Raw genomic sequence first — 56,657 nt, 5'->3', positions numbered from 1 at the left:
CGCAGAACCCATTTCCGATGCGCACCGACCTGGCAAAACTTCTCGACATATCGGAAGAGCGGATCGTCGTCGAACGGCTGGAAGCCGCTGGATGCTATGGACGCAACTGCGCTGACGACGTAACTGCTGACGCCGCTCTAATGTCCAGGGCAGTCGGGCGGCCGGTGCGCGTCCAACTTACCCGCGAGCAGGAACACGCGTGGGAGCCAAAGGGTGCCGCGCAGATCATCGACGTGCGCGGCGGCCTGGACGAGGAGGGTGGTGCGGCTGCCTATGACTTCGAAACCCGCTATCCGTCCAATCTGGCACCAACCCTTCCGCTGATCCTGACCGGAAAGGTCTCGCCGGTCTCCGAAGTCGCGCTGATGGGAGATCGCACAGCTGTTCCTCCCTACGCATTCGGCAATCTGCGTGTCACTGTCCACGATATGCCGCCGCTGGCTCGCGCCTCGTGGTTTCGTGGCGTTTCGGCGCTCCCAAACAGCTTTGCGCATGAATCCTTCATCGACGAGTTGGCTACGGCGGCTCAAGTCGATCCCGTGGAATACCGCCTGCGCTATCTCACCGATCCGCGCGCGATCGATCTGGTCCGAGCCGTGGCCGAGCGCTCCGGATGGAAGCCCCACATCAAGCCGGGCACGCATGGCCACGAGGGCGACATTCTGTACGGGCGCGGCTTTGCTTATGCTGTCTATGTCCATGGTCCTTTCCCCGGGAAGGCGGCGGCTTGGGCAGCTTGGGTCGCCGACGTGGCGGTGAACAAGGTGACGGGCGAGATCGCCGTGACCAAAGTGGTCTGCGGGCAGGACACAGGCGCGGTCATCAACCCTGACGGCGTGCGTCACCAGATCCATGGCAACGTCATCCAGTCGACCAGCCGGGTTCTCAAGGAAGAGGTCAATTTCTCATCCACCGCTGTCGCCGCCCTTGAGTGGGGCGCCTATCCGATCATCGGCTTTCCCGAGGTGCCGGACATCGACGTGCTGATGATTCCACGCCCCGACGAGCCGCCGCTGGGCGCCGGCGAGTCCGCCTCGGTGCCGAGTGCGGCCGCCATTGCCAACGCGGTTTTCGACGCCACAGGCGTGCGATTTCGCGAGCTGCCGCTGACGCCGGAACGCGTGCGCGCTGCCTTGAATCCGCTGCCGACCCCGCCGCCGTCGAACGAAAACAGGCGAACGGCCAAACGTTCGAGTCTGAGGTTCGCCTGGCCACTCGCCGGCGCCCTTTCCGGCGCCGTCGCCCTCGGCGCGGGGATTTTTCCATTCAATGCGGCCATAGCCCCGGTGGTGCGTCCGCTGCCCGACGTCTTTTCGCCTGCGACGATCGAGCGTGGCCGACTGGCGGCTGCGGTGGGCGCCTGCAACGTCTGCCATGTCGGCGCCGGCGGCAGGCCGTTCGCGGGGGGTAGGGCTCTCGAAACCCCTTTCGGTATCGTCTACGCCACCAACATCACCCCGGATGAAGCGGCCGGCATTGGCAGTTGGTCCTATCCGGCTTTCGCCCGGGCGATGCGCCAGGGCGTCGCCCGCGACGGACATCACCTCTATCCGGCACATCCTTACACATCCTTTGCCAAAACAAGCGAAGCCGATCTCGAGGCGCTCTATGCCTATCTGATGGCCCAGCCGGCGACAGCGGCGAAAGCACCGCAAACACAGCTGCGTTTTCCCTTTGGCATGCGGCCATTAATGGCCGGGTGGAACGCGCTTTTCCTGTCGTCGTCGCCGGCACCGGCTGATCCCACCCGCGATACCGCGTGGAACCGGGGCGCGGAACTGGTGGAAGGGCTTGGCCACTGCAGCGCCTGCCATTCGCCGCGCAATGCCATCGGCGGAGAGATCAAGGGGTCAATGCATCTTGCTGGTGGCGCCGCAGACGGCTGGTACGCGCATGCGCTTACGGCGAAATCCTTTTCGCCCGTAACCTGGAACGAAAGGGCTTTCTACGATTATCTGCGGACCGGGCATTCCGCCGMGCACGGAGCGGCGGGAGGGCCGATGGCTCATGTGATCGATTCGATGGCACCGCTTCCGGATGCGGACATCAGAGCGATGGCGGTCTACCTCGCGAGCTTCAACGTTGGCGGTCAAACGTCGGCGACTGGCGCGTCGGTCCAGAGCATCATCGCCGCCGCAAATTTGGCCGCACCGGACGCGGCAGTGGCTTTTCCTCGGGGTGCGCGCCTGTTTGCCGGCGCTTGCGAGACTTGTCACTCGGAAACGTCGCCCATCACGTCGCTTGCCCTTAACACCAATCTGCATGCCGACGCGCCGGACAATCTGCTCCATGCCGTCCTGGAAGGCGTGTTCGCGCCGGCAGCCTCGCCGCTCAGGACAGACGCGGGTGATTTCGGCGTCATGGCGATGCCGGCCTTCGGCGGCGTGCTGCATGATGCCGATCTGGTTGACCTCGTGGGCTATCTAAGGGCGCGTTTCGCACCCGGCAAACCCGACTGGCAAGCCATCCCGGACTCACTCGCCGCCCTCCGATCCGCTCATCATTGAACCAACGGAAATATCACATGCCCAAACACCAACGTTCCCGCCGAAACGGCCGGGGGAGATGGTGTTCCCACCGCTCGGGGCACGCATCACGCCTGTGCCGTTCTCGTCAGTCGCGCAAGACGACAACCATCCGGCCGCCTGCCGAAACTCGCTTTGGACGCCACAGCCTTCGTGGGCCGGTCATCGATTTCGAGACGGCTCAGGTTCTGCTGTGTGACAAGCGATCCTGGCTGCATCAAAGGCAGATGGTGCTGTCTTGGCAGCCTGAAGAAGGTCAGGGCTATGCGGTGGCATCCTCGGCCCAGCCTGTCAGGCGCGGATAGCGAGGTGACTATTTGGCGAGCCAGGCGGCGAGATCGGCCCGCACGATCGGCACGTCGCGATAGGTTTGCATGGCGCGCTCCTCGACGGTCGCCCGGATCGTCGGCGCCAGGAGGTCGAAGCCGTTGGAAAGGCCGCCGCCCATCACGATCAGGTCGGGCGAATAGAGATGCAAGAGGTATGCGGAGCCACTTGGCTTCGGCCTCGACCAGTTGGCGAGCCGCCGCATCACCCGTCCGCGCGGCCTCCACGACATACCGCGCCGAGACATCGCCATTGTTCGAAAGGCGCCTGGGCAGCGAGACGTCGCTCGGCGCGGCATGTCGTGTCGCCCGCCGTCCAAGCGCGGTGCCGGAGGCGACCGCCTCGGATTGATAGATGCTCTCGAAATGGCACCGCCGGATCATCCTCAATAACCCGTGAGATCAACCGCAGGACTACTCGGCAGCCAAAGGCAGCGGCCGTTCACGCCTGTGCTTATCGTCAGCCAAAGATCCTCGTTCTCGATGACGCAGGCAGTTAGCGCGGCGCCGCTTCGTGTTGTCTCGCACCACGCAATCATCTGCATATCGCTCATCGCCTCCGGGTGGCCATGGACAGCGATTCGTTGACGCCGTACGAGCGGGCGTCGATGTCGGTGATGCCGAAATCCTTCAAGCGCGCGGAATGTTTCTCTGTATACGTTTGCGCGTGCTCGACGCAGCCCGGGCTCATTGGCGATATCCAAGGCCAATCCATCTAGCACACGGGCCATCTCTTCGCCCCACGGCCCGGGGAACCCGAATTCAAACACCAGAAGCGTCGTCATGGTCAGTCCTTTCCAATGCTTGAAATTTCGCGCCCGCCAGCTCGGATGGGTGCCGATAGCAGACTGACCATTGCTTCATGCGCTTTCGTTGGATGCTTGCCCCACAAGGCCTACATCCACGTGGCAGTCGGCTCAAAACCACCCGTCAGCCGCTCGGCATCCACAGCTAGTCAGCCAGCCACCGTCGCTTCCACCTCGAAAAGCATGCCGTCGAGGGCCAAGCGCGGAACCGGGATCAGCGTCGCCGTCGGCATCATGCCAGGACCATAGGCACGTGCGAACTCCTCGCCGAGAATGTGAAGCTTCTTCTCATCGTGATCGACGACCAGCATCGTTTGTTTGACGACGCTCTGCAGATTGGCGTCGACTGCGGCCGCAGCGACCGCAAGATTCTCGAGAGCTTGCCGTACCTGAAGACGAAAGTCAGGTGAAAGTGACCCGTCCGGCGTTTCACCGCCTTGCCCAGCTATGAATGCAATGCGGGCTTCCGTGCCGAGCCGGGCAACATGCGAATAGCCGTAAGCCGACGGGTCATAGAGGCCGGCAGGATTGATGAACTCGAATGCTCGAGTCTGCGCCGTTTTTGCATTAGCCAATGGTTTCTCTCTCTTCTGCTGGGTTTGTGGTCGATTCAGTCGCAGCCGCTACGCAATCGATAGGTGACCCGTCGAACTGCTGCAGTATTGCGCTACAGCTCGACGAAAGTCCTCGCGTAGTTACATCGCAGCAGACCGACCGGAGTCTGGCCGTGGTTGATATTTCGAAACTGCCTCATCTACGCATAGCGAGAAGAAGCCCTTGCCGAAAGCTTTGACTTCTTCCGCAAGCTCCGGCCCGGCCAATTCTGCCGTGCCGACGCCGAAGACTGCCTTAGGGTGGTATTCGACGTTGAGTTCCTGCAACTTGGCGGCATGTTCACCCCGAAGGTGAGACAAAACGAGGAGAGCTGCCTCAAAACCACCAGTCGCAGGACCCGCGGTGAACAGCTTGCCGTCTTCAACCACTGAACCGCCCTCGACAACGTCGCAGCCGAACTCAGCCAGGCGATCGATACATTGAAAGTTGGTTGTTGCGCGCTTGCCTTGCAACAAACCAGCGGCGCCAAATAGCAGGGCGCCAGCGCAAATCCCGATAAAGTAGGGATCATGCTTGGCCTGCTCTTGAACGAAGGCAATGGTTTGCGGATCTGAATATACCTGCGGCGCCATGGCTCCCGCCACAAGAACGTCCAACTGCGGGCACTCTGCATATGTCGTGGTTGCGGCCAGCGGAAGGTCGCCCCATGCACGGATCAACTCCTTGGTCTTTCCCACGTGGTAAAGCTCAACGCCCGATGAGAATCCCAAAACCGATTGGACCCCAACCACGTCCATCAACAAAACCCCAGGCTCAATAAGCACGCCCACCTTGATGGGGCGATCTGCAATCTCGTTCACTTTGGACTCCACTCCTCAAACATCCTTTTGCAGTCCGCAGCTTAGTGACATGCCGTTTGGCGTAAACGACAATAAATTGACGATTTCCGCCAAAATCGGTACTGATCAACCAAGCGTCCCATGTCGCTTATGGGGAGGCCATCGCGGAACAAAGGTCCACTCATGCCACCAACGAAGTCGTTGCAACTCATTGCTTTCTCCAGGATGAGTTTTCTGGATATTTCCGGGCCGCTCGATGTGTTCCTCACCGCAAACCTCGTCGTCGATGGGCCTCATCAGCCTTATGATGTCTCTGTCGTCTCGCCTGCTGGTCCTGTGGACATGCCCGCCGGCATTTCCATTCATACCGACGCCTTAAGCGAGGATACTGCGCCGCCGCACACACTGATTGTGCCGGGTGGACCGGGCATTCATGCCTTTTGCGAGGGTGAAGGGTTCAAGTCGATTTTCGAGGTGCATGCCAAAAAGGCGAGCAGGCTCGCGTCAGTATGCACCGGAGCCTTTGCATTGGCTGCTGCTGGGCTGCTTGATGGGCGCCGGGCAACGACACACTGGCAGTCCTATGACGACCTTGAGCGCCGTTTTCCCAAGGTGATCGTCAAACGTGGCCCCATCTTTGTCAATGACGGTCATATCTGGACATCTGCCGGCGTGACCGCGGGAATAGACCTCGCGCTTGCAATGGTCGAACAGGATCTTGGACAGGCTGTGGCGCTCGAAATTGCCCGCAACCTTGTAATGTTTTTGAAGCGACCGGGCGACCAGGCGCAATTCAGTGTTCCCCTCACATTGCAATCCGAGAGCGGTCGTTTTTCCGACCTTCATGCCTGGATGAGTGCCAATCTTGCTGAAGACTTGTCGATCCCTGTGCTCGCAACGCGTATGAACATGAGCGAGCGCAGTTTCCTGCGGCATTATCGCAGTCATACGAGACACACACCAAGTAAGGTGGTTGAAGCGCTGCGCCTGGAGGCGGCGCGCCATTTGCTTCTCAATACCGATTATCCCATGAAAGATATCGCCGCCCGATGCGGTTTTGGGAATGAGGCAACTTTCTTGCGGCGGTTTGGTAAATCTTTTGGCACCAGCCCCGGCCAGCATCGCGCAAATTTTGGATCCCAGGTACGAGATTAAGCGATCAGACACCTCGCTGAGGGATACCCGGGGATGGCTCCACATCCCTTCTCAAGAAGTGCGTGGCTTATTTTGAATGCTTGGTAGTTCCATATTCAGCGACTGGTAGAAGCGACGCCCGCAAGTCAAGAAAAGCAGGGACCTGCGGGCGACGAGATCCTATCGGGCCAGCATATCGGCTAGCCAGTCCTTGATACTACGTGGGGTGAGCCCAAGCAGGCGCTGGGCGCTGGTGTCTTCGGAAATCACATTGTCTGGAACCTGCGAAAGTGCCTGGTAGAAGCCAACTACATTGGCGGCGGCGGGGCCGAACATCGGCTCGATCAGCTTGCCGAACGCTTCCGGCGTCAATGCGTCGAAGCTGATGGTGCCGCCGAATTGCGCCGAGAATCCCGCAGCGAGATCCGCGCCCTTGAGACCGGGAAGTTGGCCTACGCCAACGACACCGGTCACTGAAGTGTCGGTGAGGAGCCGTTCGGCGACCTCGGCCACGTCTAGATGCGAACTCCATGAGACCGGAAAGTCGGCGCGCAGTGGGTAGCGCAGTACGCCCTCGGCCTTCACCGGTTCGAAGACCGTCGGCAGCAGCAGGTTTTCCAGATAGAGCCGTGGCGCGACTACAGCATGGGAGACGCCGGTTTCCTCGACACCGCGCAAGAGGATCGCGATGGCGCTGTCCTTCGGGGCCTGCAAGAGGGTTCCGGGCTGGTCAATTATGATGCCGCTGGTCGAGATCACGACGCGCTTCGGCTTGGCGGTCTTGATCGCTTCAACGATGTTCATGGCGTGCTGCACTCGAACAGGTTCGGGCGCCTGCGGGAGATGGACGAAGACCCCGTCGGTGCCGCGATAGGCGGCGATCAGCGATGCCACCGACTCATTGTCGACTGTAACGGCAGGCTTGCCTTTGGCTTTGGAGGGCGCGCGGACCGCCGCAACCGCCTTCTTGCCCGAGGCGAGCAGGCGCGCGTAGAGCGGGCCGCCTTGGGCCCCGGTCGCGCCGTGGATAACGTGAAACATTCGATACTCCTTCATTGATGTAGCCATTGGCTAATCGTTGGTGCAATATCTGCATCGGTTACGTCCAATGCACTAATGGAACGAATTGGCATGAGTGATATCAACGTTCCTGGGTGCGGCGTTGATCGCTTCCTGCTGCTCCTCGACGGTCCCTGGGCGACGCTGATCGTGCGCGAACTGCTGAACGGGCCGCGCCGCTTCACAGAATTGCGGAAGGCCCTGCCGGGCATCAGCGCGCACACGCTAAGCCATCGCCTGCGCCGCTTCGAGGAGCATTGGCTGGTGACGCGCACGGCTTTCGCCGAGACTCCGCCGCGGGTAGTCTATGAACTGACCCCTTTGGGCATGTCCCTTAGGGATGTCCTCTACGCGATGAACGACTGGGGTAATGCGCTCCCCGAAACGGTGCAGGTGCAAATCGCGACGTCCCGGTCAGCCAACTCTGTGGTCAGCGACCGAACGCAGACCGTCGATCCACAGGGCAAGCAACGTGCAAGTTGCCCCGGAAAGCAGGTAGGCATCGGCGGCGATTAGGCCGGAATTGCCCCGCAACAACAGCGCAGCGAGTGGCGCGAAACAGGCGCCGAACATCCACGCCAGATCCAAATTAATTGCCGGGCCCTTATAGCGATCCAGCCTTGAATGGCTCGATGCGATTATGCTGGACGACTGCTCCCATCAAGCCCCGAGACGCAACAAGTCGTGCGCGCGATGCTATCGCCGAGCGCATGGCGGCCACGTTAATTTCGGCTTCTGAAGAGCGATCGCAGCGTGCTGAGGCGACCGCGGGTCACCTGGAGAGCCGATGAGACAGCCATCCGCCTTTGATCTCGACACGATAGCGCTGATTGTCTTTTCGGCAAATGGCGCGAGGGGCAGGTTGGCCTGGGGGCGTAGCATATGAGTCTGGCGGAGCTCGAAAGCCTGGTCAAGCGCCAGAATGCCTTCATAGACTTCCCGAACCGGCCGTGGATGCCCGAGACGACGTCGCCGAGGGGGCATGTCTATGACGTTGTGATCGTCGGAGCCGGGCAGAGCGGGCTTGCGGCTGCCTATGGGCTCATGCGCGAACAGGTGACGAATATCATCGTGCTTGATGCGGCTCGCGAGGGGGAGGAGGGTCCGTGGACGACTTTCGCACGGATGATCACCCTGCGAACCCCGAAGATGCTGAGTGGGCTGGACTTCGGCAATCCGTCGCTGTCGCCACGCGCCTGGTTTGAAGCGCAGTGGGGCAGGTCAGCCTGGGACGGGCTCACAAAGATTCCGCGCGGTATGTGGCAGGATTATCTGATCTGGTACCGGCGCGTGCTGGGCATACCGGTGCGCAACGAAAGTCGCATAATCGACATCGCGCCCGCGCCTGCGGCGCTGCTCTCTCTGCGGGCCGCTGACGGCAACGAATACCTGGCACGCAAGCTCATCCTTTGTACTGGCCTCGACGGCAGCGGCCGATGGGAAGTTCCATCGGTGGTGAGCGAAGCGCTGCCGCGTGACCGCTACGCCCACACTGCTGATTCAATCGATTTCGGCGCTCTTGCCAGGCGCCGTCTCGGGGTCTTGGGAAACGGGGCGTCGGCATTCGACAATGCGGCGATGGCGCTTGAGGAGGGGGCTGCACAGGTATCGCTCTGCCTTCGCAAGGAGGCCTTTCCACGCGTCAATGTCCATAAATGGATGGAGACCCCGGGTTTTCTCGGTCACTTCGCGTCGCTTCCCGACCTGGCTCGCTGGCGCTTCCTGCGTCAGGTCACTTCGGTGAGCCAGCCGCCACCACAGGACACGTTCTGGCGCTGCAAGCGCCATGCGAACTTCTCGCTCCACACCGGCGCAGCCTGGACTGCTGTGGCTTTGGATGGTGATGAGATCGTCGTCGATACCCCCAAAGGGCGGATGCACTTCGATTTCCTGATCGTTGGCACCGGAATATCCCATGCGTTGCGACTACGTCCTGAGCTTGCCGGCATTGCCAGTGACATCGCCACCTGGAACGACGTCTTCACGCCGCCGGCGGACGAGGCGGACACCCACCTGGGGCAGGCGCCTTATCTGGGCGCGGGCTTTGAGTTTCAGGAACGCAGGCCCGGAGCGGCACCTTATCTGCGTCGCATTCATAATTTCAGCTATGGCGCGACCCTCAGCATGGGGTTGTCGGCGGCCTCCATCAGCGGCATGCGTTACGGCATTCCGCGCTTGGTGCGGGGCGTCGTCGGAGATTTGTTCAGGGAAGATCAGGACAGGCATTTCGCGTCTCTGCTCGCTTACAGCGACGAGGAGATCTCGACGCTGGAATTGCCAGACGACCCATCGCTCATTCCCGGTCCGCCGATAGCGGCCACCCGGGATACGACCGAGGTGTTGGTTTGATCCTGACGGCGAAGACGGCGGATATGACCGCCTTCGCCTTGGACGGTTCCAGAATCCTGCGCTCCACGCGCTCAAGCATTTCAGAGACTTTCTCCGAAAGGAAATCCATGTATCCCGCGCCATTCAATTTCATCAGGGTGGGGAGCTTCTCGGAAGCTTCCGCGGTTCTGGCGGCCGACCCGAACGCCAAGGCGATCGCTGGTGGGCAAACCCTGATCCCAATGATGAAGCTGCGTCTGCTGAAGCCGGCTCTGCTCGTTGACCTGCGCGGAATTTCCGGCGCGCGCGACATCGCACTCGGCGACGACGCCATCGAGATCGGTGCCTTGGCGACCCATGTGGACATTGCAGGCTCGGACATCGCTGAACGCTTCAGCATTCTGCGCGACTGCGGACAGGGCATCGCCGACACGCAGGTTCGCAACATGGGCACGATCGGCGGATCACTGGCCGAGGCTGATCCGTGCAGCTGCTGGCCGGCGCTGCTGGTTGCGCTCGATGCACAGGTTTTGTGCGAAGGCCCCGACAGCCGGCGTGTCCAAGGCGTGCGCGAACTGCTGGAAGACGCTTACACACCTGCCCTGGAGCCCGGCGAACTGATCACCCGCGTCGCCATAGCCCGCCAGGCGCTGGAGGGCTACGGCACATTCGTCGCCTTCAAGCGTTGCGCGCCGGCCTATCCGACGGCCAGCTGTGCCATGCAGATCGCCTATGATGGCGATCGGATCGCTAGCCTGCGCATGGGCTTCGGTTGCCTCGACCTGACCGCGCTCGCCTTCGACGAGGGAAACGACATTGCCGCCGGCAGACAGGCCACCGAGAACCTGGTCGAAGATGTAGCCGAAGCCGCATCGATATTCGTCGAGCCCTTCGCCGACGCAAAGGGTACGGCGGAATACAAGCGGGAACTCGCGCGCGGCCTGGTTAAACGCGCATTTGGCATCATCGAGGCACGCCGTCTCGGGCGCCCGGCTGTGGAGACGCATCAATATTATGGCTGAGTATCCGACCATGCGTGTGGCCCTGAAGCTGAACGGCCACCAACTGCAATTCGAAGTCGAGCCGCGGACCCTCCTGGTGGAGCTAATCCGCGAGAACGCCGGCCTGACTGGTACGCATGTGGGCTGCGATACCAGCTATTGCGGCGCCTGTACGGTGGTCGTCGACGGCCGCTCGGCCAAGTCCTGCACGGTGCTCGCGCTGCAGGCCGATGGCGCCGAAGTCACCACGGTTGAGGGGCTGGAAACGCCTGACGGCCTGCATGTCCTGCAGCAATCCTTTGCAGAAAATCATGCGTTGCAGTGCGGCTTCTGCACGCCCGGCTTCCTGATGTCGGCGCTGGCGCTGCTCAGCGTCAATGCCGATCCCGACGAGGCCGCCATCCGCAAAGCCTTTAGCGGCAATACCTGCCGCTGCACCGGCTATCTCCCGATCATCGCGGCGGTCAAGGCAGCCGCCGTCAAGCTCAAGGAAACCGTACAATGAAAGTTGACATGGACGGCAATTTCGAGGTGACGGCGTCGCCTGCGGAAACATTCGTCTTCATCACCGAGCCGCGGACTTTTGCTCCGATCCTTCCCTATTTCAGGGAACTGCATTCGGTCGAAGGCGACGGCTTCGGGGTACTCCTCGAAGTGGGCGTCCCACAGATCCGGGGGCAAGCCGATGTCGCGGCGCGCCGTATCGAGTCAGTGCCAAACGAACGCGTGGTCTACACAATCAATGGTCGCCATGCGCTGGGCATGATCGATGCGCGCATGACCTTCGTCATCGAGCCAATCGAGGCTGGCTCGCGCGTGAGCTGGACCAGCGAAGGCACCGTCAGCGGTACACTCGCTTCCCTGGCACAGGGCATCCTGCTGCCGCTGGCGCGACGTCAGGTCAAATCACTTGTCGTGGCGGTGCAGAAGGAGCTCGGCGTCGTGCAGCCCGAGCCGGCTGCCTCGGCTGGCCTGATGAAGCGCTCGGTCTCCTCGATGAAAGGGCTGTTCGGCGCCGCAAGGGCGAAAAGCCCGAACGAGGATCTGTCATCATGAGCGACGACAAGCCCATCGTGCGGCGCGAGGACGGTCGCTTGATCCGCGGGCGTGGCCGTTTCGTCGACGACGAAGGATCACGCGCACTTCATTGCAAGCTGGTGCGCTCTCCCTATGCGCATGCGCGTATATTGGGCATGGACACAAGCCGGGCCGAGTCGCTGCCGGGGGTGGTCTGCGTCCTAACCGGCGCGGAAGTACGCGAGCTGACCAACCGCTTCCCACAGATGGCACCAGAGCCGACCAGCCGCATCAGCGACTATTGCATGGCAACCGAACGGGTGCGCTTTCAAGGGGAGCCCGTTGCAGCTGTCGTGGCGACAAGCGCCGCCATCGCCAGTGACGGCGTTGAACTCGTGCGCGTCGACTACGACCCCTTGCCGGTCGTCGTTGATGCAGTTGCCTCGCTGGGGGTCGATGCGCCAATCCTTCACGATGAATCCGGGACCAATCAAACCTGGGGCTCGCTGTTCGACTGGGGAGACGTGGACGGCGCCTTTGACAGCGCCGATGTCGTCGTCGAGATCGACCGGCTGAAGTTCCACCGTTTCTCGAGCACGCCGCTGGAGGGATTTGCCGGTCTCGTCACCTGGGAGCCGACCGGGCGGGTGGACATGCTGTGCAACCTAATCCAGCCGGGCGTGGCGATGAAGTTTATCGCACCCGCGCTGCGAATCTCGCCCGAGCAGCTACGCATACGCACGCAAGACATCGGCGGCGGCTTCGGCATCAAGCAGAACCTCTATCCTTATCTGATGATCGCGGCGCTGTGCTCGCGCAAGGTGGGTTATCGCCCAGTGAAGTGGATCGAGGAGCGACGCGAGCATCTACAAGGCAGCGCACATGGCAACGAGCGCACCTTCCTGGACATCCGTGTTGCGCTCACGGCCGATGGCGAGATCACCGCTGTGGACGCTCGGCATGTCGACGATTGCGGCGCCTATCCACGCTACGAGCCACTCGGCGCGGTCATCTGGAGCCAGGTCGCCCCGGCCTCCTACCGATTGCAGAATCTGCGTATCGATTTCCGTCAGGCAATGACCAACAAATGCCCCGTGGGACCCAACCGCGGCTTTTCGCGAATGCAGAATGTCTGGTTCCTCGAGCGGGTGATCGACATCTGCGCCCATGAGATGGGCATCGCACCCGATGTCATGCGCAAGCGCAACTATGTCCCCGAAATGCCATGGACCACGCCCAACGGCTGCGTCTACGATTCCGGGGACTACGGCGCCATGCTGGACATGGCGAAGGATCTGATCGGCTGGGACGATTGGATCACAAAGCGCGACGCCTGGCGCGCCGAGGGCCGGATCGTCGGAATCGGGATCGGCACGGCACTGGATTCCGGCACCAACAATTTTGGCCAGTCGCGCATCGTCAATCCGAACTCGCCGCTCTCCGGCAACTCGGAGGTGGCCAATGTGCGCCTGGGCGTGGACGGCACAGTCACCGTCTCCGTCGGCTCGGTGCCGCAGGGGCAGAGCCACGAAACGATCGCCGCGCAGGTTGTCGGTCAGGAGTTGGGCATATCCTCCGATCTGGTCCTGGTCGCCATCGGCTTCGATTCAGAGCGCATGTCGCACAACAACCATTCGGGTACCTATGCCTCGCAATTCGCAGTGACGAGCCTCGGCGCCATCCGTGGCGCCGTGGAGAAGTTAAGGCAGGAACTGCTGCGAGTCGGCAGCTATTTCCTGGGCCAGCCTGCCGAAACGCTGAGGGTAGGGACCTTCGAAGGCGTCGCCTCGGTGGCAGCGCCCGATGGGCAGTCGGTTTCGCTGGCGCGGATCTCGAACCTCGTCAACGCCCAGAGCGCCGAGCTCCCACCTGAGCTTATGGATGTCTCGCTGAATTGCCGCCATGTCTATCGCGCGCCATTCCAGGTGCCGGACATCGAGAAGAAGTTTGGCAACCTGACCCTCACCTACGCTGCGCAGGTGCATGTCGCCGTGATCGAGCTGGATCCGCTCACCTATAACATTCATGTCCACGACTATTCGATCGTTGACGACTGCGGCAAGGTCATCAACCATCAGATCGTCAAGGGCCAGGTGGTCGGCGCGGCCGCTCATGGCTTCGGCGCCGCTCTGATGGAGTGCTTGAAATATGACGAGGCCGGCAACCTTCTGACCAGCACCTTCAGCGATTACTGCCCCCTGACGATCATGAACATGCCCAACCTGCACTACGGCAACCGTGAATCGCCGTCGCCCTTCACCTATAACGGCGCCAAAGGCATGGGCGAAGGCGGTGGCGGTCCGATCTTCGCGATCTCGTCTGCTCTGCAGGATGCTGTGGCGACCACCGGGATGCGGCTCGACCAGTCGCATTACTCGCCCAGCGATATCCACGCGTTGCTCTCAGGCATTGCCGAAAGACGGGGTGCCAAGGTGTCAATGACGGTGCGAACGCCATCACGCGAGCCGTTGCAGGCGTGAAGGAGGGCGACTACGTTGGCCGATGTTCGGCCGTGCGAACGGAACCTAGATGACGCCATCGGGCACCTACCGCGATTTTCCGGCCGAAAGGCTGAGATATCTCTACGAATCCGTGCGCCTCGGCACGATGCGGGCGGCAAGCGATTTCCTCGACATGGCGCCGTCCTCCATCAGCCGGCAGATCACCGCGCTGGAGAAGGAAATTGGCATCGAACTGATCGAGAAGAACCGGCATCGCGTGCTCCTGACCCCAGCCGGCGAGCGCCTGATCGAATATTACCGCGACCGCCTCGCCCAGCAGGAAGCCTTGGTCACAGACCTCGACGACCTCAAGGGACTGCGCACCGGTCATTTGAGGATTGCCGTAGGCACCGGGTTGATGCGTGTCGTTATCGCGCGAGCGGTGGCTGAGTACACGGCAAGGCTGCCCGGCGTTCGCATCGATGTCGTCTCGGCCCCCTCGCGCGCCGTGATATCGATGGTCCGCGACGACATGGCGCATTTCGGCGTGGTCATGGATGCACCGACCGATCCGCGCGTCTGGTCGCGGTCGAGTTTCCCCGAGCCAAACTATCTGATTGTCGCGCCGCACCATTCGCTGGCGTCGGCGTCCCAAGTCGACATTCGCGATCTCGTCAATCAGCCCCTGATCCTGCCTGAAGGCGGGTTCCGCATTCGCGATGTGCTGTCCGAATTCGAGGCTACTCATGGCTTGTTTCTGGATACGCGGATCACCGCATCATCCGTCCAGTTCATAGCAGATGTGACCTCGGCGAGCACGGTCGCAACCATCATGCCACTGGGCTGCGTTTCCGATTATGTGGAGGCGGGCCGACTGCTTGCGCTGCCGATCTCGAATCCGGAATTGAACACTGGACGAGTGAACATCGTCACACGCGTCGGTCGCCGCCTATCATCGGCCGCCGTCGCATTGCTGGATCTGCTGGAACGGCACATGAAGAACCGCGCCAGACCGGAGCGGCCCACCACCTAGGCGCAGCAACGCGCCAGAACTCCTTCCTATCATCGCCAGGCGGAGCTGGGCGGCTTCGCTGCGAGCGGTACAGCAATCACAAATATCAGGCAGGCGCATTGCACACGTAGATGTTGCTCCATGGGACGCTGCCTTTGGGCAGAAGTGGGACTGTCCTCGAGGCTGCGCTCGTCGGTAAATGGTGCAATCATGGATGAAATCCATGGATGCCGCTGCTTGCTCGCGTTTTGGCCAACTGTGATGCTAAAGCGGCTTAAGCGATCACAGGTGAGCGCCATTCGATTGCGTTTATGGAGAGCGGCAGGATGCCGCCAAAAAAAAAGGATCGAGTGATGTCTCCCTTGCATTCCAGGCTTACGAGAGCCTGCGCAAGGATATCGTCACCTCCCAGTTCAAGCCCAACGCTCGACTGCGTCTGGATGAATTGCGTCTTCGATACGGCGTGGGGGCCAGTCCGCTTCGGGAGGCGCTGATGCGCCTGGAGTCCGAAGGGCTCGTCCTTCTAGAGCCCAACAAGGGTTTCCGAGTCGTGCCTATCTCCAAGGATCATCTGATGGACGTGATGCACGTTCGAACCGAGATCGAGGTCCTCTGTTTGGGATGGTCAATCGACCAGGGCGGCGTGGAGTGGGAGTCCTCACTCGTTGGCGCCTTGCATCGGCTCAAGCGCTTCTCGAAGACGGCCGTCCCTTCGGCAAGTTCGTCCGACGACTGGCGCACTGCGCACCGGGCCTTCCATTCCGCCCTGATCTCGGCCTGCGGCTCGGAACTTCTAAGATCGTTTCACTCGGGGTTGTTCGACCAGGTCGAGCGCTATATTGCCATTTCGGTTGGTATCACCGACCAGCCGCGCGACGACATCTCCGAGCATGAGGGTTTGGTGCAGGCTGCGCTCGACCGGCAGACTGAGGAAGCGGTCGTGTTGCTGCGCCAGCATCACATGCGCACGCTCGACAAGCTCGTGACCCAGCTGTTCGGATCAGAAGAAGGCGCGGCCCGCAAGGGCGCCCGCGGTAAGCCGACGGTCAAAAGCGCCGGCAGGGGTTGGTCCACTACGCTGGATCTCACGTAGTAGTCTCGCCCGGTGTGTCTGGTGCGCGCATCCCAGGGTGGCAAGAGACTTTCGGCAAAGCATGACTTTGACATGGCCCGGGGTGGCCGTGGGAGGCCCCGCTTGCGCTAGCGAAAAGCGTCGAGCAGTCTCCGAGTGTTCGAGCCGAAGATATCGGCGGGATCGCTGCCAGCAAGTTGCGTGTCGGGTTCCAGCAGGCCCATCGGAAAGGGCCAGTCTGAACCGAAGACGATGTTGCCGCGCCCAAACACGTCCCTGGCCGATGCTAGCGTAGCGTTGGAGTGGGTAACGCAATCGGCGTGGAAGTGCTGCAGCTGAGCGCTTGGCGGCGCGATGTTCGTATTGACGCCAGGACGGTTGGTGCGGAAGCCTTGCTCCCACCGTCCCGCAAGCGATGGCACCGTGCCGCCGCCATGTGACAAGAGCACCGTCATGCCATCGAAGCGCGCGAGCACATCGGAAAAGACCATGTGAGCGACCGCGATGCCGGTTTCCTGCGGGTTACCGAGCAGGTTGGTGAGGTAGAAGGGTTCCAGCCGCTGGTCGTGGCTCTCGCCCGGATGCAGGAAGAGCAGCGCGCCGCCGTCGGACAGAACGCCCCACAAGCCGTCATACTCGGCCTGGGAGAGGAAGACGTCCGGACCGCCCGTCGAGGCGGTGAACAGCTTCTTGCCAGCCGCCAGCCTCTCGGTTGCGATGCGCTCAGCCTCGCGCGGATGCTCGATCGGCAGGAAGCAGACCGATGACAGCCGGTCCCGCATGGGTTCGACGATCTCGTCAAGGCCTGCCGTCAGAGCGCGCGCCCATTCGCCGGTCGCTCCAGCGTCCAGTTGCGGCCTGAACAGTGGCGGCGGCGGCGAGACCCAGGCGTGGCCAATGGAGAACCGATCCATCCAGTCGATGAGCGCCGAGGGCCGGAAAAGGTGCTTCATGCCGATCGTCTTGCCGTCGACCAGAAGCTTTTCGGTAGCCGCATCCCATTCGATGCCTCGCACGCCCGAGAGATGGCGCGATTGCACCGGTACGAGATGGGTATGCGTGTCCAGTACGATAGCCATGCTGTCCTAGTCCTTCTGTAGCGGGCGGGCGGGCATGGCCTTCGCAGCTTCGTCGCGAAAGGTTCCCTCGCTGCAGATCAGGACGATATGGTCGTCCGGTCGGATCAGCACCACGGTCCCGTCTCCAACCCCCAGCCGCGTGCGGAATGCGTCGCCGATATCAAGCACCATGCGGGCGCGAAGAGGGTCTGACGCGGGGATGTCCCAACGCGAAACCGCGAAATGGCGAAGGCGCTCACCGTCATCGGCGGGCATATCCAGCCGGCGGCGGGCATCGCAGAAATGGAGCGCGAGGAAGTTCCCATCGATCAGATCATGAGCCCGCATCGGTTGGCCGTCCGGACCCTGCAGGCGGAAGTCGGGGAGCCGCTCGCCGACGCATGCGGGGGCAAGCTCGGTGCAGGCCATCGACCATGAGCCGGTGCCGTTGACGTCGAGACGCATGCCAAGCAATGAACGCGTATATACATTGGCCCAGTCCGAGCCGGACATCACGTCAGTGGCATCGCCCCTGGCATCCATAAGATGCCGCGCGGCTTCCGCCATTTCGCCGGCGCCCTTGACGGCGATAGTCTTCTGCTCCTGCTCGTAGCCGTCGAGCAGCGACTCGGGCGCAAGACCCTTGTGTACCCAGGCGAGGCGCCAAGGCAGGTTGTGCGCGTCGGTGGCGCCAGTGTTCAGGCCGAGTGCCCACATCGGCGTCAGCAGGTGGGCGGCATCACCCATCAGGAAGACCCGACCGTCGCGCCAGCTCGTCGCGACCCGATGATGCACACGGTAATTTGCGCTTTCCAGAATGACCGCTCTGTCGACATTGCCGATGAACTGGACGACGCGGGCCTTCAGGTCTTCGGGCGTTGGCTGGGGCGCGTCCTGTGCCGCCGGAAAGATGAAGCGCCAACCATGTGGCTGGCGCACAAGGATCATCCACTCCTTCGGATCGGAGAAATAGGTGAGATAGGGGTAGTCCCGTGGATTGGAGACATCGAGGTCGACGTCGAGGTCGATGAGCGTATATCGCAAATCGAGGGACGTGCCTTCGACCTCTACGCCCACTTGTGCCCGTGCCGTGCTGCGCCCTCCGTCGCAGGCCAGGAGATAAGCACCCCTGACCTCAACCAAACCCGCATCGGTTTGGAAGGTCGCAACCACGCCGTCAGCATCCTGCCGATACTCGATCAGCTTGTGGTCGTATGAGATAACCTGCGGGTTCGTCCGCTCGGTCAGCGTCTTTGTCAGCAGTGGTTCCAACTGGTGCTGTGGCAGGTTTGCGAAGAATGGAAAGCGGGTTTCGGCATCGACTAGTCCCGTTCGCAGGGACAAGGTCAACTCGCCGGTGCTGCGCTTGAGCTCGCCTATTTGCTCGACGCGGATGGCTGCGCCGACGATATTGTTCACGGCCCCATAGCGCCGCATGATTTCGAGTGTCCGAGGCAGGATCGTTCCAGCCTTCGTCATGGTCGAGGGACCTGCGCTAGCTTCGAAGACGCGCACGGGAACGCCGTAATGGCGCAGCCCAAGCGCCGTCAGCAGCCCGACCGGCCCGCCCCCGACAACGATGACAGGTAATTCTGACTCGGTCATGCCGATACTCCAGCTTGCACTTTCGCGCACAGGACCATTTCCTCATTTTAACGTCAATATGAAAAATCATCGATGATTTGCAAAATTGGAGAAAACACCACAGATCGTGGTTGACTCGCATAATTTGCTATGACACGCTCATATCGTCGACCTTGGCCTCGATCCCCAAATGGCTTCAGCATGGTCCGAATTCGCAAGGCAATGGTGTAGTTGATGAATAGTTTTGAGCGGCGCGAAGATGCACGGCTGGTCAGGGGTACCGGACGCTTCGTTGACGATGACCATTCGGTAAGTCATCTTCATCTTGTTTTTGTAAGATCACCTTACGCACACGCGAATATTATTTCGATTGACCTTGCGGCTGCGCTAGCAATGGAAGGTGTCGTTACCGCCTTCACGGGTGAAGACGTCAAGGCGCTGACGGTTCCGTATCAGGAGTTTTCGCAAGGTCCGCTTGGGCCGATCATCGACTATGGCATTGCTGTCGAAACGGTGAAATTCCAAGGCGAGCCCGTTGTTTGCATCGTCGCCCGCTCACCCGAAATTGGGGTCGACGCAGGCGAGTTGGTGCATATCGAATACGAACCGCTGCCGGTGGTCATCGACGTCGAAGACGCGATCACTGACAATGTGGTGATACATCAGGAGTCCGGTACGAATCTGGTCTGGCGCGGGAAGTTCGACTGGGGTGACGTCGATGGAGCATTTGCCTCAGCGGCCCACGTCATCGACATTGACAAGCTCTATTTCCATCGTTTCTCGAGCACGCCGCTCGAATGCTGCGGCGTGATCGCGCGATGGGATCGGGATGACGGCGTCGATTTTCTGACCGGTCTGATGCAGCCCGGTATCACGCAGCAATACATTGCGCCTGTCCTCGGGCTGCCGCCGGAGAAGATCCGCATCAGGACACGCGACATCGGCGGGGCCTTCGGTGTCAGGCAGGGCATCTTCACTTACATGACCTTAGCGGCGATCGCCTCGCGGAAGGTCGGCGGTCGATCGGTGAAGTGGGCGGAGACGCGCAGCGAGCATCTCGTCAGCAGCTCACATGGCAGCGACCGTACTTTTCTGAACACACGTGTTGCGCTCGACGAGAACGGCGTCATCCTTGCTATCGACTCGACGCATATAGACGACGGTGGTGCCTATCCGCGCTACGAGCCGTTAGGCGGCGTGATCTGGTCCCAGGTCGCGCCAGGCAACTATCGACTCCAGAACCTGCGCATCGATTTCAGCCAGGTGTCCACCAACAAATGTCCTACCGGCTCCAATCGCGGTTACTCGCGCATGCAGCATATCTGGTTCCTTGAGCGCGTGGTGGACATCTGCGGTCATCAGCTCGGTATCCCTGCCGATGAGATTCGTCGGCGCAACTACGTTCCTGAAATGCCTTGGACGACGCCCAACGGCTGCGTCTACGACAGCGGCGACTATGCGAAAATGCTGGAATCCGCCAAGGCGCTTGTCGGATGGGACGAATGGCGTGCGAAGCAGAAGACGATGCGCGCCGAGGGCAAGCTGATCGGCATCGGCATCGGCACGACGCTCGATTCCGGCACCAACAATTTCGGCCAGTCCAAAATCATCACGCCCTATTCGCCCTTCTCGGGCAATTCAGAAGGGGCAGGGGTCCGTATTGACGGCGGGGGCATGGTGAACGTAGCGATGGGGTCGGTGCCGCAAGGCCAGAGCCACGAAACCGTGGCGGCCCAGGTGGTGGCTGCCGAACTGGGCATCCCACTCGAATTCGTTCATGTCGAAAGCGGATTTGACACGCAGCGCGACGTTCACACGCCTTTTTCTGGCACCTATGCGAGCCAGTTCGTGGTCAGCTCGCTGTCGGCTGTGCATGGCGCGGTGGACAAGCTGAGGGCCGAACTGGTCGAGCTGGCTTCGATCGTGACGGGCAATGATGTCGCCGGACTCAAGGTCGGGACCGTCGACGGCCAGCCGGTGGTGATGACCGAAGACGGGTCGACCGCGCTCACCTTCGGGCAATTGTGGGCGCGCCTCTACCTGGAAGGCGGTACGCTGCCGAAGGAAGCGGGGCACCTCACGCTTGCCTGCAAGCACGTCTACCGTCCGCCCTTCGAGATTCCGGACCTGGATCGAAAATACGGCAACCTGACGCTGACCTATGCCGCGCAACTGCATGTCGTGGTCGTCGAGATCGATCAGTTGACGTCGGCCGTGCGTATCCTGGACTATGCGGCGATGGACGATTGCGGACGAGTGATAAACCACACGATCGTGAGAGGGCAGGTCAACGGCGCCATCGCCCACGGGATTGGCGCGGCGCTGATGGAAAGCTTGCGCTACGACGAAAACGGCAACCTGCTTACGGCCACTTTCAGCGATTACACGCCTATCACCATCATGAACATGCCGCGGGTCAAGCTGGGCAACATGGAGTCGCCTTCGCCCTTCACGTACAACGGCGCCAAGGGCATGGGTGAGGGTGGCGGCTGTGCGCTGCATGCACTCTCGTCCGCGCTTCAGGATGCCCTTGCAAACAATGGAATTGTCGTCCAGCGCTCGCATTATTCCCCGAGCGAACTTTACGACCTCATCTCATCCCACATTGGGAGCGCTGTTGTGCGCAAGCGTACGGCTGCTGTTGGCTGCAGTGAATCAGCGGTCTGCACGATTGAACAGCACGAAAGCCCGCTACAATGAAGTCGGTGACCATGGCGTTTAGAGACGATCTTGGGTCCGACCAATTGGTCGATGTGTTGCGCGGCAACATAATACGCTGTGTGTTGAAGCCTGGTTCGCGGCTGGTACTCGATGAACTAAAGGCACGTTTTGGCTTCGGAGCGAGTCCGCTTCGGGAAGCTTTGATGCAACTTGTTGCTGAAGGCCTGGTGGTATTCGAGGCCAACAGGGGATTTCGCGTGGCGCCCCTATCTAAAGCCCATTTTGACGATGTCGCGCGCGTCCGCACGGCCCTCGACGTGACCGCCGTGACTTGGGCGCTTGAGCACGGATCGATCGAATGGGAGGTCAAGCTGGTGGGCGCGTTTCATCGCCTCGCCAGCCTGCGCAAGTCCTCCGAAACGACCATGGAGGGTGAGTGGAGTGCAGCACACCGGTCATTCCACAGCGCCCTCGTTTCCGGATGCGAATCGCCAACACTGCTGCAGCTTACGGCTTCTGTGTTCGACCATATCGAACGCTACATCGCGCTTTCGGTAACCCTGGAGGGAACGATCCGCGACGGCATGATGGAGCATGAAGCCATCATGAAGGCAGCCTTAGACCGAGACCTCGCGAAAACGCTGGATCTTCTTCATGCCCACAACAGGCGCACCGAAGACACGGTGAACGCATATCTGCTCGAAAACGGCGGAGAATGATTGTGGCGCAGACGGACAAGATGGTGGTGAACTTCGGGGCAGCGCTGGCTCGGCCATCAGTCGCTCCTCGGAGTTCATGACGCCGCCGACCGGAATCATCGGCTAATACTGGACGGCCCGATACCGAGTTAAGGGCAGTGAAGGCCGCCGTAATCAGCGGATGGCCGTATGCGTTTCTTCGGACCTTGTCGTCATGATCACCGACTGGACCGCTGGCACCGCATCCGCGTGTGCCTGGCGGCTCCGCATCTCGGCTGTCCTGAACAGGACCTTCCAAAGATATCTGCATCGATGGACGCTTTTGCGGCAGTTGTTCCAATCAACGCGGTGAAACTCGGAACCATCGAGCCAAAGTTGGCCGTGAGAGCGGTATGGGCAATGTGAGGTTGCCGCAAGGAGGACAGGAATGACGAGCTTTGACGCAATCCTCGTAGGCGGCGGCCACAACGCGCTGGCCTGTGCGGCGCATCTCGCGCAACGCGGCTGGAGGGTTGGGGTGTTCGAGCGCAACGCAGTCTGCGGCGGCGCGGTGCGGACCGAGGAACTCACACTTCCTGGCTATCGGCACGATCTCGGCGCGATGAACCTGAACCTTTTCGCCGGTTCTGCCTTCTACCGCGCCTATCAGGAGAAGCTCGCCGTGGCAGGCCTTGCCTTTGCGCCTGCAGCTGATTGCTTCGCCAGCGTCTTCCCGAATGACAAGTGGTTCGGTGTCAGCAGCGACCTAGACCGGAATCTATCACGGCTCGCAAATCTCTCGCACCGCGATGCCGAACAATGGCGCCGGCTCGCCGAGCGGTTCCCGAAAGACTCTGGGCCGCTCCTACGCCTGCTTGGATCGCCGATGACGGCCTGGGGGCTGACGGCAACTGTGTGGGCAATTTGGCGTGCCAAGGGAGTGCGAGGTTCGCTCGAGATGTTGCGGTTCCTGCTCTCCTCCTCTCGTGAGTGGCTGGATCAAACCTTCGAGAGCCCCGAAGTGCGAGCGACCATGGCAGCCTGGGGAATGCATCTGGATTTTGCTCCAGACGTTCCCGGCGGAGCGATTTTCCCTTATCTGGAATCCATGGCCGGCCAGGCTTTTGGAATGGTGTTGGGCAAAGGCGGCGCCGACACCATGATCAAGGCGATGGAAGCGCTGATCACCTCGGCGGGTGGCGTCATCCGTACCAATGCCGATGTCGCGTCGATCAGTATCAGCGGCAATCGCGCGACCGGCATTGCGCTTGCATCTGGCGAGCAGGTGATCGCCTCCAAGGTCGTCATCGCCGGCGTCACGCCTTCCGCGCTGCTTGGATTGCTCGGCGGCAGTTTAGGCGATGCTGGCTTCGACCAGGCCATGGGCAAGTTCAGACATGCGCCAGGCACCTTGATGGTGCATCTCGCGACGAAGGAGCTCCCGAATTGGCGCGCCGGCGAGGAGCTTCGCCGTTTTGCCTACGTGCACATAGCACCCTCGCTTGACCAAATGGCGCGTGTCTACCAGCAGGCGGTCGCCGGCCTCATGCCGGCGGAGCCGGTGCTCGTGGTCGGCCAGACGACCGCGATCGACCCCGGCCGGGCTCCCGATGGCAATCACATCCTTTGGATCCAGGTGCGCATGCTTCCGAAGATCATCGAAGGCGACGAAGCCGGCACTATCGATTCACGCGACTGGCGTTTGGCCAAGGAAGCCTACGCGGACCGCGTCGTTGCCATCATTGAAAAGCACGCACCTGGGTTTACGGAAACGATAATGGCGCGCGCGGTCTTTTCGCCGCTCGACCTGCAGGCAATGAATGTCAACCTAGTCGGGGGCGACGGTCTGGGCGGTAGCCACCATCTGGCGCAGAACTTTCTTTTTCGTCCGGCAGCGGGTCGCGCCAACGGCAGCACCCCCGTCCGCAATCTTCATCTGGTCGGCGCGTCCGTCTGGCCGGGAGCAGGTGTTGGCGCCGGATCCGGCTTCCTGCTGGCCCAAAAACTCGCCGGAAAGTGAGCGGGAGCGCTCCCGACGAGGCCGATGGTTGTTGCATTCAACGCAAAGACCAAGTTTTCCAGCCGCATTGTCCGACCCCTTGGAACAACTAAGATTGCCGAAAAAGCAGCGTGTGGCATGGCCTTGGCCAAGGTCTCATCAGACAGGCGCGATATCGGAAGGCTGCTTCGGTACGCAATAACGACAGGGGAACCAAGATGCTAATCAACAGACGAAAAGTACTCGGCTACGGCGCAGGTGCGCTCAGTGCAGCGACGCTAGGTATGCCGAACCTTGTTCGAGCCCAGTCAAGCGACCTCACGATCGCCTATAACGTGAACCTTCCATCCTGGGATCCGACAGCCGGTCCGTCGTCCGTCAACCCGACCATTCAGGGTCTCTATCAATCTGTGTTCGACCAGATCATCCTGCAGAAGCCCGACCTGTCGCTTGACAAGGGGCTGATCACGCAGTGGGGCTGGAGCGATGACCGCAAGAAGGTCATGATGACCATCCGTGACGGGGTGACCTGGCACGACGGGTCGCCCTTTACCGCCGAGGACCTTGCCTGGTCGCTCGACCGCGCCGGTAAGGACGAGACAGGCAACCCGATCCAGTCGATCTGGAAGACGGTCACAAACTTCAAGACCGACGGCAACAAGGTCACCGGCGACGTGGTGACGTTTGACCCAACGTACTTCAAGTGGATGTCGTTCCTGACCGGTTATGTTCTTCCGAAGGCTTACTATCAGAAGGTCGGACCGGAAGGCTTCGAGGCAAAGCCGATCGGAACCGGCCCCTATATGGTCGACAAGTTCGAGCGCAACGCTTTCGTGCGGCTGAAGGCGAACCCTCACTACTGGGGTGGCAAGCCAGCTTTCGAAGATGTCACAATTCGATTCGTGACCGACACGGCAAGTCGGGTGGCTGAGATCGAATCCGGGTCTTCGCAAGTGACACTCGAAATTCCCTATGAGGAGTATGACCGACTGATGGCCGCAGGCAATCTTGCGGGCTCGTGCAAGAATGTCTCCGACATCGGGATGGTTTTCTTCAACAACAAGGACGCCATGCTGGACAGGAACGTCCGCCAGGCGGCGGTGATGGCCGTTGACAAGAAGCTGCTGGTCGACCGCCTGCTGCGCGGCTACGGACGGCCGCTCGATACGTTGCAGACACCGGAATACCTGGGGTTCGATCCGTCCATCAAGGTGGAACACAACCCGCAAAAGGCAAAGGAACTGCTCGCGGCTTCAGGCTATTCCACAGAAAAGCCGGCGAAATTCGTCATTCAGACAACGAAGGGCTTCAAGCCGAAAGACTATGAGATGATCCAGGCGATCGTCGGGATGTGGCGCAAGGTCGGCATCGAGGCGACGATCGAAGTCTACGAGGTCGCCAAGCATTTCGAACTGCGGGCCGCGCATAAGCTGGCGACTGCCGCTTTCTACAACTGGGGCAATTCGATGGGCGATCCGTCTAGCTCGACCGGTTTCGCCATGTTCGGCCCGAGCCCGGGCTCGTCATGGAAGACCGATGATCTCGATGCGAAGATCGGGCCGCTGTGGGGCGAGATGGACGAGGCAAAGCGCATCGCCGGCTGGAAGGCGGTCGACAAGTACATCGCCGAACAGGCTTACGTGCTGCCGTTGATCCAATACGCCCAGCCGATCATTCATTCGAAAAAGGTGAATGTCGTACCGCATGTTTCCGGCGCGCTCCTCCCAGCGCTCATGACGCCGGCGGCCTAAGCCGCCGACGTCATGAGTTTTCGTGCCGGCTGGAATGCCCCCCATTCGGGGGGGCAATCCGCTCGGCTATGCTTGGCACTTCTGAAACAGCCATATCCTTGTCACTTGTCCGGACTTCACAACATGATCCTGAACCGAATGGTTCTACGGTTGCTAACGATCGCCATCACGCTTCTGGGTGTTTCAGTCGTGGTCTTCGTCATTATCCGCGTCGCGCCCGGCGACCCGATCGCCATGATGCTCCCGCCCGGAGCCACCCAAGCCGACATTGATCGCCTGCGCGCCTTCTACGGTTTAGACAAGTCGTTGGTGGAGCAGTACTTCATCTGGGTCTCCAGCGTATGGCATGGCGACTTCGGCACATCGATCTCCTTGCGCCAGGATGTCATGACGCTGGTGCTCTCCAGGCTCCCGGCGACGCTTGAACTGTCGACGTTTGCGCTACTGATCGCGCTGCTGATCGGCGTGCCTCTTGCTGTTCTTGGCACGCGCGAGCAGGGCACCGCCGCGGAGGGGGCGATCGACGTCGCCAACGGCGCCGTGCTGTCCATTCCTGATTTCTTGTGGGGGCTGGTGCTGATCCTGCTGTTCGGCGTTCTGGCCCCCATCTTCCACATATCGGGCCGAGTCTCGCCCAACCTCAATCTACAGTTTTCGACGCAATTCTATCTGATCGAGAGCATCGTGCGGCTGCGCTTCGACGTAACGCGAGATCTGATGGGCCACATGGTCCTGCCAGCGCTGGCGCTGGCGCTGCCACTGGCGGCAATCATTTCGCAGTTGCTGAAGATGTCGCTTAAGGAGGTGATCACGCTCGACTACGTGACGCTGGCGCGGGTCAAAGGCTTTTCGGAAACGCAGGTGATCCTGCGCGAGGCGTTGAAGAACGCAGCTTTGCCAACGCTGACCCTGGTCGGCGTGCAATTCACCTTCCTCATTGGCGGCACGGTCATCGTCGAGCGGCTGTTTTCCTATGAGGGCCTCGGCAACATGGCGATCGACGCCGTCATCAACCGCGACCTGCCGCTGATCCAGGGCATCGTGCTGGTCTTCGCGCTGCTGTTCGTGCTGATCAACCTCAGCGTCGACATGATGTATGCGCTGCTCAATCCGAGGCTGCGCCATGGATGAGGGCCGTGCTCGAAGGCGAGGTGTGTCGCCACGTCTGTGGCTGGCCGGCGGCTGGCTGCTGCTGGCGCTGCTGGCCGCGATCTTCGCGCCGCTGGTCGCACCGCAGGATCCGCTGGCGCAGGACCTGATGCTGGAACGGCTGCCGCCGTTCTGGCTCGATGGCGCCGAACCCGGCTATTGGCTGGGCACCGACAGCCTCGGCCGGGATTTGTTGTCGCGACTGATCTTCGGCGGCCGCATCGCTTTCATCGTCGCCTTCGCCGCGGCCATCGCCGCCTGCCTGGTCGGCTCGACGCTGGGGCTGATCGCAGGCTATTTCGGCGGCTGGGCGGACCGCATCATCTCGCGCATCGTCGATGTCTGGATGGCCTTTCCGCCGGTGCTGTTCGCCATCCTGCTGGTGGCGGTGCTCGGCACTGGCTTGAGCTCCGTTATCCTCGCCATCGCCATCATCGACTGGACGCGCTTTTGCCGGGTGATCCGCGCCGAGGCGATGGGCCAGTCGCGGATGGATTATGTCGAAAATGCCCGCATCGCCGGCTATGGCCGCATCGGCATCATGCTGCGCGAAGTGCTGCCCAATGTGGTGCCGTCGATCGTCGCACTTCTGTCGCTGGAAATGGGCATCGCTGTCATCGTCGAGGCGATCCTGTCCTTCGTCAATCTGTCGATCTCGACCGACGACCCGACCTGGGGCGGCATCATCGCCGAGGGCCGGCTGTCGATCCACCAAGCCTGGTGGGTACTGGTGTTCCCGCTGATCACGCTGATCCTGACCGTGCTGTCGTTCAGCCAGTTCGGCGAGGCGTTGAAGACGCGCTTCGATCCGGTGCTGCGATGAGCGCCTGCCTCGACATCCGGGATCTGAGCGCCGTGCTGCCCAACGGCCAGCGCGTGCTGCGCTCGGTGTCGCTTGCCGTCCAGCCCGGCGAGGTGCGTGCGCTGGTCGGCGAGAGCGGTGCCGGCAAGACGATGATCGGCAAGGCGGTGCTCGGTGTGCTGCCGTCGAGCGTACGCATCGTCGAAGGCGACATGCGGCTCGAAGGCGAAGACCTTGGCAAGCTGCAGCCGAAGGCGCGGCGCACGCTGATCGGCGCACGCACGGCGCTGATCCCGCAGGATCCGCTGACCGCGCTCAACCCGTCGCGGCGCATCGGCTCGCAGATGACCGACCGGCTGGTGCGCATCCTCGGCTGGAGTGGCGAGAAGGCCGATACCCGTATCCGGCAACTGCTCGACGAGGTGCAGATCCGCGATCCCGACCGTGTGCTGAAAAGCTATCCGCATGAGCTTTCCGGCGGCATGCGCCAGCGGGTGCTGATCGCTGCCGCCTTCGCCGCCGAGCCAAGGCTGATCGTCGCCGACGAGCCGACAACCGCACTCGACGTCACCGTGCAGAAGCAGATTCTTCGCTTGATCGCTGCGTTGCAGCGCGAGCATGGCACGGCGATCCTGTTCGTCACCCATGATCTCGGCGTCGTCGCCAAGATCAGCCAGAAGGTGTCGGTGCTCTATGCCGGCAAAGTGGTGGAGGAAGCCGAGACGGCTGCCCTCTTCGCCGCCCCGCAGCACCCCTACACACGGGCGCTGATGGCGGCGACGCCGCGCTACACCGATCCCTTCGCCTCGCTGAAGCCGGTGGACGAGGCGGTGCTGGCCGGGCTAGCCGCCGAAATCGCCGCCGCCGATCAGGCCTGGAGGCGCCCGCATGGCTGAGCCGCTGTTTTCCGTGCGCGGGCTGAAGGTGGCGCTGCCCGACATGACGCGCAAGCCGCTGATCGGCCGCGCGCCGCTGACCGAGATCCTGAAAGGCCTGGATTTCGACCTGCCCAGAGGCTCGGTGACCGGCATCGTCGGCGAGTCCGGCTCGGGCAAGTCGACGCTCGGCCGTGCTCTGGTGCGGCTGCTGGAGCCGAGCGCCGGCAGCATCAGCTTCGAGGGCCGCGACATCACCCATCTGCCGGAGGCGGAGTTGCGGCCCCTGCGCCGCAATCTGCAGATGATCTTCCAGGACCCGATGTCGTCGCTCAACCCACGCCGCACCATTGCCAGCATCATCGCCGCGCCACTCAAGCAGAACGGCCTCGGCGACAATCTGAAAGCCCGCGTCGCGGAAGCGCTGCATCGCGTCGGCCTGCAGCAAAGCTTTGCCAGCCGCTACCGTCACGAACTGTCGGGCGGGCAGCGCCAGCGCGTCGGCATTGCGCGTGCGCTGGCGCTGTCGCCGAAGTTTGTGCTGGCCGACGAGATCGTCTCCGGCCTCGACGTCTCGACGCAGGCGCAGATCCTCACCCTGCTGGAAAAGCTCGCGGCCGAGATGGGCCTCACCGTCGCTTTCATCAGCCACGATCTGTCGGTCATCCGGCGGCTGTGCCGGCAAGTCATCGTCATGCGCGAAGGCGTGATCGTCGAGGCCAGCGCCACCGACGCCCTGTTCGAAAGTCCGAAAGAAGCCTACACGCGCGACCTGCTGGCCGCCATTCCGCTGCCAGAAATCGACCCGGACTGGCTGCACCCGCTGGCAGAGGCCCGGGCATGAATTCCAGCCGCACGCCGAACAGCGGGCTTCGGAAGTGCGCCATAACGAGTGGGCCCGCTAACGGAGGGGTAATATGAAAAAAGCAATTGCCGGCACGATGTTTGCCATCGGCTTGTTTGGCTCGATGGCAGTGGCTTCGGCGGATTCAATGCCCGGCATGCGCGGGCACGATCACACTGGCATCACGGTTCCCGACATGAAGCAGGCAGTCGACTTCTTCACAGAGGTGGTCGGCTGCAAGAAGGCGATGTCGTTCGGCCCGTTTTCCGATGACAAGGGCACCTTCATGCAGGATCTGGCCGGCGTTGACCCGAAAGCGGTTATCGAGCAGATCACGCAACTGCGCTGCGGCTATGGATCGAATATCGAGCTGTTCAAATACACGGCACCGGACCAGAAGGACCTGCATGCCAAGAACAGTGATATCGGGGGCTTCCACATAGCTTTCTACGTAGACGACGTCGCGGCCGTGAAGGCCTATCAGCAGGCCAAAGGCGTAGCAACGCGCCTCGGGCCGCTGCCTGTCAAAGAGGGTCCCGCGGCCGGCCAGACCATTATCTACTTCCAGGCGCCGTGGGGGCTGCAGCTGGAAGCGATCAGCTATCCCTCGGGCATGGCCTATGAGAAGAGTGCGGAGACGGTCCTCTGGAGCCCGAAAGAGCCAGCAAAGTGATGGGCTGAATATGGTTCGGCTTGAGGTTTGCCCTTGAGCCGAACTCCTGATTCTTGCGAAAACCGCGCCTACTGACCCAAGTATCCGCCCTGTCCGACCCGTTTCCGTGAAATCAGGACCACTCTGACCGGCCTACCAGCTCAGTCCCTTCGAAATCAATTGGTCTTCGATCCGGATGATAGGGGGCCGCAGCAGTCATGGACCGCCCTCGCTCAGACGCTCGATGGTCGCCTGCATCGAGGTTTCTGCATTCAATTTGTTCGCAGAACGGCAGCTTGGAATTTCTACTGTCGTTGCTCAACCTTAATAGCCAAAGCGGACGATGAATATGGTTGCCGGAGAACCGAATGACGTCAGATTAAAAAATGTCGACGGTCAATGGATTGTAGGTCGTCGAAAATGGGAAAGTAACGCGGCATTCATTCAAAGCTCAAGCGGCTGCCGAGAGTTACGCCGAATTCCAGCGCATCAAGCTCGGCCTGCCTGGAAGGCCACCAATTTGGGAATAGAACCTGCTCGATGAGCGCTCCGAGAGGGTTTGCTAGACATAGGGCAGGGCTGCATCGCGGCTGAACCACCAATTTGAGGAGGGGCTTCTCGAAGCTACCTGCCTGCTGGAATCGCCCGCTCTACGGCCACATTCGTCGCCCCGATCATAGGGATAATCCAGGACATCATGCTCCGAAGCGAACCCAGGGTAGATCGCAGGTCAAGGGGTGGCATTGCGTAGCAGGTGTTCGAGCGTTTCGATCAGGGCGAGCGCACTCGCCGGCAGGCGGCGACCGTTGCGTTTGATGATCTGCACACGGCTCGCCTGCAACAGGGGGTCATCGATGGGCACGGCGACAAGGTCGCTTTTGGTCAGATGCTCCGGCACCGACGTTACCGAGAGCACAGTCGCGCCGAGATTGGCAACCACGCAGTCGAGGATCGTCTGGATCGAATTGCTTGTCATCACAACGGGTATCCGGCGGCCCGTCTGTTCCTGAATTTCGGCTAGCTGTTGACGAACGCGGAACCCGATGTCGGGAAGGATAATCCTGTGGCCGGCGAGCTCATCCAACGAAATGCTGGCGCGTCCCGCCAGCGCGTGTTCGGGCCGGCAGATCAGGCAGGTGGGCTGTGAGAAAGAATTAATGACGCGTATCCTTGGATCGCCGGTCGGCCCCATGACGACACCAAAATAGCATTCATCCTCGGCCACCAGCGGGATGATTTCCCGCGAAGACAGGCTGCGAACCGAAATCGAGATCTGGGAGTAACGTTTCGAAAAACTTGCCAGCGCCTCAGCGAAGATCGTCCGCAACAGTCCAGTCCCGATCGCCACGTCGAGATGGCCGCTGCGCAAGCCCTTCAGGTCGTCGAGTTCCGTGAGTAAAGTCTCTCGCTGTGAAGCTCGATCGCGGTAGTATTCCAGAACACGCGCCCCGGCCGCCGTCAGGCGCACGACGTGACGCCCTCGCTCGATAAGATCGATGCCGAGCTCTTCCTCGAGGCTGGCTATGTGCCGACTGATCGAGGAAGGGGCAATGTCCAACGATTCGCTGGCCGCGCGCATCGTGCCGAGCCTGTAGGCTCGATACAGATAGTCGATGCGTTCATCCTTGAACTCCCGCGACGTCTTGCTCTCAAGGGAGATATCGGACTTTGCGCCAATGCTCCTCGTCGATTTCAGTGGTTTCTCCTAACTCTGCAATTCGGCTGGTAGTCGCCGGTTATCCGGTGGTTTTGCCGCCGAAGAAGTCCTTGAATGACGCCGCGCCCCTCGCAACCAAACCAGGCTGGACAGCAGCCTTGCCTCCCGGAGGTCCGCCGAGCGCGTTTTGGGCAGCCTGCGCGAGCGATTTGATTTGCCGATTCGCCAAGGGGATGAGGATGCCCTGCGCCAACGATGCGAGTTTGCCGCTAACGATCGCTTCGACCGTCCAGTTGACACGGCTGCCAACCCCGAGCGGCTCGATCTCAAACGTCATCTTGGCGTCCATTATGCCCAGCGCATGACGGCCACTCAATTGATATTTGACGAATGTCGGGCGCTCGGCGCCGATACGCTTGGTCTGGACATCTGATTTTCCGCGGATCTGTGGCACGCCGACTTCGAGGGTTACCGTGAATTCGGTTTCGGACGTCTTAGTGAGCCCCTTGAAGTAGGGGAGGATCGGCGCGAACTTGTCCGGGTCGGTTATGAAATCATAGACTGCTTCGGGCTCGGCTGCGGCCTCGAACTGCCCGTTCAGATTAACGTTCATTACTAGTTCTTTCCCATCTGGGATGCAGCGAGTACTGCATCGACTATTGGCGTGTAGCCCGTGCAGCGGCACGTGTTGCCGGCGAGACCCTTGCGAACCGCCATTTCATCAGGGTTGGGATTCTCGGCAAGCAGCGAGGTTGCCGAGATCAGGAAGCCGGGCGTACAAAAGCCGCATTGCAGCGCATGATTTTCAGAAAAGCACTTCTGGAGGACGCTGAGTGTGCCGTCCTTGGCCGCAAGTCCCTCCACGGTGCGAACCGTCTTACCGTCGGCCTGGACAGCCAACAACGTGCAGGATTTGGCCGCGCGCCCGTCCAGGAGAACTGTGCATGCTCCGCAATAGCTGGTGTCACAGCCAATGTGGGTGCCGGTCAGTTCGAGTGAATGCCGAAGGAATTCGACCAGCAGCATCCGGGGTTCGACTTGCGCTTCTATGGCCTTGCCATTGACCGTGAGCCGGATTGTCTTCTTGTGCGTGTTCATGGCGTGCGGACTATCCATAATAGTGGTGGGTATCCCTGACCTCGATGCCGGCTCGCCGGCGTGCGATGACATCGAACGCGCGAATGACAAGACCGCGTGCCAAATTGCGCTTGTAGGCTTCCGAGCCCTTGTTGTCGGAAAGCGGCTCAACGAATTGTGATGCCGCGTCGCCGATCAGCTTTGCAAGTGCTTCATTGAACACCTTGCCGGCGGCGATCTCGTTGGCCGCGTCGAACGGCAGGGCGGTGAGGCCCAGGCAGCCGAATCCGATTCTCAGCGAACGGACAATGTCGCCGTCCAGATTGACCTGCAGGGCGCAGCTGGCGGTCGGATATGCCGGCGCCGAGCGCTTGAAGGCAACGAAGGTCCCGAACCCGTCGAGCGATTCACGCGGAATAGCGATGCGCGTGATGATCTCGCCCATGGTGAGCGCGGGCGTATAGGCGTCCGCCAGGAGAGTGCGTATCGACTGCACACGGGTGCCCTCGGAGCCCTCGCAGAGAGCTACGGCGTCAAGGGTCGTCAGCAAGGCCGGCCAGCAAGCGCAGGGATCAGCCTCGGCGATGCTTCCGCCGATGGTGCCCATGTTGCGGACCTGGGCGTCGGCGATGCCCAGCGCGCAGTCCTGAATGATGGCAAAGGTCTTGGCCGCCTCTGACTTGCCCGCAACCCCATGCCGCGTGAGCGCGCCGATCTCGATCAGGTCGTCGCCGAGCGTCACCTCGTCCGCGCCTTGGATGCCGGTGAGATCGATAAGGAGTTTCGGCGCGAGAAGCCGGAGCTTCATCATCGGAATCAGAGTCTGGCCGCCAGCCATCAACTTGGCATCGGACCCTCCGTCTACCAGCGCAGCGGATGCTTCCGAGAAGCTTGCCACTTTGATGTAGTCGAAACGGCTTGGATACATGCGCGACCTCTGCCACTTGTTTAGGCCGATTTAGCCACCGAACAGACCGGGTATCAATGCAGCCACGTGTCTTGTTGGTTGCGCCGGCTGCAATGCGAATGAATGCGCATTGCGCAACAAATTGTCCGAACGCCGGCATCGAATGGCCGCTTAGGCCTGTCGTATATCCAATTCAAGACAACGACGATGCCGTGGCATTCAACCTGTAACAACGCTGGGAATTTTGTAATGACGTTAGCGCCGGATGGCCTCGAGCTTGGTCCGATCGGAGATAAGATCATTTTTGAAAACAGCCAGGTCCGGGTATGGAGCCTGGAACTGGCGCCGGGCCAACTCCAGCGCTGGCATGAACATCACCATACCTACCTCGTCATCCCGATCACGGCAGGCGAGAACGTGATGGAATTCGTCAGCGGCCGCGTCGTGAACACACACGAGCAGCCGGGGCAGGCGCTCTACAGGCAGCCGGGCGAACCGCACCAACTGCGCAATACGAGCACCTTCCACTATCGAAATGTCTTGGTCGAACTCCTCGACCAGCCGAAGGCCGCCGTCTAGGCGATCCCGCAAAACAAACGAATAACGGAAACAGCAAATGGCGAGTTCTGACGCAACCATTCCAGGCACGCCAAACGGCATGCCTCCACTCGAAGAATTGCTCGTGAATACCAACGAGATGGAATGGCGGGCGAAGTCGTTGCCCGGCGTTTTTGAGAAGATGCTCTGGCGCGATGAGGCAACCGGCGCCTCGGTTGCCCTCATCAAATTCGCCAAAGGCGCCAGCATCCCTTCGCCGCATATGCACGCTTCGAACCAGATGATGTTTTGCCTATCTGGGCATTACGAATACACGTCGACCGGCGTGACGCTGAGGGCGGGCTCCTTCTATCTCAACCCCAAGGGCAATGTTCACGGCCCGACGCTCGCTCATGAAGAGACGGTCGTCGTGGAAATTTACGACGGCCCTCATTATCCGAAGATGCCGGACTGGTATACGGACGAGCAGGACGCACGATGACGAAGCGCCGTGTGCCTGTCGCCGATCTCGTCGCGTTCGCGGCGTCGCTCTTTGCCACGAAGGGCGTGCGGCCCGACGATGCCCGCTACGTATCGCAATGCCTTGTGTTGGCGGATCAGGAGGGTGTCCCGTCCCATGGCGTCATGCTCGTGCCGATGTACCTATCGCGGCTAGAGGCGGGCTCGGTTGATGCCAAGTCACAAGGCCAGGTGGTCTCACGCCAGGGCGGCGTTGCCGTCGTCGACGCGGAAAACGGGCTAGGGCAATTGACTTCTCGAACGGCTATCGTCCTAGCGCTGGACGGCGCCCGCGAGCATGGCCTCGGCGCGGTCGCGGTCAGGCGTGGCTTCCACTTCGGCACAGCCGGGCATTGGGCGAGCGAACTTGCTCGGGCAGGCTGCGTCGGCATCGTCCTTTCCAACACTCGTCCGCTGATGCCGGGTGTCGGCGGGGCCGAGCCACTCGTAGGTAACAACCCGCTGGCAATCGCGGTGCCTGCTCCGGATGAGCCAGTCGTCCTCGATATGGCGCTGAGTGCCGCCGCGATGGGCAAAATCAGAATCGCCGCCGCTGCCGGCCGCGCCATTCCCGGGGACTGGGCAACCGACAAGAACGGCGTTCCCACCACCGATCCCGCCGCCGCCATCGAGGGAATGCTGCTGCCCGCGGCTGGCCCGAAAGGCTTTGGACTGGCGGTGATGATTGATCTGCTTGCTGGCGGCCTTTCGTCCGGTGGCGTCGGCTCCGCGATCAAGCCTTTGTATGGTGATCCAGGCCAACCCTATGACTGCGCGCATTTCTTCCTTGCAATCCAGGTCGGTGCGTTCCGCTCGCCTGCGTCTTTCGAGGGACTGGTCGGCGAGGTGGTAGAGCGCATCCGGACCTCGCGCCCGGTTGATCCTGCTTCTCCAGTAATGGCGCCGGGCGATCCCGCCAACAATGCGCGGCGGCTCGCCGAAAAGGACTGTCCTGTTGATCCGGCGACGCTGCGTAGCCTTGAGCAGGCGGCTCAGCGAGCCAACGTGCCATTTCCGTTTTCCATTCCAACCTAGCGAGGCCGACATGCCCAAGAAATCAATCACATCCAGCAAACTGGCAGTTCCGAACGGCCATTTTTCGCAGGCCAGCATCGCGGAAGCCAAGGGCAAGCTGCTATTCATCTCCGGCATGACTGCTCGCAAGGCAGACGGCACAATCGCAGGCATCGGCGACGTTTCAATCCAGACGCGCCAGGTTCTCGATAACGTCAAGGCGGCCGTGGAGGAGGCCGGCGGCACACTGGAGGACATCTGCCGGGTAGACGTCTATGTCCGCAACATCGAGCATTTTGACGCGATCCATAAGGTACGCCGCGAATATTTTCCGAACGAGGCCCCTGCGTCGACAATGGTTGAGGTCAGCAAGATGGTGAAGCCCGAATATCTGATCGAGATCAGCGCCATCGCTGTACTTTACTAATCGGAGTAGATCCTCAATGCGGTTTGCTTCCATTCGGCACAAGGATCGCGTCCTGCCGGCACTGATCGATCACGGCAAGGCTGTGCTTCTGGAGGATGTCGCTCCGGACGTCGTTGGCATCATTGAAATGGGCGCGCAAGGGCTGGCCGCCGCGAAGGCGGTGCTGGCGGACGCGTCACGCGCGCGCGTCGATGACTTTACCTTCGCCGCGCCGATTACGCGCTTCCGCCGTGACGTGTTGTGCTGCGGTTGGAACTACTGGGACCATTTCGAGGAAAGCAAGGGCAAACGCGAAGGCCAGGACGTCGACCGTCCCAAGGCGCCGACCTTCTTCACAAAGAGCCCTTCGACAGTCATCGGCCCCTGCGACCCAATCGCCTATGATCCTGGGATCTCCACCAAATGGGATTACGAAGCCGAAATCGCGATTGTCATAGGCAAATCCGGACGCAGCATTCCGCGCGCGCAGGCTTTCGACCACATCTTCGGCGTTACCTTGGCCAACGACGTCAGCCAGCGTGATTTGCAGCGCCGGCATGGCGGACAGTGGTTTAAGGGCAAAAGCATCGATGGCACGATGCCGCTCGGGCCGACCCTCGTCACGCTGGACGAAATTCACTTCGAGGACCTCTGGATCGAGTGCCATCTCAACGGCCAACGCGTTCAACATGCGTCTACCAGGCAAATGGCCTTCCCTATCGACGAACTGATCGCCGAACTTTCATTCGGCATGACGCTGTATCCCGGCGACGTGCTGCTCACGGGTACGCCGGCAGGCATCGGAAATGCGCGTGAACCGCCTGTCTTCATGGGCGAGGGGGATCGCGTTGTAGTATCGGCGGACGGCATCGGAAGATTGGACAACACACTAGTCCACGTGGACCTTCGCGGACAAAGCGACGTGTCGCTCGCCTGATATGCGCTTTTCGCAGTGGCGGCAGGTTGAGCGACATCATTGGGAGCGTTCGACCATGAACACCAACTTTGATTACATCGTCGTGGGTAGCGGTATCAACGCGCTCGTCTGCGCCGCCATGCTGGGCGGCAAAGGACAGCGCGTGCTGGTACTGGAACGCAATGACCGCATCGGCGGCTGCATGCGCAGCGACGAGATTACCGCGCCGGGCTTCGTCCACGACGTGATGGCAACGACCTTCATCCTGTTTGTGACCGGGCCCGCATATTCTGTGCTAGGACCCGACCTTGAGCGCCTTGGCGTCGAATTCTGCAACACTGATGTGCCGCATGCGGTGGTTCTACCCGACGGCCGACATCTAGTCATCCGGCGCAACCGGGATGACAATGTCCAGGCGCTGGACACGCTCGCCACGGGCGATGGCGCTAATTATCGTCAGGACATGGAAGGAATCGAGAAGGATGCGGCTTTGCTGTTCGGCCTGCTGGGCGGGCGCCTGTGGAGCTTCGCGACACTCAAGCTGCTGCTGGCGGAAGCCTGGCGGCGCGGGCCACTCGGGCTCAAAGCCGTGGTTGGCAATGCACTGACGCCGGCCCGTTCCTGGCTCGAGTCGAGCTACCGCTCCGATGTCGCCAGGGCTCTGTGGGCCCCTTGGTCGCTTCATGCTGGTCTTGGTCCCGAGGATGCCTTTTCTGGTCAGATAGGCAAAGTGATCGGGTTCTCGCTGGAGGCTGGCGGCTCGCCGATCGTCAAGGGCGGGGCGGGTAAGCTGCTCTCTGCCTTCTCGAAGCTTATCGCGGAGCGCAGCGGATCTATCAGGACGCAGGCAGACGTGGTGAGCGTGACCAGGACGGGAGGTCGCGCCACGGGAGTGCGCATTGCCTCGGGCGCGGAGTTTTCCGCTGCGAAAGGCGTCATCTGCTCGATGACGCCGACCCAGCTGTATGAAAGGCTGCTTGGCGGCGCCCAAGTCATGAACGAGCCCGATGCGGTCGCGAACTATCGCCACGGCAAGGGCAATTTCCAGATGCACTACGCACTCGACCGGATGCCGGCCTGGAAGAACGCCGAACTCGCCCAGGCCGCGGTGGTGCATCTCGCCTCCGGCATCGACGGGGTTTCCAAGGCTTGCAACGAAGCCCTGCGCGGTATGCTCCCGGAACTGCCGACGATCTGCGTTCAGCAACCGCATGTGCTTGACCCGTCGCGCTGCCCGCCCGGCAAGGCCATCTTGTGGCTGCAAATGCCGGAGGCGCCCCGCTTCGTCAAGGGCGATGCAGCCGGCTTGCTGGGTCCGCCGGAAGACGGACGGTGGACTGAGGGCTTGCGCGAGGCCTATGCCGATCGGGTGGAGGCTGTGCTTGCGGCGCATATTGACGGATTCCAAGAATCCGTAATGGCACGTCGAGCCTATTCGCCCGCCGATATCGAGGCCATGAACATCAATCTTGTTGGCGGCGATCCCTACGGCGGTTCCTCCACCATCGACCAAGCGTTGCTGTGGCGGCCGTTCAAGCACAGCGTCAACCACAAGACCGATGTCGAAGGTCTCTATTTGATCGGAGCCTCGACCCATCCAGGATCCGGGCTGGGCGGCGGTTCCGGCTTCCTGCTCGCGCAGCATCTGACGGGATGACGCGCACGACTAGGACCTGCCCGCCGCGCCTAGCCGGAATGCGAGCAAGCAGCTTAGGCGGTCCCAGGGACACTGACATTCACTTCTGGTGCTTTGCCTGGAATTCGTCGTGGTAGATGACTTCGTCGAAGCGCAGTTTAAACATGGACGAGGTCCATATTGCCCAGTTTACCGCATTGCTCAGAACGCTGGCCAAGTCGAACCCACAGCGTCAGATCATTATCGCGGTGCACGAGAAGCCGCTGTTCGAGTATCTCTCGCTCGAGCTCAGCCGCAGTGCCGATGGCCAGACGCTGATGAACTATCTGCCCCACGTCTTCACGCCGGACCAGGCGGTCGCGGCATGATCACCGCGAGAGCACAAGTCCAATCGATGAAGCGCCAGCGCCAACACGGACGGCATCGGGGTTCACCATTTGTGCCTAAAAAGTCGCATAAATGGCAGACTGGAATTGGCACACGCGTGACAGCCCAGCTAGGCGTTATCCAATCGCGCTCCACGGCAGCGGATACGCCGATAGCACCCATGATGGATGGCCATTTACGAGTCTCTGTGTGCAAAAAACGCACACGAAAGTTCCGCTTCTCTTCTTTTTTCGTTCCCACGATGAAGCCGCCGACAGCCCTATTTGGACGCTCTTTTGCCGACGATATTGACCGTTCCATTGCGGACGTTCACTGCGATATCCGTGCCCTTTGTGTCCGATACGGCGTCCAATTTGCCTGGGGTTCCTGGAAGGTTTTCGAACTTTCTGTCTTGCGACTCCCGTTGAGATGCGCGCGCTTCTGAAGGAGGTGGGGCTGTCTGGATCCGCTGTGGTGCAACTGGGTTCGAGTCGGTAGAGAGCTACCGCCAATACCGAGTTCGTCTGCTGACGGGACTTCGCAAGCGAGATCAGCAGAGTCAAATCCTGTCCCCGCAACGACCCCCTGGCCTCGGCGTGATCGCGGCTCGATGCGCTGGGTGAGCCTGTCGCGAGCAACAGGTTCGGGCGGGGTATGTCGATCGCCTAAGCCGCGTCACATAAACTGAACATCGTCCGTTTTGTGTGCCTGTCTACGGATCGTCAAGTTGGCCCAAGGCTGCCGTTCGGCAATGCGCCTCAAGTTGGCCATTGAACTTATCATGGCCGCCGTCCAGAAGCGGACATCCGAGCGGCTAGCCGCAATGGCACCTTTGCGCCCAACAGCGGCCACCTTCCCCTTGCTGGTGCACCCGCTTCTATTGGTTACAAGCATCGGAGCGGCCGTGGACAGGCTGCTACGCGCGTTACCCGGGCTACGGGGTCGAACTCGGTGCGGGGCTTATTTGGCGAAGCGGCTTCGGAATTCGGTAGTGGTGTTGCTGTGGGGGAAGGGTTCGGCCGGGATCGGCACGCCGAGAAAGGCGCACAGGTTCGGCCAGCCTTCGGCCACCTGATAGACCAGCAGGCGCGACGGCGGGAAAGCCGAGATCACTTCGGCGTTGTGGGCTTCGAGCACTTCGATAGCATGGGTTTCGTCGTCGAGACGACCGCTGAAAATTTTCGTCTCTATGACGGCCCGGCCAAAACTTTGCGGGTCGGAGGTCTGGCCCATGGTGTTGAAGATCGTGGCGCGTGCGCTCCTGTACCAGTCCTCGGGGTTGCGAACGGTGAGGATCAGCTTGGCGTCGGGGAAATACTCTGCGAGTTCGCGCCAGAAATAGGCCGTCGGCCAGTCGACTGCCGACTTGTAGCCGGCATAGACGACGTCCCAAGCCACCGGCTCGCCGCGCCCCGCGGCGCGGATCAGGTCGCGGTGCTCGGGGTTAGAGTTGACGTCCTCCATGTGAGGGCACGGCCCGAACCCGAGCATTTCAAGCGCCAGGTTCAGAGTGTGCGTGCCGGTGCGGCCGAACCCTGCCCCGATAACAGATAATGCCATGCAATCCTCCTGTGGCGGGAGCGGATCATAGATTGCAGAGGTTGGGAAGGGAGGATGGTCCTGGCGCTCACCCTGAGAGACCAAATCGGCATATCGAGCGATGCGCCGAACTCGCTCTGCCCGAAGGCTACATAGCGGGCCGGCCGGTTACGGCGTCGATAGCGATCCGAGCCGCAGGAACTAGGCGGCAGTCTTCGTTTCCAACATCATAGCCCCGACAAGGGTCGCTTCGGGGCAATTTCGGCCTCGGGCAGTAGGTGGTCGTATGTCCGCATTCTCGTTGCACAGCCCGGACGCTCCCTATCAGCTCCCGGCCCGGAGGGGGTCGTTGAATGGTCCTACAATTCGGATTCGACCGGTGCTCCTGGAAGCTTTTCGAACTTTCTAGGTCGCGCCTCAGCCCGAATTGCGGTTGCTTATGGATAAAGTGGGATTCGGGTTTTGGATAGCTATGAAGGCATCGACTTCTGGCGCGTGCGCCGGATAGCGCGTGGAGGCGACTAAGAAAGACGAGCAAGCCGAGGTTACCGAAGCTGCGGCCCAACCCTCCGCCCGACCGCCTCCCACGCCAGCTCGACCGGCGCATGCATAGGCTGCGCCAAGGCGCAAGCCGTGAGGGAAGGCTGTGGGATAACTCCTACTGCGGTAGCACCCCAACATGCGCCACCGCTTCGGCAGAGGGGTCATGGAGGGCCAGCAGGGCTAGCAGCGCGAACACTGATCCAACGAAGATAGCTCGGACAGGCTAGCAATATGATCCATTTTCGCAGGCTGCACGTGTTCAGGCGCGAATTTGGAATACGTCTGACTGCAATTGTGAAGCCGAATACTCGCTTACTTGCGGGGATCGAGCAGACTGCGGGCTACGTCTTCTATGTGCGTGCGCATAGCGGTTTCCGCTTGCAGGGCGTCGCGACCGCTGATGGCATCCAGAATGGTCTTGTGCTGCTGCGCATAGTGCTCCCGTCGCTCCGGCGTGAGTACAGCCTGACGCAGCTGGCTCCACGTCCTTTGCCGTCTTATCGCATTAAAGCTATCGAAAATTGAAAGCAGGAGTCGATTGCCCGTGACCAGACACAGTGCCCGGTGGAATTGCCCATCCCAAGACTCCCACGCTGCAGGATCTCCCGAGGCTCTTCCTTTCTGAACTAGTCCGAACATATCGGAAATTTGAAGTTCGCTCGCACGCAGCGCTGCCATTCGGGCGATCTGAGGTTCGATCGCTAGGCGTGCCTCTAGCGCCTCGGCCGGGCTCGTGTTTGCGGTAACGAACGACAGTTGTGTCGGTGCTTTCTCGGGACGCGAACCAGCAAAGGTACCCTGACCGACATGGCGCCAGATCCGTCCTTCCGCCTCGAGCCGATCAAGCGCCACCCGCAACCCCATTCGACTGACGTCAAGCTGCCGCGCTAGATCGCGTTCCGGCGGAAGCCGGCTCTGCGGCTGGAAACGGTTCTCACGCAGCATTTCGTCAAGCTTCTGGTGAGCGTAGTCGGACCTCTTCATACTAGACCATTCCGCATTGGCTTATTTTGATTGGCGAGCGCCCACTGTGTGTTGACAGGGCGCAAGCGTTGGGAAATAGATAATGAAACTCATAACAAGAACACTATCAACAAATAGACCAATAAGCAATGGTCCAAATCGTTGGGCCGATAAACAAGGGGAAGGTTGCCAGATGTCTCGTTTCTCCAAGAGTGCCGGTTGTGCCATCGCGCTCGTCTTCGCGGTTGGTGTTGCTCATGCGGCTGAGGTGGCGCCGCCAGCGGATATCGCCAAGGCGGGCAAGATCACGTATTGCGCCGAATTCGGGAACCCGCCGCTCGGTTTCTACGACGAAAACCAGGTTCTGGGCGGTATGGATGTCGATATCGGCACAGAGATCGGGAAGCGGATGGGGGTAAAGGTCGAGTGGAAGGAGACTGCATTCAGCGCGATCGTTCCGGCTCTCCTGGCGAAACAGTGCGATGCCATTCTGTCGCAGCTTTTCGACAAGCCGGCGCGCCGCGAGGTCGTCGACTTTGTCAACTACATGTATTCGAGCCAGTCGCTCTTAGTGGCGAAGGGCAACCCGAAGAATGTCAAGGGACTTGATGATCTTTCGGGTCTCAAGGCCGCAGTGGACAATGGCACGACGATCCAGAGCCTGCTGGACGAGCAGAACAAGAAATTCAAGGAAGCTGGAAAACCTGAGGTAACGGTCACGGTCTTCCCAAAGGATTCCGATGCTCGCCAGGCGCTGCAAATTGGCCAGGTGGATGCATACGGAACCACTCTCGAAACAGCTGCTTTCTTCCTCCAGAAAGCGGGCCATATTTTCGACATTGGCGGCGAGCCGTTCGCTAAGATCAAGACCGGAATCGCCACCCGCAAAGGTGAGGTCGAGATGCATGATGCCGTTCAGAAGGCCTTCGATTCGATGAGGGCCGACGGTACCTACAAGAAGTTACTCGCGAAGTGGGGGCTCGAAGGGGACGCAATCGAATAGGCGGCCTTCATGAACTTCGAATGGGGCGTTTTCTGGGAGTACCTGTTCTGGCCAAGTTCGGTCTATTTGCACGGTCTCTGGCTGACCCTAAGCATTAGCGTGGTCGCTCAGGGCTTCGGAACCGTTCTGGGGCTGTTCATAGCCTTGGCCCGGATTTCGAAGCATCGCCTTCTGCAAGTGCCCGCGCGAATCTTCGTGTGGGGTTTTCGCGGCACGCCATTGCTGGTGCAGATCGTTTTTATTTACACCGGCTTGGCGGCCGCGAACATTTTTCGCTTCGAGGACATCAATCTCGGCTTCGCGACGCTTCCCGGCAATCTGCAGGCAGGACTTCTTGCATTGACGCTGAATGAAGCAGCCTACATGGCGGAGATCATTCGAGCCGGGATCAATTCCGTCAACCTAGGCCAGACGGAAGCGTCAAAGTCCCTGGGAATGACATATGGCCTCTACATGCGCCGCATCATACTGCCGCAAGCAGCGCGCGTAGTTGTCCCGCCGCTGGGCAACGAATTCAACAGCATGCTGAAAAACACGACACTGCTGAGCGTGATTGGCGTCCCCGAACTTCTGCTCGCAACGCAGATGGTTACCTCCGTAACCTTTCGTGTTTTTGAGCTGTATATGGTGGTCGCCTGCTACTATCTGACCCTCACCACGCTCTGGGGCTTTGTCCAGCAGCGGCTCGAGTCACGGTTTGGCGATCCTGCCGCGGCAGCTTCCCGCAAACTTGCATCAAAGGGATACCGGCGCCTGTTCGGTTTTGGACAAATTGGAGAACCGCGATGAGCGATGATCCGGTGGCGGAGCCTGCGATTGTCACCGCGCGCGGAGTGGAAAAACGCTTCGGAGACCTTCAGGTTCTCAAGGGAATCGATCTTACCGTCCGCAAGGGAGAGGTGGTCGTCATCGTTGGTGCGTCGGGGTCGGGCAAGACCACGTTCATACGCTGCATCAATCACCTTGAGAAAATTCAGAAGGGTCGGATCGAGGTCAACGGCCATCTGATCGGCTATCGCGAACGCAATGGTCTGCTTGTTGAAGACAGCGAGCGCAACATCGCTCGTCAACGCTGCGAGATTGGAATGGTCTTTCAGCTGTTCAATCTTTTTCCCCACCTGACGGCCCTCGAAAACATTATCGAAGCGCCGATTCACGTGCGCAAGATTCCGCGTGAGGAAGCGCTCCGAACGGGCCGCGCATTGCTCGCCCGCGTTGGCTTGGCCGAAAAAGAGAACACTTACCCCGCGCAACTGTCTGGTGGTCAGCAACAGCGTGTGGCCATTGCCCGTGCGCTGGCCATGCGTCCTGCCCTTATGCTGTTCGACGAGCCGACCAGTGCGCTCGACCCTGAGATGATTGGCGAAGTCCTGGACGTCATGAAGGAACTCGCCCGCGAGGGCATGACCATGATCGTGGTGAGCCACGAGATGGGCTTCGCGCGCGAAGTGGCAAACCGCGTCATCATGATGCACGGCGGCCAGATAATAGAGGATGCGCCTCCGGAGCAATTCTTCACCGCGCCTGCCCATGAACGGACCGCGGCATTTCTATCTCGAGTCATTGGCAAGCGAGATTGAGGGCGGTACGCATGAACACGATCCGCGATATCCTAAGTTCAGCGCCCTCGAGTGCTCGAGCAATTGGGGCTCCCGCGCGCTCGGACGTCACCTCGGGAGAACTGCTGGCTCTTGTCGATCGAACGGTCATATCTCTCAACAATCTTGGCATTGGGAGGGGTGACAAACTAGCCATCGTCCTTGTCAACGGCCCCGAGATGGTCGCCGCCTTCCTAGCCTGCGCAACCACCTGTACGACAGCTCCACTCAATCCAGCCTACCGCGAGGACGAGTTTTTCTTTTACCTGGATGATCTCAAGGCGAAGGCGCTTCTCGTTGCGGCCGGTAGCAAGAGCCCAGCGCTCGCTGCAGCCGCTCGTGTCGGGATACCGATAATTCACCTGCACGCACGAGAAGAGGGTCCGGCTGGTCTCTTCGATATGTCGGGCACACCGTCGGTGGCCACCACGCCTGGACCGGCGGAATCTGAGGATATCGCCCTGGTCCTCCATACTTCGGGTACGACCTCCAAACCCAAGATAGTGCCGCTTAGTCATACGAACCTGCTGACTTCAGCGGCAAATATCGTAGGGACGCTCAAGCTCGGGCCGTCGGACCGTTGCCTCAACATCATGCCACTCTTTCATATTCACGGTCTGGTGGCGGCCGTGCTGGCAAGCCTGTCGGCTGGCGGCAGTGTCTTCTGTACGCCCGGCTTCAATGCGCTGAAGTTCGTCAGCTGGATGAACGAGGCCAAATCGACCTGGTATACGGCCGTGCCGACGATGCACCAGGCGATTCTGGCGCGCAGCAGTGGCAATGCGGAGCTTATTGCCGCCAACCGGTTGCGGTTCATCCGTTCGAGCTCGGCATCATTGCCATCACCCGTCTTCGCCGAAATGGAGCGCGTTTTTGCGTGCCCGGTTATCGAAGCCTACTCGATGACTGAGAACGCCCATCAGATGACGTCCAATCAGTTGCCGCCAGGCCAGCGCAAGCCAGGAAGTGTCGGCGTCGCTGCGGGACCCGAGGTTGCCATCATGGCCGCGGACGGACGATTGCTTGCTCCCGGACAGGAAGGAGAAATCGTCACACGCGGCGCAAACGTCACGCGTGGCTACGAGAACAACCCGAAAGCGAACGCCGAGGCATTTGCTCACGGCTGGTTTCGCACCGGCGATCAGGGTGTGATGGACGATGACGGTTTTCTTCGCCTTACGGGCCGGCTGAAGGAGATCATCAACCGCGGTGGCGAGAAAATCGCCCCACTTGAGGTCGATGAAGTCTTGATGGCCCACCCTGCGGTTCACCAGGCTGTGACCTTCGCCATACCGCATGACAAGCTTGGTGAGGACGTTGCCGCGGCCATTGTGCTGAGGGAGGGAGCCCAGGTAGGCGAGCGTGATATTCGGGAGTTCGCGGCGGGTCGGCTGGCCGACTTCAAAGTGCCACGACTTGTAGTCTTTGTGCCGGAGATCCCGAAGGGCGCCACGGGCAAGATGCAGCGCATTGGCCTCGCGGCAAAACTTGGGCTCGCATAGGATGGTCAACACCGCATCACGCGCCAAGATTGATTCCGCAGCGGTGCTCGCCCGCTTCAGGGAAGCGAAAGCGAGCGCGATCGGACGCGAACCCCGGAGCTGTCGCGACATTTTGCAATCGTAACTGACAAGCAAATGGGTGGCGCGTCTCAAGGCTCGCCGTTTTCATTCTGTCCGTGCCAATAGGAGTACACTGTGCGCGACTTCCAACTACCTGGCCGCTCTCCGGCAATGGCCATGAACGGCATGGCCGCCACCCACAACCCGCATGCGGCGCGAGTTGCCATTGAGGTGCTGCAAAGTGGAGGCGCGGCAATCGATGCAGCAGTTGCCGCAGCCGCGGTGCTTGCAGTCGTGGAACCGCAGCAAACCGGAATCGGCGGCGACTGCTTTGTCATCATGGCCAAGAACGGCACCGATCAGATTGTTGCCTATAATGGCTCCGGGCGAGCCCCGTCCAGACTTCCGGCCAGCGGACTTGCCGTTGGCGAATCTCAGCTTGAAGATTCAAGCCCGCATGCCGTTACCATCCCGGGCGCTATTGATGCGTGGACCCGGCTCGTGGCGGATCATGGACGCAAGGAGATCGGCGAGCTTCTTGCCCCCGCAATCGCTTTTGCGCGGAATGGATTTCCGGTTCACCCTCGAGTGGCGCAAGATTGGGCTGTGGATGAAGCGCGGTTGCGGCGCGACCCCAATGCAACCCGCGTTTTCCTTCCGCGTGGCCGGGCCGCTCGGGCCGGTGAGATCTTTCGCAACCCCGGTCTGGCTGACGCGCTTAGCCTGATCGCCGCCAAAGGGAGAGATGGTTTCTACAAGGGACCTGTGGCTGAGGATATCGTGAGCTACCTTCGCAGCCTCGGTGGCTATCACACTCTTGATGATTTCGAGATCGCCGCAGGCGAATATGTCGAGCCCGTGCGTACAAACTACCGTGGTATGGAGGTCTGCCAGATCCCGCCCAACAACCAGGGCATCACCGCGCTCCTCATGCTCAACATCCTCGAGGGTTTTGATCTCGCCGCGCTCGAACCTTTGGGGGCTGAGCGCCTGCATCTTGAAATCGAAGCCGGCAGGCTGGCCTACAGGGATCGTGATGCATTCGTCTGCGACACCCGCCATGCGGCTTTTCCGGTGAATGAAATCCTCTCCAAGGACTATGCCGCACGCCTTCGCAATGAAATCCGTCGCGACCGTGTGGCAGACCATCTGCCGCCGCCGCTCATGCGCAAATCGGATACTGTTTACCTGACGGTCGTCGATCGCGATCGCAACTGCGTCAGCTTCATCAATTCGGTCTATTGGGGCTTTGGCTCAACGCGAGTCTCGCCGACCTATGGCATCACGCTTCAAAATCGCGGCATGGGTTTTTCGCTCGATCCTGCTCACCCCAATGCGATAGGACCGGGCAAGCGCCCCCTCCACACGATCATGCCCGGGCTCGCCTTGAAGGATGGTCGGCCATTCCTTTGCTATGGGGTCATGGGGGGCGACTATCAACCTTTCGGACATACGCACGTATTGACCGGTATCGTGGACTTCGGACTCGATCCACAGGAGGCAATCGACCAGCCCCGCGTCTTCTATTCGCTGGGCGACACTCAGGTCGAGCGTGGCGTTCCGATCGGCACGGTCGAGGGGCTCAGAAAGCTCGGCCATCGGCTCGTCGAGGCAACCGAGCCGCTTGGCGGCGGACAAATGATCAAGATCGACTGGTCGGAAGGGGTGCTCATCGGAGGTTCGGATGCTCGCATGGACGGCTGCGCCCTTGGCTACTAGGTCCCCGACCCACCATACGCCATCGGCTCCTTTACTGCCGTCAGTTGGAGCCTCGTCGCGCGGGGTGGATCGGGTGCGGGTGTACTGGTCGACAATGCAACAGGCGATTGGCTGATGCGGATCTGCGTGTTTGGCGCGGGAGCGATCGGCGGTCTCGTCGGTGCCAGGCTTGCCGCACAAGGCGACGCCGAGGTGAGTCTCGTTGCCAGAGGTGCCCACCTTGCCGTTATTCGCGAAACGGGTTTGACGCTTAAGTCGGAAGATAGCGAGACCACCGTCACCGTGCGCGCGACAGACCAGGCCGCCGATCTCGGCCCCCAGGATTATGTCTTCCTGGCGCTCAAGGCCCATTCGCTTCCCGGCATCATTGAAAACCTGAAGCCGCTTCTGGGCCCTGAAACGGCGGTGGTCACGGCGCAGAATGGCGTGCCCTGGTGGTACTTTTACAAGCATGGCGGCGTGCACGAAGGCCGCCGCATCGAGTCCGTCGATCCGAAGGGGGTGCTGTGGGAGACGATCGGACCTCAGCGCGTGATCGGCTGTGTCGTGCATCCGGCCGCCGAAATCGAGTCTCCCGGCGTCATTCGACATATCGAAGGCGATCGCCTACCGATCGGCGAGCCTTCAGGCGAGAGGACCGAGCGCACCGCCAATCTGGCCGCTCTCCTCGCGTCGGCTGGATTCAGGGCGCCAATCCGCACGCAAATCCGCAATGAGATCTGGGTGAAGCTGTGGGGCAATCTCTCGTTCAACCCAGTTTCCGCTCTGACCGGCGGAAAGCTCGATGAAATCTGCGCCGATCCAGGCACGCGGGCGATCATTCTGGCAATGATGGTCGAAGCTCAGACGATCGGCGAGGCGCTGGGGGCAAATTTCGGGGTCGATGTCGATCGACGGATTGCCGGCGCGGCCGCGGTCGGCAAGCACAAGACATCAATGCTGCAGGATCTGGAACTTGGCCGGCCGATGGAGATCGATGCTCTGGTGTCGGCGGTCCAGGAGCTAGGCCGTCTCACCCGCCATGCGACCCCGACGATCGATATCGTCGAGGCGCTCATTCGGCAACGTGCCAAACTCGCCGGCTGTCTTTGACGACCACCCCCTTCACGCCATTTGATCGGCGCTCATTGTTGCTGCCGCCGCCCGGATCACTGTCCGGGATGAAAGCCCGATCGGCGCGCAAGCGCAACGCACGGAGCGTTGCTTCATTCTAATTGAGGTCTATGTTGCAGCCCCACGTATCAATCAAGTTTATCCAAATTTCTAATTTGAGTGTATTCCCGAATTGTGCGCTCCATTTTCTCACGATGAGATCGCATAGAGATTGAAACTTTTGCTGTAAATCATGGTCACTGGTTGAAATCTTTATTACGACATCTGGAACTGCGGAAGACTGCACTGCCAAGGAATTAAATTCTATTGCTGTACACTGATTTAACTCGATGATGATATCGTGATCAGGAACGTTGAGAATCCTTTTTGTGGCCTGGTAAAGGATGTCCATCATCGGGGCGCTGTGGTCGGCCAAGCGTTGCTGTGTTTCAGTGGATTTAGGGAAAATTTCAATGTACGCCATTTGACTATAAGCCCTCTTAATTTCGTGCTCTGTTCGCGATTGTTAAATATAAGAATTAACCCAGTGATGTAGTCGGCTAATATGCGTTATTTATCTCTGATTTTTACTTCCATCAGCTCTATGGGAAATCCAATGGATGGCTCCATGTCCATCTTTACCTCTCTAGAGAATTCAGATGAAAGCGTGTCAGTCACCTTCCACCCCAGCTTTGATAGCCGGTCCAATTCTGCGTCCATATTAGGGGTGAGGAAGCCAATTTCACTCAAGTGCCCAATTGGTGCACCGCACCCGGTATCGTATCCCAGCCGTTGTTTTTCGAGCGGCTCCATTAGTTCAAGATAGAAATCGTCGTTCACCCACGCACCGCTGACAAAAGCTTCCCCCTTGAATAAATTTCCTTCAACGCGAGTAAAACCTCCTTTGCCGATACCAAAAGACTCAGACAGCAACCTTTCCGTGCGACCGATATCCTCAACCCGAATGCAGACGTGGTTCATGATGAGCCTCTGTTCCTGATCGCATTTTTTAACCAGGCGCATCATTCGGCCCTCAAAGCCTTCTTCCCTGTTTTGATTTTCCATAGCTAATTCCTCCGATGGTTTCGCCAAACAAAAGTACGAGATACTGACAAGATCAGTCGTCAAAGCGCGGGCAACCAATTAGTCGTGGCTGTCGACGCAAGCGGCAACTCGCTCCTTGAGGTCAATCCCCTCCCTTAGGCCGGGTCGGCCAAAACATCCGGCGAGGCACAGGCGCATCTAACCTCCCGGCGCGACAACATTGAGGACGCAGCGACCAATCGCATCGAGGCAGTATCCCCCTTCGAGCACAAACATGTGGGGGCGGCCCAAGGATGCAACGGCTTCGCCAATCCGGTTGAAATCAGCCAACTCCAAGGCCAGACGTCCTGCGGGATCCTTGGCATAGCTATCCACGCCAAGCGCCACCACCATGTAGTCTGGAGAATAGTCGTGCAGCCTCTCGAGCGCGGTCGTCAAACCTTCGCTGTAGCCCGACCAGTCGGTGCCGGGTTGGAGTGGCAGGTTCAAATTGAAGCCTTCGCCGGCGTCGGCGCCGATCTCGTCGGCGTACCCGGAGAAATAGGGATAATCCACCGCGGGATCGGCATGGAGAGAGATGGAAAGGACATCGGACCTGGTCCAGAAGATGTCTTGAGAACCGTTGCCATGGTGAGCGTCAATGTCCAGGATCGCGACCCGAGCGCCATCTCGCGTCAGTTCCTGTGCGGCCAGCGCGGTATGGTTGGTGTAACTCGTACCTCCACCCATGTTCCAGCAGGCATGATGCCCCGGAGGACGAGCCAGGACCAGGCCCGGCAATCCAGCGACGCGAAGGTCCCCGGCAGCCTGAAGTGAAGCCCCTGCTGCGCCCAAGGTTGCAGGCCACATCGCCGGCGTGATCGTGCTCACCCCGTCGAACATGTAGTAGGCGATCTTGCCTTCTATCGCGCTTGGGCATCGCGGCGGCCGGTTGCGGTGCGGCCAGACGAAGCCGACGCCGTCGAGTTCGGTTCCGAATGAGCTAGACCATTCATCCCAGGCCGTGGCGAGGAAATCCAGGTAGTCTGCGGAATGAATGGTGCGCAGATCTACCTTCGATGCGGGTGCACAGTCCAAGACATCGGTGTGGCCCGCCTGCCGTAAGACATCCAGAACAGCGCTGGTGCGCTCCGCCACGTCCAGCGTTGGGATGAACCTCCCAGGGGTGAGCTCGACTTTGGATTGATGCTCCAGATGAGCATCGCACTTGTAGATCTTCATCTGCTGATCCCCGGTTGGCTCAGGCGCTATTTGCGATCCGAAGATCGGGTGGCACATCTGTCAGCGCGGTGTGAAGGGCTTCAAAGCACCGGTCGGCGTCGGCGGTGCTGAAGGCCAATGGCGGCCTTATCTTGATGATGTTTCCGAAGGGACCGGTCGAGGCAACCAGGACACCGAGGCTCTTCATCCGTTCACGCACCCAGCGGGCCGCGAGTTTCGCGGGAGCGCGCGAGGTCCGGTCGAGGACAAGCTCGGCTCCGTAGAAAAGGCCGCGCCCATGGATGTGGCCGACAAGCTCGTGCGTGCCGATCAAACCGTCGAGAGATGCCTTGAGATGCGCGCCGACACGCTCGGCGTTGCCTTGCAGGTTCTCGCCCTGCAGCACGTCCAAGGTGGCGTTGGCGACAACCGTCGAGACCGTGTTGCCGCCGAAGGTGTTGAAATAGCCAGTGCGACGCTGGAACTCCAGGGCGATTTCGCGACGCGTCACGAGCGCGGCGATGGGGTGCCCGTTGCCCATCGGCTTTCCCATGGTGACTATGTCGGGACGAACATCGAATGCCTCGAAGCCCCACATATGCGTGCCCGATCTTCCGAAGCCCATTTGGACTTCGTCGGCGATGCACAACGCTCCTGAACGGCTCGCTTTCTCGAAGGCAAGGCGCATGTAGTCGCCCGGCGGGACCAAGGCGCCGTTGCCGTCAAAGATCGAGTCAATCAGCAGCGCTGCAGCGCCCGATCCCCTTGCTCCAAGGCGGACCGCTGCTTCGGTCACGTGATCGGCGTAGCGTTCCCCCAAATCGGCCTGGTCGCCTCGATGGATGCCCCGGTAGACATTAGGGGGCGGCACCGCCTCGACCCAGCTCGGCTTGTCCTTGATGTCGTATTCCAGCAACGAAAGCGGCGCGACCACCGATGTGTTGCCATGATAGCTGTTTTCTGTGATGATCACGCCTTCGTTGCCGGTAACCGACCGGGCAATGCGAACCGCCAGGTCGTTGGCTTCCGAGCCGGTACAGACAAAGATCCAGGTATCCAGGCCTTCGGGGAGGGTCGCAGTCAGCCGCTCTCCCAGCCGCAGGATCTCGCTGTGAAGATAGCGGGAGTTGGTGTTGAGCGTGGCCGCCTGCTGGGCGAGCGCCTGCACCACATAGGGATGGCAATGCCCCACATTGGCGACGTTGTTGTAACAATCCAGGTACTCCGTCCCGGAGGCGTCGAAGAGTTTTGTGCCGCGACCACGCACGAGTTCCAGCGGCTCGTTGTAGAAGGTGTAGGCCTCGCCCAAGACCGATTGCCTGCGGAACATCAGGGCTTGGATATCGGTCGTAGTCTGTTCCACCACGGGCGATGAAATCGGCGTGGGCACCACGGAGGGGGTCATCGAGGCGACGAACGCGTTGCCATCGATGTTGGCGAGGCGTGATACGGCAGCCGAATACAGGGTTTGCAGTTCGTCGAGGTGCTGGTCGTGCCGGCCGTTGACTGCAGCCTGGTAGCGGACGAGCCCGACCTGCAGGATCAGCCGGGCAAGCACCAGATCCTTGAGCACCGCCAGATCGGCGGCCTCCAGTGGCATATATCTCTGGTAGCCGCGCACAATTGCTGATGCAGCAGCCACGGGTTCCGGGCTCCAATGGATGAAAGACGCTACAGCGACGGCGAGGTCCTGCGCGACCGTCCCATAGACCATGTCGCCAAAGTCGATAACCCCCACAACTTCGAGCAAAGGCTCGGCCCGGACCAGAACGTTGCTCTCGTGGAAATCATTGTAGATGACCTGGGATCGGAGGCGGGGCAGCGCCGCAAGGGTTGATCCGGCGAAGTGCTCCAATGCCCGGTCGACGTCTTGGCGGATTTCTTCTGGGATATAGTCCCGCAGCCAATCACCAAGGAGCAGGCCATTTGCCAGGTCCCACGGCATCGGTCGAACGGCACCGCGATGATTGAACCCTTGCAGCGCCCTGGCCAGGCGGCCGTGCGCCGCCCCGAGAGTCAAAAGTTCGTCGGTGGAGAGCTTGAACCCTCGTTGACCCAACTGGTCCATGACAGTCGTACCGGAGACGAACGAGAGAGCGCGTAAACGGTGTTCTCTACCCTCTCCATCCGAAATGCTGGAAAGCAGGTCGCTTCCAAGGGTCCTGCGCACTCGCGGGACCTGGAGCGCCGGATCGACCCTTTCGATATGTTCAAGCGCTTTCGCCTGAAAGATGATACTTTCCTCATCCTCTTCGAGAGATGCGATCTTGACGACAAACCTCTCGCCGGCGGCAGTGACAAGACGATAGTTCTGTTCTCTTTCCCCTCCCAGCTGATGCCATTCGCCTGCCAGCCCGTAGTGCTCGAGCACATGGTCTGCGACCGGCTTCAGGTCCAGTTGCGGCGCCTTGATGCTGCGCAGGAGCGCACGCGCTTCAGTCTCGGTGATCTTCGTTTGCATGGCCGAACTGGTACCTCGATTTCGACGCCCGGCCAGCTACGCCGTCATGGCGGACGTGAGGGCGTCGCCCAGATCCTGGCGTCTCATGTACCCTACCGTTCTGCCCGTGGAATTGCCGAAGGCGATCACGCTGGCCCCGCCCTGAAATGTTTCCGCGACTTTTCGGAGTGTAACCTCAGCCTCGAGTTGCACGTCGAAAGCGCCCGGCTCTCCATGCTGCATGAAATTTTCCGCCGTCAGTATTCGACTGCGTTCCGCGCTCGCGGTGAATGCCCTCACATAGGAATCCGCAGGATTCAGGATCAGTTCCGCCGCGCTGCCGGTCTGGACCAGTTGGCCCTTGCGCAAAAGGGCGATGCGATCTCCAACGCGTGCGGCCTCATTGAAGTCATGGGTCACGAACACGGCTGTCTTGGAGAGCGTTTTCTGCAGCCTGAGAATTTCGTCCTGCATCTCTTCGCGAATGAGTGGATCGAGCGCTGAAAAGGGCTCGTCCAGCAGCCAAAGGCTCGGATTGGTTGAGAGGCTGCGAGCAATGCCGACGCGCTGCTGTTGGCCTCCGGAGAGCTCATAAGGATAATGATCCTCTTTGCCGGACAACCCGACAAGCCCAATCATATCGAGCGCCTTCTGCTTTCGCGCAGCTGCGCGCACACCTTGAATCTCCAGTGGCAACTCCACATTGCCGACCACGGTACGGTGGGGAAGCAGCGCAAAATTCTGGAACACCATGCTCATGTGCGTACGGCGGAGCAGTTGCAGGCTCTTTTCAGGCACGGCGCGTAAGTCCTGACCCTCGAAGCACAACGCTCCTTCCGATGGCTCCACCAGGCGCGTCAAGCATCTCAGCAGAGTGGACTTTCCGGACCCCGACAGTCCCATGATGACCAGGATCTCGCCCTTGGCCACGGAGAGATCGACGCCGGCCAACGCGACGAAACCGCCGCGCTGCTCCACAGAGGAGATGTTCTCACTCAGCGGCAATTCGGGATCGATACTATGCGCCTTGGCCGGTCCGTAAATCTTCCAAAGGTTCTTGCAACTCAACATGGCTATCCCCGACAATCCTCAGCCTAATTCCCTGGCTTCGTTCAACATGATCGCGTCGGAGGAGGTGTAGCCGCCATCGACAGCGATGCTCGTACCCGAGACAAAGCTGGCCCTGTCGGACAAGAGGAATGCGACCACGCCAGCGACCTCCTCCGGCCTTCCGTCCCGCCCAAGAGGCGTGATTGACGCTGACCCTGAGGACGCCCCAGTTGTCATGTCGGTTTGGATCCATCCCGGCGAAACGGCGTTGGCGCGGATGTTTCGGGAACCGAAATTGCATGCGAGGCTCTTGGCCAGATTGATCATCGCCGCCTTGGACGCCGCGTAAGCCATGCTTGCGTAGGAGCCGAAGAATGCGTCGGTGGAGGCTACCAAAACCACCGATCCTCCCGACACGATCTGCTTCTGCAGTCCAAGAGTCAGCCGCAACGCTGCATTCAGATTTACTTCGAAGGTGCGGTCCCAGATCGAGATGTCATATTCAGTAAATCGCTCGAATTTGACGATTCCCGCATTGTGGACGATGCCCCGAAGCTGGACACCCTGCAGGCGCCGCATCAACTCGTCCTGACTCTCGCGCGCGCCGGCATCGAAATGGTGAAGCGTGACTTTTCGCCCCAAGTCGTCGCCATACGAAACCAGGCCCTCTGCCGCTGTCGCATCGCTGATGTAGGTGGCATGCACATCGTAGCCATCCCGGAGCAACATCTCCGCAGTCGCTCGCCCAATACCGCGGGACGCGCCGGTGACCAGCGCAATCGGAGCTTCACTTGGATTCGACATATTGTTCCTCGATCCTCTTTTTGGCTTTTGGTCTCAGTTTCTGATCTTGATCCATTTCAAGGAACAGGTTCACGCCTTTGCAGGCATACTGCAGGGCAGAGGTCAGAATTTCCTTGGCACTGGCCGCGTCGGCCGCCTCCAAGGCGTCGATGATCGCAACCAGGGCCGCATTCAGTCTCGTGACGATGCCCTTTTCCTCGAAGGCCTCGCGCGCCGGCGGAGCTGTCTTGATCCAGACGCTTTCGATCATCTCGATGAGCGCTTGAGATTCCCCTCGCACATAGATCTTCATCAGAAGGCCGTTGAACCGAGGGGCGTATCCAACGGTGTCGCCAGCCTCGATGTCGCGCTGCATGCACTCGGCTTCGCTTCGGAGCGCCTGGATCGTTTCACTCGATAGACGCCCCGCGGCCCTCTCCAGGGCAAGGCATTCGAGGCTCACCGAGATCTCAAGGTATTCGTTGAAGCTCTGCCGGGAAACGAAGGGGACACGCGCCGATCGGTTTTCCTCGACGATAAGAATACCCTCTTCGCCTAGGCGCCGGAACGCCGTACGGACCGGCATCGGGCTGACGCCCAGTTCGGCGGCGATATCGCGGATCTTCAGGCGCTGTCCGGCCCGCCAGCGGCACTCAAGGATATCCTGACGGACAAGCTTGTACACGCGGTCCGAAGCGGTCGTGCTCTGCTCGTCCTTCGTTGTCATTTGTGACTCATTTGTGATATCTAGCGTCCATATTATGCTGTATTCAACCCGACATTCCCGAGCAATGCAACTTCTTTTTCTATTTTTGTGATTGACATGTGATAAGAAGTGCGCCCTACTTTGGCTCATAGGTCATTTTGAAAGGGTGTTTCGCGATGCGGTTTCCACTCTCGTCAGTCACGTTGGCGTCTG

The 56,657-nt window shown here is 60.5% G+C and carries 53 protein-coding genes and 1 pseudogene (2 of these 54 cut by a window edge); 34 read left to right on the top strand and 20 right to left on the bottom strand.

Annotation, left to right across the window (positions count from 1 at the left end; translation table 11 throughout):
- Window positions 1-2,507: the 3' portion of a molybdopterin cofactor-binding domain-containing protein gene (locus AC1DYW_RS30780; protein ID WP_477228684.1), read on the top strand. The gene continues 1,054 nt to the left of window position 1, outside the view; only the last 2,507 of its 3,561 coding nucleotides appear in the window; its start codon lies beyond the left edge, outside the window; its stop codon occupies window positions 2,505-2,507.
- Window positions 2,508-2,838: 331 nt separating this feature from the next.
- On the opposite strand, the gene AC1DYW_RS30775 is transcribed toward AC1DYW_RS30780, so the two are convergent.
- The 4 genes from AC1DYW_RS30775 to AC1DYW_RS30760 all read right to left on the bottom strand — a co-directional run bounded on the left by AC1DYW_RS30775 (window position 2,839) and on the right by AC1DYW_RS30760 (window position 5,072).
- The gene (locus AC1DYW_RS30775; RefSeq protein WP_477228683.1) at window positions 2,839-3,057 is read right to left on the bottom strand and encodes a hypothetical protein; all 219 of its coding nucleotides are present in this window, start codon (window positions 3,055-3,057) and stop codon (window positions 2,839-2,841) included.
- A gap of 180 nt (window positions 3,058-3,237) precedes the next feature.
- Complete coding sequence (locus AC1DYW_RS30770; RefSeq protein ID WP_477228682.1) at window positions 3,238-3,636, bottom strand: hypothetical protein; 399 nt, start codon at window positions 3,634-3,636, stop codon at window positions 3,238-3,240.
- 170 nt (window positions 3,637-3,806) lie between these two features.
- Window positions 3,807-4,232: a RidA family protein gene (locus AC1DYW_RS30765; RefSeq protein ID WP_477228681.1), complete on the bottom strand. Its 426-nt coding sequence runs from the start codon at window positions 4,230-4,232 to the stop codon at window positions 3,807-3,809.
- Between the two features lie 120 nt (window positions 4,233-4,352).
- On the bottom strand, window positions 4,353-5,072 hold the full coding sequence (locus AC1DYW_RS30760) for a DJ-1/PfpI family protein (RefSeq protein WP_477228680.1): 720 nt from the start codon (window positions 5,070-5,072) through the stop codon (window positions 4,353-4,355).
- Window positions 5,073-5,234: 162 nt separating this feature from the next.
- Here AC1DYW_RS30760 and AC1DYW_RS30755 point away from each other — a divergent pair, with 162 nt between their 5' ends.
- A complete protein-coding gene (locus tag AC1DYW_RS30755) occupies window positions 5,235-6,206 on the top strand; it encodes a GlxA family transcriptional regulator (protein WP_477228679.1) in 972 nt (323 codons plus the stop codon).
- Window positions 6,207-6,365: 159 nt separating this feature from the next.
- Here the strand turns inward: AC1DYW_RS30755 and AC1DYW_RS30750 are convergent, their stop codons facing one another.
- Entirely contained in the window at window positions 6,366-7,226 is an 861-nt protein-coding gene (locus AC1DYW_RS30750; RefSeq protein WP_477228678.1) for an SDR family oxidoreductase, read from the bottom strand.
- Window positions 7,227-7,316: 90 nt separating this feature from the next.
- On the opposite strand from AC1DYW_RS30750, the gene AC1DYW_RS30745 reads away from it, so the two are divergent.
- The 9 genes and pseudogenes from AC1DYW_RS30745 to AC1DYW_RS30705 all read left to right on the top strand — a co-directional run bounded on the left by AC1DYW_RS30745 (window position 7,317) and on the right by AC1DYW_RS30705 (window position 16,136).
- The gene (locus tag AC1DYW_RS30745) at window positions 7,317-7,760 is read left to right on the top strand and encodes a winged helix-turn-helix transcriptional regulator (protein ID WP_441940292.1); all 444 of its coding nucleotides are present in this window, start codon (window positions 7,317-7,319) and stop codon (window positions 7,758-7,760) included.
- A 366-nt stretch (window positions 7,761-8,126) separates the two neighbouring features.
- Entirely contained in the window at window positions 8,127-9,593 is a 1,467-nt protein-coding gene (locus tag AC1DYW_RS30740; RefSeq protein ID WP_477228677.1) for an FAD/NAD(P)-binding protein, read from the top strand.
- A 107-nt stretch (window positions 9,594-9,700) separates the two neighbouring features.
- Window positions 9,701-10,594, top strand: a complete 894-nt coding sequence (locus AC1DYW_RS30735; RefSeq protein WP_477228676.1) for an FAD binding domain-containing protein — start codon at window positions 9,701-9,703, stop codon at window positions 10,592-10,594.
- Window positions 10,587-11,078 carry a (2Fe-2S)-binding protein gene (locus tag AC1DYW_RS30730; RefSeq protein WP_441940297.1) on the top strand — a complete coding sequence of 164 codons (492 nt, stop codon included), beginning with the start codon at window positions 10,587-10,589 and terminating at the stop codon, window positions 11,076-11,078. Before AC1DYW_RS30735 ends, AC1DYW_RS30730 begins: the two co-directional genes overlap by 8 nt.
- A complete protein-coding gene (locus AC1DYW_RS30725; RefSeq protein WP_477228675.1) occupies window positions 11,075-11,629 on the top strand; it encodes a CoxG family protein in 555 nt (184 codons plus the stop codon). The genes AC1DYW_RS30730 and AC1DYW_RS30725 overlap by 4 nt, the downstream gene beginning before the upstream one ends.
- Complete coding sequence (locus tag AC1DYW_RS30720) at window positions 11,626-14,070, top strand: xanthine dehydrogenase family protein molybdopterin-binding subunit (RefSeq protein WP_477228674.1); 2,445 nt, start codon at window positions 11,626-11,628, stop codon at window positions 14,068-14,070. The genes AC1DYW_RS30725 and AC1DYW_RS30720 overlap by 4 nt, the downstream gene beginning before the upstream one ends.
- Window positions 14,071-14,119: 49 nt before the next feature.
- Window positions 14,120-15,064 (top strand): LysR family transcriptional regulator, encoded by a 945-nt coding sequence (locus AC1DYW_RS30715; protein WP_477228673.1) that lies wholly within the window; start codon window positions 14,120-14,122, stop codon window positions 15,062-15,064.
- 361 nt (window positions 15,065-15,425) lie between these two features.
- Window positions 15,426-15,581: pseudogene (locus AC1DYW_RS30710) on the top strand (GntR family transcriptional regulator); the annotation flags it as partial.
- A 36-nt stretch (window positions 15,582-15,617) separates the two neighbouring features.
- Window positions 15,618-16,136, top strand: a complete 519-nt coding sequence (locus tag AC1DYW_RS30705; RefSeq protein ID WP_477228709.1) for an FCD domain-containing protein — start codon at window positions 15,618-15,620, stop codon at window positions 16,134-16,136.
- A gap of 107 nt (window positions 16,137-16,243) precedes the next feature.
- Here the strand turns inward: AC1DYW_RS30705 and AC1DYW_RS30700 are convergent, their stop codons facing one another.
- Both AC1DYW_RS30700 and AC1DYW_RS30695 read right to left on the bottom strand, forming a co-directional pair.
- Window positions 16,244-17,194: an amidohydrolase family protein gene (locus AC1DYW_RS30700; protein ID WP_477228672.1), complete on the bottom strand. Its 951-nt coding sequence runs from the start codon at window positions 17,192-17,194 to the stop codon at window positions 16,244-16,246.
- Window positions 17,195-17,200: 6 nt separating this feature from the next.
- Window positions 17,201-18,808, bottom strand: coding sequence for an FAD-dependent monooxygenase (locus tag AC1DYW_RS30695; protein WP_477228671.1), 1,608 nt, complete (start codon window positions 18,806-18,808; stop codon window positions 17,201-17,203).
- A 183-nt stretch (window positions 18,809-18,991) separates the two neighbouring features.
- Between AC1DYW_RS30695 and AC1DYW_RS30690 the strand changes: the two genes are divergently transcribed.
- The 9 genes from AC1DYW_RS30690 to AC1DYW_RS30650 all read left to right on the top strand — a co-directional run bounded on the left by AC1DYW_RS30690 (window position 18,992) and on the right by AC1DYW_RS30650 (window position 30,188).
- On the top strand, window positions 18,992-21,457 hold the full coding sequence (locus AC1DYW_RS30690; protein ID WP_477228670.1) for a xanthine dehydrogenase family protein molybdopterin-binding subunit: 2,466 nt from the start codon (window positions 18,992-18,994) through the stop codon (window positions 21,455-21,457).
- Window positions 21,454-22,137 carry a GntR family transcriptional regulator gene (locus AC1DYW_RS30685; protein ID WP_477228669.1) on the top strand — a complete coding sequence of 228 codons (684 nt, stop codon included), beginning with the start codon at window positions 21,454-21,456 and terminating at the stop codon, window positions 22,135-22,137. Before AC1DYW_RS30690 ends, AC1DYW_RS30685 begins: the two co-directional genes overlap by 4 nt.
- Before the next feature lie 406 nt (window positions 22,138-22,543).
- Window positions 22,544-24,115 carry a phytoene desaturase family protein gene (locus tag AC1DYW_RS30680; protein ID WP_477228668.1) on the top strand — a complete coding sequence of 524 codons (1,572 nt, stop codon included), beginning with the start codon at window positions 22,544-22,546 and terminating at the stop codon, window positions 24,113-24,115.
- A gap of 197 nt (window positions 24,116-24,312) precedes the next feature.
- The gene (locus AC1DYW_RS30675; protein ID WP_477228667.1) at window positions 24,313-25,845 is read left to right on the top strand and encodes an ABC transporter substrate-binding protein; all 1,533 of its coding nucleotides are present in this window, start codon (window positions 24,313-24,315) and stop codon (window positions 25,843-25,845) included.
- Between the two features lie 123 nt (window positions 25,846-25,968).
- The gene (locus AC1DYW_RS30670; protein WP_477228666.1) at window positions 25,969-26,976 is read left to right on the top strand and encodes an ABC transporter permease; all 1,008 of its coding nucleotides are present in this window, start codon (window positions 25,969-25,971) and stop codon (window positions 26,974-26,976) included.
- Window positions 26,969-27,817: an ABC transporter permease gene (locus AC1DYW_RS30665; protein WP_477228665.1), complete on the top strand. Its 849-nt coding sequence runs from the start codon at window positions 26,969-26,971 to the stop codon at window positions 27,815-27,817. Before AC1DYW_RS30670 ends, AC1DYW_RS30665 begins: the two co-directional genes overlap by 8 nt.
- The gene (locus tag AC1DYW_RS30660) at window positions 27,814-28,692 is read left to right on the top strand and encodes an ABC transporter ATP-binding protein (protein WP_477228664.1); all 879 of its coding nucleotides are present in this window, start codon (window positions 27,814-27,816) and stop codon (window positions 28,690-28,692) included. The genes AC1DYW_RS30665 and AC1DYW_RS30660 overlap by 4 nt, the downstream gene beginning before the upstream one ends.
- A complete protein-coding gene (locus AC1DYW_RS30655) occupies window positions 28,685-29,515 on the top strand; it encodes an ATP-binding cassette domain-containing protein (RefSeq protein ID WP_477228663.1) in 831 nt (276 codons plus the stop codon). Before AC1DYW_RS30660 ends, AC1DYW_RS30655 begins: the two co-directional genes overlap by 8 nt.
- A gap of 97 nt (window positions 29,516-29,612) precedes the next feature.
- Window positions 29,613-30,188, top strand: a complete 576-nt coding sequence (locus AC1DYW_RS30650) for a VOC family protein (protein ID WP_477228662.1) — start codon at window positions 29,613-29,615, stop codon at window positions 30,186-30,188.
- Window positions 30,189-30,897: 709 nt separating this feature from the next.
- On the opposite strand, the gene AC1DYW_RS30645 is transcribed toward AC1DYW_RS30650, so the two are convergent.
- The 4 genes from AC1DYW_RS30645 to AC1DYW_RS30630 all read right to left on the bottom strand — a co-directional run bounded on the left by AC1DYW_RS30645 (window position 30,898) and on the right by AC1DYW_RS30630 (window position 33,829).
- Window positions 30,898-31,773, bottom strand: coding sequence for a LysR family transcriptional regulator (locus tag AC1DYW_RS30645; RefSeq protein WP_477228708.1), 876 nt, complete (start codon window positions 31,771-31,773; stop codon window positions 30,898-30,900).
- Between the two features lie 130 nt (window positions 31,774-31,903).
- Window positions 31,904-32,437, bottom strand: a complete 534-nt coding sequence (locus AC1DYW_RS30640) for a CoxG family protein (protein ID WP_477228661.1) — start codon at window positions 32,435-32,437, stop codon at window positions 31,904-31,906.
- A gap of 2 nt (window positions 32,438-32,439) precedes the next feature.
- Window positions 32,440-32,922 (bottom strand): (2Fe-2S)-binding protein, encoded by a 483-nt coding sequence (locus AC1DYW_RS30635; protein ID WP_477228660.1) that lies wholly within the window; start codon window positions 32,920-32,922, stop codon window positions 32,440-32,442.
- Window positions 32,923-32,932: 10 nt separating this feature from the next.
- Window positions 32,933-33,829: an FAD binding domain-containing protein gene (locus AC1DYW_RS30630; protein ID WP_477228659.1), complete on the bottom strand. Its 897-nt coding sequence runs from the start codon at window positions 33,827-33,829 to the stop codon at window positions 32,933-32,935.
- A gap of 228 nt (window positions 33,830-34,057) precedes the next feature.
- Between AC1DYW_RS30630 and AC1DYW_RS30625 the strand changes: the two genes are divergently transcribed.
- From AC1DYW_RS30625 to AC1DYW_RS30595, 7 genes are all read left to right on the top strand, one after another.
- A complete protein-coding gene (locus AC1DYW_RS30625; RefSeq protein ID WP_019863854.1) occupies window positions 34,058-34,387 on the top strand; it encodes a cupin domain-containing protein in 330 nt (109 codons plus the stop codon).
- 37 nt (window positions 34,388-34,424) lie between these two features.
- Window positions 34,425-34,847, top strand: coding sequence for a cupin domain-containing protein (locus tag AC1DYW_RS30620; RefSeq protein ID WP_477228658.1), 423 nt, complete (start codon window positions 34,425-34,427; stop codon window positions 34,845-34,847).
- An 11-nt stretch (window positions 34,848-34,858) separates the two neighbouring features.
- The gene (locus AC1DYW_RS30615) at window positions 34,859-35,899 is read left to right on the top strand and encodes an Ldh family oxidoreductase (RefSeq protein ID WP_477228657.1); all 1,041 of its coding nucleotides are present in this window, start codon (window positions 34,859-34,861) and stop codon (window positions 35,897-35,899) included.
- Window positions 35,900-35,909: 10 nt separating this feature from the next.
- Window positions 35,910-36,305, top strand: coding sequence for a RidA family protein (locus AC1DYW_RS30610; RefSeq protein WP_127262684.1), 396 nt, complete (start codon window positions 35,910-35,912; stop codon window positions 36,303-36,305).
- A 16-nt stretch (window positions 36,306-36,321) separates the two neighbouring features.
- The gene (locus AC1DYW_RS30605; RefSeq protein ID WP_477228656.1) at window positions 36,322-37,221 is read left to right on the top strand and encodes a fumarylacetoacetate hydrolase family protein; all 900 of its coding nucleotides are present in this window, start codon (window positions 36,322-36,324) and stop codon (window positions 37,219-37,221) included.
- A 55-nt stretch (window positions 37,222-37,276) separates the two neighbouring features.
- Window positions 37,277-38,857, top strand: coding sequence for a phytoene desaturase family protein (locus AC1DYW_RS30600; RefSeq protein WP_477228655.1), 1,581 nt, complete (start codon window positions 37,277-37,279; stop codon window positions 38,855-38,857).
- A gap of 143 nt (window positions 38,858-39,000) precedes the next feature.
- Window positions 39,001-39,204, top strand: a complete 204-nt coding sequence (locus AC1DYW_RS30595) for a hypothetical protein (protein ID WP_477228654.1) — start codon at window positions 39,001-39,003, stop codon at window positions 39,202-39,204.
- A 958-nt stretch (window positions 39,205-40,162) separates the two neighbouring features.
- Here AC1DYW_RS30595 and AC1DYW_RS30590 read toward each other — a convergent pair.
- Complete coding sequence (locus AC1DYW_RS30590; RefSeq protein ID WP_477228653.1) at window positions 40,163-40,762, bottom strand: sulfotransferase family protein; 600 nt, start codon at window positions 40,760-40,762, stop codon at window positions 40,163-40,165.
- Between the two features lie 834 nt (window positions 40,763-41,596).
- The gene (locus AC1DYW_RS30585; protein ID WP_126070473.1) at window positions 41,597-42,268 is read right to left on the bottom strand and encodes a FadR/GntR family transcriptional regulator; all 672 of its coding nucleotides are present in this window, start codon (window positions 42,266-42,268) and stop codon (window positions 41,597-41,599) included.
- Between the two features lie 172 nt (window positions 42,269-42,440).
- Here AC1DYW_RS30585 and AC1DYW_RS30580 point away from each other — a divergent pair, with 172 nt between their 5' ends.
- From AC1DYW_RS30580 to AC1DYW_RS30555, 6 genes are all read left to right on the top strand, one after another.
- Window positions 42,441-43,250, top strand: a complete 810-nt coding sequence (locus AC1DYW_RS30580; RefSeq protein WP_126070472.1) for an ABC transporter substrate-binding protein — start codon at window positions 42,441-42,443, stop codon at window positions 43,248-43,250.
- A 9-nt stretch (window positions 43,251-43,259) separates the two neighbouring features.
- Window positions 43,260-44,039, top strand: a complete 780-nt coding sequence (locus AC1DYW_RS30575; protein ID WP_126070471.1) for an amino acid ABC transporter permease — start codon at window positions 43,260-43,262, stop codon at window positions 44,037-44,039.
- On the top strand, window positions 44,036-44,830 hold the full coding sequence (locus tag AC1DYW_RS30570; RefSeq protein WP_126070470.1) for an amino acid ABC transporter ATP-binding protein: 795 nt from the start codon (window positions 44,036-44,038) through the stop codon (window positions 44,828-44,830). Before AC1DYW_RS30575 ends, AC1DYW_RS30570 begins: the two co-directional genes overlap by 4 nt.
- A gap of 11 nt (window positions 44,831-44,841) precedes the next feature.
- The gene (locus AC1DYW_RS30565; RefSeq protein ID WP_126070469.1) at window positions 44,842-46,350 is read left to right on the top strand and encodes an acyl--CoA ligase; all 1,509 of its coding nucleotides are present in this window, start codon (window positions 44,842-44,844) and stop codon (window positions 46,348-46,350) included.
- A 195-nt stretch (window positions 46,351-46,545) separates the two neighbouring features.
- Entirely contained in the window at window positions 46,546-48,129 is a 1,584-nt protein-coding gene (gene ggt, locus AC1DYW_RS30560; RefSeq protein WP_126070468.1) for a gamma-glutamyltransferase, read from the top strand.
- 114 nt (window positions 48,130-48,243) lie between these two features.
- On the top strand, window positions 48,244-49,221 hold the full coding sequence (locus AC1DYW_RS30555; RefSeq protein ID WP_126070467.1) for a 2-dehydropantoate 2-reductase: 978 nt from the start codon (window positions 48,244-48,246) through the stop codon (window positions 49,219-49,221).
- Window positions 49,222-49,339: 118 nt separating this feature from the next.
- Here the strand turns inward: AC1DYW_RS30555 and AC1DYW_RS30550 are convergent, their stop codons facing one another.
- The 7 genes from AC1DYW_RS30550 to AC1DYW_RS30520 form a co-directional block, all read right to left on the bottom strand.
- The gene (locus AC1DYW_RS30550; protein ID WP_126070466.1) at window positions 49,340-49,705 is read right to left on the bottom strand and encodes a hypothetical protein; all 366 of its coding nucleotides are present in this window, start codon (window positions 49,703-49,705) and stop codon (window positions 49,340-49,342) included.
- An 86-nt stretch (window positions 49,706-49,791) separates the two neighbouring features.
- Window positions 49,792-50,286 (bottom strand): VOC family protein, encoded by a 495-nt coding sequence (locus AC1DYW_RS30545; RefSeq protein WP_126070465.1) that lies wholly within the window; start codon window positions 50,284-50,286, stop codon window positions 49,792-49,794.
- 177 nt (window positions 50,287-50,463) lie between these two features.
- Complete coding sequence (locus AC1DYW_RS30540) at window positions 50,464-51,486, bottom strand: histone deacetylase family protein (protein WP_164548778.1); 1,023 nt, start codon at window positions 51,484-51,486, stop codon at window positions 50,464-50,466.
- A gap of 19 nt (window positions 51,487-51,505) precedes the next feature.
- The gene (locus AC1DYW_RS30535) at window positions 51,506-53,926 is read right to left on the bottom strand and encodes an aminotransferase class III-fold pyridoxal phosphate-dependent enzyme (RefSeq protein WP_126070463.1); all 2,421 of its coding nucleotides are present in this window, start codon (window positions 53,924-53,926) and stop codon (window positions 51,506-51,508) included.
- A 36-nt stretch (window positions 53,927-53,962) separates the two neighbouring features.
- On the bottom strand, window positions 53,963-54,976 hold the full coding sequence (locus AC1DYW_RS30530) for an ATP-binding cassette domain-containing protein (protein ID WP_126070462.1): 1,014 nt from the start codon (window positions 54,974-54,976) through the stop codon (window positions 53,963-53,965).
- An 18-nt stretch (window positions 54,977-54,994) separates the two neighbouring features.
- On the bottom strand, window positions 54,995-55,759 hold the full coding sequence (locus tag AC1DYW_RS30525) for an SDR family NAD(P)-dependent oxidoreductase (RefSeq protein WP_126070461.1): 765 nt from the start codon (window positions 55,757-55,759) through the stop codon (window positions 54,995-54,997).
- Window positions 55,743-56,465: a GntR family transcriptional regulator gene (locus tag AC1DYW_RS30520; RefSeq protein ID WP_164548777.1), complete on the bottom strand. Its 723-nt coding sequence runs from the start codon at window positions 56,463-56,465 to the stop codon at window positions 55,743-55,745. Before AC1DYW_RS30520 ends, AC1DYW_RS30525 begins: the two co-directional genes overlap by 17 nt.
- Window positions 56,466-56,620: 155 nt before the next feature.
- On the opposite strand from AC1DYW_RS30520, the gene AC1DYW_RS30515 reads away from it, so the two are divergent.
- Window positions 56,621-56,657, top strand: partial view of an ABC transporter substrate-binding protein gene (locus AC1DYW_RS30515; RefSeq protein ID WP_126070459.1) — the 5' portion only. Its footprint extends 923 nt past the window's final position; only the first 37 of its 960 coding nucleotides appear in the window; it begins with the start codon at window positions 56,621-56,623; the stop codon falls past the right edge of the window.

Source organism: Mesorhizobium sp. P2_D5 (assembly GCF_056404355.1).
This window is presented reverse-complemented; position numbering and strand designations above follow the sequence as displayed.

Excerpts from the sequence above, each read along its gene's own strand:
- AC1DYW_RS30775 (WP_477228683.1), bottom strand. The coding sequence starts at position 3,057 with ATGCGGCGGCTCGCCAACTGGTCGAGGCCGAAGCCAAGTGGCTCCGCA.
- AC1DYW_RS30770 (WP_477228682.1), bottom strand. The coding sequence starts at position 3,636 with ATGACGACGCTTCTGGTGTTTGAATTCGGGTTCCCCGGGCCGTGGGGC.
- AC1DYW_RS30755 (WP_477228679.1), top strand. The coding sequence starts at position 5,235 with ATGCCACCAACGAAGTCGTTGCAACTCATTGCTTTCTCCAGGATGAGT.
- AC1DYW_RS30750 (WP_477228678.1), bottom strand. The coding sequence starts at position 7,226 with ATGTTTCACGTTATCCACGGCGCGACCGGGGCCCAAGGCGGCCCGCTC.
- AC1DYW_RS30745 (WP_441940292.1), top strand. The coding sequence starts at position 7,317 with ATGAGTGATATCAACGTTCCTGGGTGCGGCGTTGATCGCTTCCTGCTG.
- AC1DYW_RS30740 (WP_477228677.1), top strand. The coding sequence starts at position 8,127 with ATGAGTCTGGCGGAGCTCGAAAGCCTGGTCAAGCGCCAGAATGCCTTC.
- AC1DYW_RS30735 (WP_477228676.1), top strand. The coding sequence starts at position 9,701 with ATGTATCCCGCGCCATTCAATTTCATCAGGGTGGGGAGCTTCTCGGAA.
- AC1DYW_RS30730 (WP_441940297.1), top strand. The coding sequence starts at position 10,587 with ATGGCTGAGTATCCGACCATGCGTGTGGCCCTGAAGCTGAACGGCCAC.
- AC1DYW_RS30725 (WP_477228675.1), top strand. The coding sequence starts at position 11,075 with ATGAAAGTTGACATGGACGGCAATTTCGAGGTGACGGCGTCGCCTGCG.
- AC1DYW_RS30720 (WP_477228674.1), top strand. The coding sequence starts at position 11,626 with ATGAGCGACGACAAGCCCATCGTGCGGCGCGAGGACGGTCGCTTGATC.
- AC1DYW_RS30715 (WP_477228673.1), top strand. The coding sequence starts at position 14,120 with ATGACGCCATCGGGCACCTACCGCGATTTTCCGGCCGAAAGGCTGAGA.
- AC1DYW_RS30705 (WP_477228709.1), top strand. The coding sequence starts at position 15,618 with ATGGACGTGATGCACGTTCGAACCGAGATCGAGGTCCTCTGTTTGGGA.
- AC1DYW_RS30700 (WP_477228672.1), bottom strand. The coding sequence starts at position 17,194 with ATGGCTATCGTACTGGACACGCATACCCATCTCGTACCGGTGCAATCG.
- AC1DYW_RS30690 (WP_477228670.1), top strand. The coding sequence starts at position 18,992 with ATGAATAGTTTTGAGCGGCGCGAAGATGCACGGCTGGTCAGGGGTACC.
- AC1DYW_RS30685 (WP_477228669.1), top strand. The coding sequence starts at position 21,454 with ATGAAGTCGGTGACCATGGCGTTTAGAGACGATCTTGGGTCCGACCAA.
- AC1DYW_RS30680 (WP_477228668.1), top strand. The coding sequence starts at position 22,544 with ATGACGAGCTTTGACGCAATCCTCGTAGGCGGCGGCCACAACGCGCTG.
- AC1DYW_RS30675 (WP_477228667.1), top strand. The coding sequence starts at position 24,313 with ATGCTAATCAACAGACGAAAAGTACTCGGCTACGGCGCAGGTGCGCTC.
- AC1DYW_RS30670 (WP_477228666.1), top strand. The coding sequence starts at position 25,969 with ATGATCCTGAACCGAATGGTTCTACGGTTGCTAACGATCGCCATCACG.
- AC1DYW_RS30665 (WP_477228665.1), top strand. The coding sequence starts at position 26,969 with ATGGATGAGGGCCGTGCTCGAAGGCGAGGTGTGTCGCCACGTCTGTGG.
- AC1DYW_RS30660 (WP_477228664.1), top strand. The coding sequence starts at position 27,814 with ATGAGCGCCTGCCTCGACATCCGGGATCTGAGCGCCGTGCTGCCCAAC.
- AC1DYW_RS30655 (WP_477228663.1), top strand. The coding sequence starts at position 28,685 with ATGGCTGAGCCGCTGTTTTCCGTGCGCGGGCTGAAGGTGGCGCTGCCC.
- AC1DYW_RS30650 (WP_477228662.1), top strand. The coding sequence starts at position 29,613 with ATGTTTGCCATCGGCTTGTTTGGCTCGATGGCAGTGGCTTCGGCGGAT.
- AC1DYW_RS30640 (WP_477228661.1), bottom strand. The coding sequence starts at position 32,437 with ATGAACGTTAATCTGAACGGGCAGTTCGAGGCCGCAGCCGAGCCCGAA.
- AC1DYW_RS30635 (WP_477228660.1), bottom strand. The coding sequence starts at position 32,922 with ATGAACACGCACAAGAAGACAATCCGGCTCACGGTCAATGGCAAGGCC.
- AC1DYW_RS30630 (WP_477228659.1), bottom strand. The coding sequence starts at position 33,829 with ATGTATCCAAGCCGTTTCGACTACATCAAAGTGGCAAGCTTCTCGGAA.
- AC1DYW_RS30625 (WP_019863854.1), top strand. The coding sequence starts at position 34,058 with ATGACGTTAGCGCCGGATGGCCTCGAGCTTGGTCCGATCGGAGATAAG.
- AC1DYW_RS30620 (WP_477228658.1), top strand. The coding sequence starts at position 34,425 with ATGGCGAGTTCTGACGCAACCATTCCAGGCACGCCAAACGGCATGCCT.
- AC1DYW_RS30610 (WP_127262684.1), top strand. The coding sequence starts at position 35,910 with ATGCCCAAGAAATCAATCACATCCAGCAAACTGGCAGTTCCGAACGGC.
- AC1DYW_RS30605 (WP_477228656.1), top strand. The coding sequence starts at position 36,322 with ATGCGGTTTGCTTCCATTCGGCACAAGGATCGCGTCCTGCCGGCACTG.
- AC1DYW_RS30600 (WP_477228655.1), top strand. The coding sequence starts at position 37,277 with ATGAACACCAACTTTGATTACATCGTCGTGGGTAGCGGTATCAACGCG.
- AC1DYW_RS30595 (WP_477228654.1), top strand. The coding sequence starts at position 39,001 with ATGGACGAGGTCCATATTGCCCAGTTTACCGCATTGCTCAGAACGCTG.
- AC1DYW_RS30590 (WP_477228653.1), bottom strand. The coding sequence starts at position 40,762 with ATGGCATTATCTGTTATCGGGGCAGGGTTCGGCCGCACCGGCACGCAC.
- AC1DYW_RS30585 (WP_126070473.1), bottom strand. The coding sequence starts at position 42,268 with ATGAAGAGGTCCGACTACGCTCACCAGAAGCTTGACGAAATGCTGCGT.
- AC1DYW_RS30580 (WP_126070472.1), top strand. The coding sequence starts at position 42,441 with ATGTCTCGTTTCTCCAAGAGTGCCGGTTGTGCCATCGCGCTCGTCTTC.
- AC1DYW_RS30575 (WP_126070471.1), top strand. The coding sequence starts at position 43,260 with ATGAACTTCGAATGGGGCGTTTTCTGGGAGTACCTGTTCTGGCCAAGT.
- AC1DYW_RS30570 (WP_126070470.1), top strand. The coding sequence starts at position 44,036 with ATGAGCGATGATCCGGTGGCGGAGCCTGCGATTGTCACCGCGCGCGGA.
- AC1DYW_RS30565 (WP_126070469.1), top strand. The coding sequence starts at position 44,842 with ATGAACACGATCCGCGATATCCTAAGTTCAGCGCCCTCGAGTGCTCGA.
- AC1DYW_RS30555 (WP_126070467.1), top strand. The coding sequence starts at position 48,244 with ATGCGGATCTGCGTGTTTGGCGCGGGAGCGATCGGCGGTCTCGTCGGT.
- AC1DYW_RS30550 (WP_126070466.1), bottom strand. The coding sequence starts at position 49,705 with ATGGCGTACATTGAAATTTTCCCTAAATCCACTGAAACACAGCAACGC.
- AC1DYW_RS30545 (WP_126070465.1), bottom strand. The coding sequence starts at position 50,286 with ATGGAAAATCAAAACAGGGAAGAAGGCTTTGAGGGCCGAATGATGCGC.
- AC1DYW_RS30540 (WP_164548778.1), bottom strand. The coding sequence starts at position 51,486 with ATGAAGATCTACAAGTGCGATGCTCATCTGGAGCATCAATCCAAAGTC.
- AC1DYW_RS30535 (WP_126070463.1), bottom strand. The coding sequence starts at position 53,926 with ATGCAAACGAAGATCACCGAGACTGAAGCGCGTGCGCTCCTGCGCAGC.
- AC1DYW_RS30530 (WP_126070462.1), bottom strand. The coding sequence starts at position 54,976 with ATGTTGAGTTGCAAGAACCTTTGGAAGATTTACGGACCGGCCAAGGCG.
- AC1DYW_RS30525 (WP_126070461.1), bottom strand. The coding sequence starts at position 55,759 with ATGTCGAATCCAAGTGAAGCTCCGATTGCGCTGGTCACCGGCGCGTCC.
- AC1DYW_RS30520 (WP_164548777.1), bottom strand. The coding sequence starts at position 56,465 with ATGACAACGAAGGACGAGCAGAGCACGACCGCTTCGGACCGCGTGTAC.